The 57,671-nt window shown below is 38.1% G+C and carries 28 protein-coding genes and 3 pseudogenes (1 of these 31 running past the window's edge); 26 read left to right on the top strand and 5 right to left on the bottom strand.

Going from position 1 to position 57,671, the window contains the following annotated elements; translation table 11 throughout:
* Positions 1-2,407: 2,407 nt before the first annotated feature.
* Positions 2,408-2,931, bottom strand: a pseudogene (locus tag C3B55_RS03110) (HAD hydrolase-like protein); the annotation flags it as partial.
* 70 nt (positions 2,932-3,001) lie between these two features.
* Positions 3,002-3,694 carry a bifunctional 2-polyprenyl-6-hydroxyphenol methylase/3-demethylubiquinol 3-O-methyltransferase UbiG gene (ubiG, locus tag C3B55_RS03105; RefSeq protein WP_129211375.1) on the bottom strand — a complete coding sequence of 231 codons (693 nt, stop codon included), beginning with the start codon at positions 3,692-3,694 and terminating at the stop codon, positions 3,002-3,004.
* Positions 3,695-5,347: 1,653 nt separating this feature from the next.
* On the opposite strand from ubiG, the gene C3B55_RS04685 reads away from it, so the two are divergent.
* The 14 genes and pseudogenes from C3B55_RS04685 (at position 5,348) to C3B55_RS03035 (ending at position 29,541) form a co-directional block, all read left to right on the top strand.
* Positions 5,348-5,566 carry a hypothetical protein gene (locus C3B55_RS04685; RefSeq protein ID WP_457912674.1) on the top strand — a complete coding sequence of 73 codons (219 nt, stop codon included), beginning with the start codon at positions 5,348-5,350 and terminating at the stop codon, positions 5,564-5,566.
* Between the two features lie 647 nt (positions 5,567-6,213).
* Positions 6,214-8,745: pseudogene (gene gyrA / locus C3B55_RS03095) on the top strand (DNA gyrase subunit A); the annotation flags it as partial.
* 278 nt (positions 8,746-9,023) lie between these two features.
* Positions 9,024-10,109 carry a 3-phosphoserine/phosphohydroxythreonine transaminase gene (serC, locus tag C3B55_RS03090; RefSeq protein WP_129211371.1) on the top strand — a complete coding sequence of 362 codons (1,086 nt, stop codon included), beginning with the start codon at positions 9,024-9,026 and terminating at the stop codon, positions 10,107-10,109.
* Positions 10,109-11,206, top strand: a complete 1,098-nt coding sequence (gene pheA, locus C3B55_RS03085; protein ID WP_129211369.1) for a chorismate mutase — start codon at positions 10,109-10,111, stop codon at positions 11,204-11,206. The genes serC and pheA overlap by 1 nt, the downstream gene beginning before the upstream one ends.
* 1,162 nt (positions 11,207-12,368) lie before the next feature.
* Positions 12,369-13,250, top strand: a pseudogene (locus C3B55_RS03080) (prephenate dehydrogenase/arogenate dehydrogenase family protein); the annotation flags it as partial.
* 973 nt (positions 13,251-14,223) lie between these two features.
* The gene (cmk, locus tag C3B55_RS03075) at positions 14,224-14,913 is read left to right on the top strand and encodes a (d)CMP kinase (protein WP_129211367.1); all 690 of its coding nucleotides are present in this window, start codon (positions 14,224-14,226) and stop codon (positions 14,911-14,913) included.
* A gap of 123 nt (positions 14,914-15,036) precedes the next feature.
* Positions 15,037-16,731, top strand: coding sequence for a 30S ribosomal protein S1 (rpsA, locus tag C3B55_RS03070; RefSeq protein ID WP_129211365.1), 1,695 nt, complete (start codon positions 15,037-15,039; stop codon positions 16,729-16,731).
* Positions 16,732-17,193: 462 nt separating this feature from the next.
* Entirely contained in the window at positions 17,194-17,469 is a 276-nt protein-coding gene (gene ihfB / locus C3B55_RS03065) for an integration host factor subunit beta (RefSeq protein ID WP_129211363.1), read from the top strand.
* Between the two features lie 3,786 nt (positions 17,470-21,255).
* On the top strand, positions 21,256-22,131 hold the full coding sequence (locus tag C3B55_RS03060; protein ID WP_129211361.1) for a glycosyltransferase family protein: 876 nt from the start codon (positions 21,256-21,258) through the stop codon (positions 22,129-22,131).
* Positions 22,132-22,829: 698 nt separating this feature from the next.
* Positions 22,830-23,921, top strand: coding sequence for a glycosyltransferase family 4 protein (locus C3B55_RS03055; RefSeq protein ID WP_129211359.1), 1,092 nt, complete (start codon positions 22,830-22,832; stop codon positions 23,919-23,921).
* Positions 23,911-25,017 carry a DUF1972 domain-containing protein gene (locus tag C3B55_RS03050; RefSeq protein ID WP_129211357.1) on the top strand — a complete coding sequence of 369 codons (1,107 nt, stop codon included), beginning with the start codon at positions 23,911-23,913 and terminating at the stop codon, positions 25,015-25,017. The genes C3B55_RS03055 and C3B55_RS03050 overlap by 11 nt, the downstream gene beginning before the upstream one ends.
* Before the next feature lies 1 nt (position 25,018).
* Complete coding sequence (locus tag C3B55_RS03045; RefSeq protein ID WP_129211355.1) at positions 25,019-26,059, top strand: NAD-dependent epimerase/dehydratase family protein; 1,041 nt, start codon at positions 25,019-25,021, stop codon at positions 26,057-26,059.
* 827 nt (positions 26,060-26,886) lie between these two features.
* Positions 26,887-27,447 (top strand): sugar transferase, encoded by a 561-nt coding sequence (locus tag C3B55_RS03040; protein WP_129211353.1) that lies wholly within the window; start codon positions 26,887-26,889, stop codon positions 27,445-27,447.
* A gap of 96 nt (positions 27,448-27,543) precedes the next feature.
* Entirely contained in the window at positions 27,544-29,541 is a 1,998-nt protein-coding gene (locus C3B55_RS03035; RefSeq protein ID WP_457912673.1) for a polysaccharide biosynthesis protein, read from the top strand.
* Positions 29,542-33,147: 3,606 nt separating this feature from the next.
* Here the strand turns inward: C3B55_RS03035 and C3B55_RS03030 are convergent.
* The gene (locus C3B55_RS03030; RefSeq protein WP_129211351.1) at positions 33,148-33,399 is read right to left on the bottom strand and encodes an Lpp/OprI family alanine-zipper lipoprotein; all 252 of its coding nucleotides are present in this window, start codon (positions 33,397-33,399) and stop codon (positions 33,148-33,150) included.
* Between the two features lie 857 nt (positions 33,400-34,256).
* Positions 34,257-35,333 carry a 3-deoxy-7-phosphoheptulonate synthase gene (locus tag C3B55_RS03025; protein ID WP_129211349.1) on the bottom strand — a complete coding sequence of 359 codons (1,077 nt, stop codon included), beginning with the start codon at positions 35,331-35,333 and terminating at the stop codon, positions 34,257-34,259.
* Positions 35,334-36,619: 1,286 nt separating this feature from the next.
* On the opposite strand from C3B55_RS03025, the gene cysB reads away from it, so the two are divergent.
* The 4 genes from cysB (at position 36,620) to C3B55_RS03005 (ending at position 43,610) form a co-directional block, all read left to right on the top strand.
* Positions 36,620-37,594, top strand: coding sequence for an HTH-type transcriptional regulator CysB (gene cysB, locus C3B55_RS03020; RefSeq protein ID WP_129211347.1), 975 nt, complete (start codon positions 36,620-36,622; stop codon positions 37,592-37,594).
* A gap of 632 nt (positions 37,595-38,226) precedes the next feature.
* Complete coding sequence (gene earP / locus C3B55_RS03015; RefSeq protein WP_129211345.1) at positions 38,227-39,360, top strand: elongation factor P maturation arginine rhamnosyltransferase EarP; 1,134 nt, start codon at positions 38,227-38,229, stop codon at positions 39,358-39,360.
* Positions 39,361-39,411: 51 nt separating this feature from the next.
* Positions 39,412-39,984: an elongation factor P gene (locus C3B55_RS03010; protein WP_129211343.1), complete on the top strand. Its 573-nt coding sequence runs from the start codon at positions 39,412-39,414 to the stop codon at positions 39,982-39,984.
* Between the two features lie 1,949 nt (positions 39,985-41,933).
* Positions 41,934-43,610 (top strand): DEAD/DEAH box helicase, encoded by a 1,677-nt coding sequence (locus C3B55_RS03005; protein ID WP_129211341.1) that lies wholly within the window; start codon positions 41,934-41,936, stop codon positions 43,608-43,610.
* A 594-nt stretch (positions 43,611-44,204) separates the two neighbouring features.
* Here the strand turns inward: C3B55_RS03005 and htpX are convergent.
* Entirely contained in the window at positions 44,205-45,095 is an 891-nt protein-coding gene (htpX, locus tag C3B55_RS03000) for a protease HtpX (RefSeq protein WP_129211339.1), read from the bottom strand.
* A 1,360-nt stretch (positions 45,096-46,455) separates the two neighbouring features.
* On the opposite strand from htpX, the gene C3B55_RS02995 reads away from it, so the two are divergent.
* The 8 genes from C3B55_RS02995 to C3B55_RS02960 form a co-directional block, all read left to right on the top strand.
* The gene (locus C3B55_RS02995) at positions 46,456-46,662 is read left to right on the top strand and encodes a peptide-methionine (R)-S-oxide reductase (protein ID WP_129211337.1); all 207 of its coding nucleotides are present in this window, start codon (positions 46,456-46,458) and stop codon (positions 46,660-46,662) included.
* Between the two features lie 5,694 nt (positions 46,663-52,356).
* Entirely contained in the window at positions 52,357-52,992 is a 636-nt protein-coding gene (gene ccmA, locus C3B55_RS02990) for a cytochrome c biogenesis heme-transporting ATPase CcmA (RefSeq protein ID WP_129211335.1), read from the top strand.
* Positions 52,989-53,657: a heme exporter protein CcmB gene (ccmB, locus tag C3B55_RS02985; protein WP_129211333.1), complete on the top strand. Its 669-nt coding sequence runs from the start codon at positions 52,989-52,991 to the stop codon at positions 53,655-53,657. Before ccmA ends, ccmB begins: the two co-directional genes overlap by 4 nt.
* An 86-nt stretch (positions 53,658-53,743) precedes the next feature.
* Positions 53,744-54,499 (top strand): heme ABC transporter permease, encoded by a 756-nt coding sequence (locus C3B55_RS02980; RefSeq protein WP_129211331.1) that lies wholly within the window; start codon positions 53,744-53,746, stop codon positions 54,497-54,499.
* Positions 54,500-54,642: 143 nt separating this feature from the next.
* The gene (ccmE, locus tag C3B55_RS02975) at positions 54,643-55,104 is read left to right on the top strand and encodes a cytochrome c maturation protein CcmE (protein ID WP_129211329.1); all 462 of its coding nucleotides are present in this window, start codon (positions 54,643-54,645) and stop codon (positions 55,102-55,104) included.
* Between the two features lie 3 nt (positions 55,105-55,107).
* Positions 55,108-57,084 carry a heme lyase CcmF/NrfE family subunit gene (locus tag C3B55_RS02970; protein ID WP_129211327.1) on the top strand — a complete coding sequence of 659 codons (1,977 nt, stop codon included), beginning with the start codon at positions 55,108-55,110 and terminating at the stop codon, positions 57,082-57,084.
* Positions 57,081-57,617 carry a DsbE family thiol:disulfide interchange protein gene (locus tag C3B55_RS02965; protein ID WP_129211325.1) on the top strand — a complete coding sequence of 179 codons (537 nt, stop codon included), beginning with the start codon at positions 57,081-57,083 and terminating at the stop codon, positions 57,615-57,617. Before C3B55_RS02970 ends, C3B55_RS02965 begins: the two co-directional genes overlap by 4 nt.
* Positions 57,614-57,671 carry the 5' portion of a cytochrome c-type biogenesis protein gene (locus tag C3B55_RS02960; protein WP_129211323.1) on the top strand. It continues 407 nt past the right edge of the window, so only the first 58 of its 465 coding nucleotides appear in the window; its start codon is at positions 57,614-57,616; its stop codon lies beyond the right edge, outside the window. Before C3B55_RS02965 ends, C3B55_RS02960 begins: the two co-directional genes overlap by 4 nt.

Below are 57,671 nucleotides of genomic sequence, written 5' to 3'. Positions count from 1 at the left end.
AGTAATGTTCTACTGATTGCACCATAGCGCTTGGGCCTGTGTTGATTTTTTTGCAATGGTTGGTTTCATTACACTGCGCAGATCTTGATTATTACGTTCTCATGATCTGCCTTAGCATTAACTGTACGATCAAATCGCGTTATATGACTAGATTAATAAAACTCTAATCAGAATTTATTAGCTAAATATCTTTGTTTATTAGTTTAAGCGCAAACAACTGTAGTAAAAAATGTTCGTAGCTTAGATAACATAGTTATCATACCAAGATGGCGCTAGCTGGCTGCATATCATTATATGCGACTGCTCTTTTAGCAAATCATACCACTCATAGAGAGTAATTTTACACCTTAACCAGATGATCGCCAGACAGATGTTGTTTGATGGGGATAATGTGGCTATATCGCAAAGCAATCGGTAGCGCTAGAGTGCTAGCGTTTGTGATGTAATCTGTCAATATTATCTAAGAATAGTTCATGTAAGCAGTGTTTAGCGCGTTGCTTTCTCTATATATAGAGGTGTGGATTAATCATTAATTCTAAAATTAATTTGCCGCGACATTTGCTTGTAAAGTCTGTACGTGGTAATCTATGAGGTCAGTAGAGTCAGACTTCATGTAACTAATGGTTGCGCCTTTTGTCCGCATTCTAAATATGTCCTGATCATGTGCTCGGTAGTGTTGCTGCTAATGCATTTTTTACATTATGGTATCAGTATAGTATAGGATCAAAAAATCTTTGCTTTCAGCATATACTGTTTATTGATAATTAATCGTGATATGCAACTGTGCCATCTGAGATTGCTGACCGTTACTGTATTGATTGCTTTAGGTATTCACCTGTTAGTCTGAATACACACTAACAGGTATTCTTACCATCTTGCTATAAATACAACACCACTTTTAATTTGATTAAAAAGCTTGTACAGCCGTAACGCTTAGTATGCATCAGCGTATCCAGTACGCTGAATAGAACTTAGTTTGTCCGAAAACCGGAAAATTGCTAAGGACTGTCTAACCTACACTGTCAATTTATATAATGCAAAGTTCTTGGAGAGTCTGCTAATTTTTACCATTAATACAGTAGCGATGCTGTTGCTTATCTATCATAACAAGGTTTCGTTATTAGCTAATTAATTTAGCCTAACCGTCACTGTTAAGGCTAGAAATTCAAAGAATTTATAGTATATATACTAAAACTGTAGTCGTGACTTTACTTGTCTGACTAGTGTTGTTGGCAGTGCTGTTAACCATGTCAGAAGGCTTAGCAAGCTCTGATGTATTTATTATTAATCAATTAAGTTAATATAAAAGTAACCGCATTTTTCTGAAATAAAACTACAATATTCGATAGGACAATAGCGTCAGCTTAGAAAGCATAGAGTTCACTCGTGCTATCAATAACAATAATAGTAGGTACATATTTTAGAATAACAAGACAGACTTAATTATCTTCGTGATAATTATCCGTGTAATAAATTAAAAAATACAAAAAAACATGGTGACTTACTTCAACTAATCCATTTATAAAGACTATATCATGATTAACTACATCCGTGTCTATTAGTCAAGCAGTAAACTAACAAAACGCTAGATATAGTTATCGATAAATAATTACTGATCAAGACTACAATTTATAGCCAAAGCATTATAGCCTATTTTTATGCTTTAATAAATCAGATAAATTACTACGTCAGCAATTTATAACTTCTAGTATGATCTAGGACTATCGCTAAAAGATATAACAAGAAACAGATGTTAAGATCTTCAAGCTCAACTATAATATTACCTCTTTTCTAAAAAAATAAGGTTGACCAGCAGATTTTGGTGATCATAAAAGATTTATTTGTCAGGTTTTATATAACCACTAATTCGCAGAAAGTTAACTATATAAGTTAGTAGATACTGATTTTAATGTTTTGGCAATGTGTCTGGCCGATGATATCCTTATTTTAAAAAATTACCTTTGCACGAAGCTATGATACTAATATGCGTTACATGGCTAGCTACAAAATAACAAGCTCTAAAAATTATTGACAACGGTATTGATTAATGCTGAATAGGTTAACCGTTGACTAATACATGTATGTAGCTACGGAAACTGGCAAAGCCAGATGTGAGCTCGATTAACCTTGTACTATAGTTAGTATGTCGCACTGTTCACGCAAAACAATGTAAGCAACTGTATATTAAGGAGGTTGTCATAACAGCTCACACTTAATAGTTATGGTACAGCACTAAACTATTAGGCAATGCTCTATAGGTAAACTCTTATATTTTTTATACTCAGCATTTACAATCTCTTCGAGTAATTGATAGCTGCATGCAATGCATTATTAAGCATCTTTCATAGTGTTAGCTAGTGATCTATTACTATATCAGCGTCCCAGTTACATGGGGGTTGTCATTTTAGTGGATATAACTAAATGTGACTGCTGCAGGCAGGTACTAGTATTGCGGCCAGACTTAGATATCGTGCATGTCGTTGCCCACGAAAAGTACACTAGCCGGATCAAGTTTGAGCATATTGTACGCTAAAATCAGCGATTCTTGGTCTGGTTGCTATTTTTACGTGGTCATGGCAGATTAGCAGTGCTGAGCGCTCAGCTGGGCCTAACTGCTGCATGATCAGTTCAGCAAAACATAATAAGCTTATTGTTAACTACGCCTCACACCAACTTAGATTTCTCGATATCTTTACGCAATTCAGTCATGCCGTCGAATAGCCTGCTATGGATTATGCAGCCCGCAAGATAAGGCTTTAGGAATTCTATTCACAATTCTTTAAAGCCTATGGATTCTTGGTTAATTAAAAAGGTTACTGCGATCATCGCTAGTACACCACCGAATATTTCCTCTATGATTTACTGGTCATGAATCGCTGCCATACTACGGTCGGCGCGCATAGCCTGACAGATAGCGATAAAGTCCGGCGCCCAAGGTTGTTATCAAACACATGTCCAGTCTTATCAATAGAGAGTCGCGCGTAACTTCACAGGCTTACTCCTAATGCATAGTCTGGAGCATATAATTAACGCCAACGTCATTCGCTAGCTTGTAGTGCTTTGTTAATGGGTTATAGGTCAGGCCTATGATGTCTTTGACGATCAATCCGGCTTGACGACTCCAGGCGCTTAGCTCGCTTGGGCGAATGAATTTCTTGAAGTTATGGGTACCTCGTGGTAGCAGTTGCATGATGTATTCTGCGCCGATGATTGCGAATAAGTACGCCTTTAAATTGCGGTTAATGGTAGAGAAAAATACCTGACCGCCTGGCTTAATCATGCGGAAACAGGCGCTAATTACCGAAGACGGGTTTGGCACATGTTCGAGCATCTCAAAGCAGGTAACCACGTCAAATTGCTCATGCATTTCCTCAGCCATGGCTTCGGCGGTAATCTGGTAGTATTCTATGCTTACTCTAGATTCAAGTTGATGCAATTTGGCTACGGCCAATGGCGCTTTGCCCATGTCGATACCTGTCACAGTAGCGCCGCGCTGGGCCATGGCTTCGCTTAGTATGCCACCGCCGCAACCAACATCTAGCACTCTTTTACCTGCTAGATTAACGCGCTCATCAATCCAGTTAACCCGTAGCGGATTGATGTCATGTAGGAGTTTAAACTCGCTATCGCAGTCCCACCAACGGTGAGCTAAAACTTCAAACTTAGCAATTTCAGTGTAGTCGACGTTGCTCATAGCGAATCCTCTCAATTTGATCAATTTGTTTGTTAGCTTTAGATTGTTAGATTCTACAGATTTATAATCAACGTTGCTCACTGTGTTTGCTCATCTGTTAGTATCAAGTAATTAACTGGGTAGTCAACTATTTCTCATATATATAACTTAATAGCTAGTGGTCGAACAACTGTTTACTTGCGACTTAGCAATTTAAATGAGTTTATGCGATCGCATCAGGTAACATATATAAACGTTAAGACCGGATTGTAAAATCTGTTGTTGCGCTAGTTATAAAAGATTAATTGTGACAATATCGACGTTTTTACTATCTATTAGCGAGATAATATCACTTTTTTGCTTCTTTCTTATAGTGCAGTGGTATAAATCTCGTAATGACCTTGGCCGGCATTGCATCAGTACTAGTTTTGCTAAACTTTTTACAAGTTACTTAAAATCGTTAGACCAGCTTCTGGCTAGATTCCTAACCATAGATGATGCTGGTGTTACTTTTTACCAGCAACACTGGACGGCCTAGTCATGCTAGCAGACGTTTGTTGGTTTTTCTCTACGGCCTAGTCAGATTTATAAAGTCGTGTCGTGTGCATATATTACTTAAGGAGGCATTTGATTCTTTAGCAATGTATTAGGATCTTTTCCAGTTTGTTTGCACACGCGATAATACTGTATATAGATTAAAAAACACTCTTTATGTTTGTTTAGTGTTTGAGATCACCACATAGCTCTATGCTTAAGAATTTTTTTGATACTGCCAGCGCTTGAGAGATAAAGATCAATGATCATAATCATAATTTATGCACAAATCACGCTATCGTGTACGCGGCTACTAGTGAACACATGATAGCAGCACATATCACTGATGCAAATAATATCGCCGTTGAACAGTCCAGTAACATCTAGATTGTCACTATTGTGTACGCAAGTTGCTATTAGTTTAATAAGTTGAATAGAACAGCAGTAAGAGGTCGCCGTATGCTTCTTTCTAAACAACTATTAAATAAAGTTGAAGTGTATACCCTAGCCTCTTAGCTGGATGATCACTATATTAGTTAGTATTATTGATTGGTATACAGGGAGGTGATGGATGCTAGATCAACTATTGGTTGCAGAACAAGTGAATGCTATCAACTGGTGCGATGGTGCGTTGCATCTACTGAATCAGAGTGCTTTGCCTTCCTGGAAAATTTGAGTTGCGCGCACTATAGTATCTGCAGTTGCCCAAACTATTCGCACAATAGTAGTTCATGGCGCGCCATTAATCTGTATCGGTACTGCTTTATAGTGTGGTGTTTGTCGCCCATTTGCATATTGCGTCAGGTGGTTATTTGCAGGTGGAGTGGTAAAAGAATTACACGTTGCTGTTCGATAGTAGTCCGGCTGCATTTAATCTATTTTGGACTTTAAAGCGCATGTATCGTCAACTAAATCTCTTAACAAAGTACGCTAATCATCTGGCTATGCTGTAAGTTGAAGCTGCAGCTATCGCGATTTATAAAAACAATCTTGAGGTTAATCTCGTCATGGCCTAATTAGGCATAGATCGTATTCTTAAGCATTATGGCAATGTCTAGGTAGTCTTAACTCATAGTAATCAGCGCAGCCTTCTTGGATGGTTTAGTGGAATATGTATACGTAAATTAAACTCGCCAGTGGTTGCAAGGTTTATGGCTAACGGCGTGGTATTTAGCTGATGAAGGTATTCCTGTTACGGTGAATGCGGACTCTATTAAAGCTCATATCATCAAGACTAAAAACGTAACCTGGATGGTTGTTGGTGCTGACTGCATTGTTGTGAATGTTGATGTGATTAGCGCGATTGGTACTTATAGTTGGTCATTTATGCAATGCACCATGGTGTACGTTTCATGGTAGTGGCATTCAGCTCAAAAATTCAATTTGATGATAGCTACTTGGTAAGGATGTCATTCTTAAAGAGTGCAACTTTAATGTCGTTGCTTTTCATCCAATGTTTAATGTGACACCGACTGATCTAATTAATTTTCTTTTAACTGAAAAAGGCATCGTTGAACCTCTAGACACCGCTAAACTCATTCAGTTAATGTGCCGTAAGTGTTTGTATGGAGGATCTTGCTAGTATGTAGAATTTTTATAGGTAAGTCAGTTCTCACTGAATAGTATTGTGAATATAATTAACATGTGGGATATTTACTGATGAGTAATTAGTTTTTTTAGAAGTAAACAAACACCTTGAATGTGCACTTAAAATATAATATTTACCTAACTTTAAACATCTCTTGCTGTCTTCTAACCAGTTTCTATGTAACTTACCTGTCACCTTTCTTGGTGATAGGTGCTGGGCTAAGTTTATTGGGATAATACTTGAAGGTGTCTATAACTGCTTTTAGGGAGGGGGTGTCAAATAGCGTATAAATCCGCATCATAATTCATTTGATTTGTCGTAAGTCGTTGTCGAGTACTTTATTTGCAGCGGCAAGCTTTGTTCATTCCATCATGGATGCGACGAGGTGTCACCCGAAGAATAAGGAATCAAACTTCTCATGGGCAAACTGGCCAAAGAAATTCTATCGGTCAACATAGAAGACGAGTTAAAACAGTCTTATCTAGACTACGCGATGAGTGTAATTGTTGGTCGAGCACTACCTGATGCACGCGATGGTTTAAAGCCGGTGCACAGGCGTGTTCTATTTGCGATGAGTGAGCTGGGCAACGATTGGAACAAGCCGTATAAAAAATCTGCCCGCATTGTCGGTGATGTGATAGGTAAGTACCACCCTCATGGTGATGCTGCGGTGTACGATACTATCGTACGGATGGCTCAGCCGTTTTCTTTGCGTTACCTGCTGATAGACGGCCAGGGTAATTTTGGTTCGGTAGACGGCGACAACGCTGCGGCTATGCGATATACTGAAGTACGTATGACTAAGCTAGCACATGAGCTGCTGGCTAACTTGCATAAAGAAACCGTTGACTGGGTGTCTAACTATGACGGTACGGAAATGATCCCGGCGGTTATGCCTACCAGTATCCCTAATTTACTGGTTAACGGTTCTAGTGGTATTGCTGTAGGTATGGCTACCAATATCCCACCGCATAATCTTGGCGAGGTCATTGATGGTTGCTTAGCGCTCATTGATAATCCTGAGCTGACCATCGACGAACTGATGCAATACATTCCAGGCCCAGACTTCCCAACTGCTGCGATGATTAATGGTCGCGCTGGTATTATCGAAGCTTACCGCACAGGTCGCGGTCGTATCTATATACGAGCTCGCTCGATAATTGAGGATATCGATAAGGCTAGTGGTCGTCAGCAGCTTGTCATCACTGAATTGCCTTACCAGTTAAATAAAGCACGTCTGATCGAGAAGATCGCTGAGCTTGTTAAAGAGAAAAGGCTAGAAGGTATTACAGAGTTACGTGACGAATCTGACAAAGATGGTATGCGCGTAGTAATTGAGCTGCGCCGTGGCGAAGTACCTGAGGTTATACTCAATAACCTATACGCCCAAACACAGCTGCAAAGTGTATTCGGTCTTAACGTTGTGGCCCTAATTGATGGGTGTCCACGTATCCTGAACCTCAAGGATTTACTAGAATCTTTCGTATGTCACCGCCGCGAAGTAGTCACTCGCCGAACTATGTTCGAATTGCGTAAGGCACGTGAGCGTGGTCATATCCTAGAAGGCCAAGCAGTTGCTTTGTCGAACATTAATCAGGTGATTGTTCTGATTAAGGCTGCATCTGTGCTTTCTGACGCTAAAGAAGCATTGATCAGTACTCCATGGGGATCTAACGCTATCACGGCCATGTTTGAACGTACTGGCGCTTATTTATGTCGTCCAGAGACTTTAGCTACGCAATATGGTTTGCGTGAAGATAAGTACTTCCTGTCGCCAGAACAGGCTCAAGCAATTTTGGACTTGCGTCTGCACCGCTTGACTAGTTTAGAGCATGCAAAAGTTTTGGCTGAGTATAAGGAGATAATAGGCCAGATCGGCGAGCTGACCAGTATACTCAGTAGTGCTATACGCCTCATGGAGGTAATTCGCGAAGAACTTAAAGTGATCCGCACCGAATACAGCGATATACGCCGCACTGAAATCCTGGATACGTGTCTGGATCTCACCATGGGTGACATGATCCAAGAAGAAGAGCGTGTTGTGACCATATCCAATAGCGGTTACGCCAAAACTCAGCCTTTAGCTGCATACCAGGCTCAGCGTCGTGGTGGTAAAGGTAAGTCGGCTACAGGAATAAAGGATGAGGACTATGTTGCTCATCTGCTGGTGGCTAATAGCCATACTACGTTATTACTGTTCTCCAGTAAAGGCAAAGTATACTGGTTGAAAACCTATGAAATCCCGGAAGCATCGCGTGCAGCCCGTGGCCGTCCACTAGTTAATTTGCTGCCATTAGATGGTGATGAAAGCATCACTGCTATGCTTCCTGTCGATCAGTATACTAAAAGTCACTTTATCTTTATGGCGACCGCGAAAGGTACCGTGAAGAAGACACCACTAGAATCCTTTAGCCATCAGCGAAGCGTTGGCCTAATAGCCATAAAGCTAGATAAAGGTGACGCATTAATTTCTGCTGCCATTACTGATGGCGAACGTGAAGTAATGTTATTTTCTGAGGGTGGTAAGGTGACACGCTTCAAGGAGTCCGACGTTCGCGCTATGGGTCGTACTGCCCGCGGTGTACGCGGCATGCGTCTACCTCAAGGGCAAAAGCTGATTTCAATGCTAATCCCGGAAAAAGGCAGCCAAATTCTCACAGCTTCTGCGCGTGGTTATGGCAAGCGTACCGCTATCAGTGAGTTCCCTGAACACAAACGTGGTGGTCAAGGCGTTATTACCATGGTTAGCAATCATCGTAATGGCTGTTTGGTCGGCGCAGTGCAAGTACTCGATGGCGAAGAAATTATGCTGATTTCTGATCAGGGTACTTTGGTGCGTACTCGTGTAGCTGAAGTATCGATTCTTGGGCGTAACACTCAGGGCGTAACGTTAATTAAGTTAGCTAGCACGGAGACACTAGTAGGTCTAGAGCGCGTCCAGGAGCTATCGGAATATTGAAGGTATTAAACTGGGAAGTTTAACATATGAAAGCTTAAAATTATAACATGAAATTATAACGTTAATGGGCTAGTCCTGGATACTACTAAAAAACGAAGAAAACTACAGAAATAAGTAGATATGTAGGCAAAGTAAATAAAAATTAATTCATTCTATTGTCTGTTTTCTGTAGAAGATAATGGAGCTGGCTTATCATGCGATAGGTCTGTTTCTAGACGAAACGTTATTCAGCATGATTCTAGCTCCACCATATCACAGCGAGATCAAATGTGAGTAATAGAGCTTACAACTTTTGCGCTGGTCCTGCGGCACTTCCTGAAGTAGTTTTGCGGCGTGTACAGGATGAGTTCCTCGACTGGCACAAAAAAGGTCTCTCTGTGATAGAAATGAGTCATCGTAGCGATGAGTTTGTGTCTATTGCCACTAAGGCTGAGCAGGACCTACGTGACTTGCTGTATATCCCATCCAACTATAAAGTATTGTTTTTACAAGGAGGCGCTAGTCAGCAATTCGCACAGTTACCGCTGAATTTACTACCACAAGATAGTACTGCAGATTATATTGACACTGGTATATGGGGGCAGAAAGCCATTAAAGAAGCTTCGCGTTATGGTTATGTTAATGTAGCAGGCACTGCTAAGCCTTATTACTATCATGCTATTCCGAGACAGAACGAGTGGAAATTATCGAGTAATGCTGCTTACGTTCACTACGTAGCAAATGAAACTATCGGTGGCTTAGAGTTTGATTGGGTGCCCGAAGTTGGTGATGTTCCGCTGGTGTGCGACATGTCTTCGAATATCCTTTCGCGCCCGATTGACGTATCTAAGTATGGCATGATTTACGCTAGTGCACAGAAAAATATTGGCCCGAGCGGTATGCTAGTTAATATCATCCGTGAAGACCTTCTTGGTTGTGCACGTTTGTTATGCCCAACTACTTTGAGCTACAAGGTTGCGGCAGATAACTCTTCAATGTATAACACTCCACCAGTATTTGCTTGGTACCTGTCAGGCCTGGTATTTGAGTGGCTTAAAGAGCAGGGCGGTGTCGCTGTAATAGGTAAACTCAACAAAGAGAAGCAGTGCATGTTATATGACTTCATTGACGCTAGTGGGCTATATAGTAACTCGATTAACCTGCCTGATCGTTCGTGGATGAATGTGCCGTTTTGCCTGGCAGATGATCGCCTGAATGAGCTGTTCTTGACATGCGCAGATGAGCGTGGCTTGCTAAATCTTAAGGGTCATCGCTTGGTTGGTGGAATGCGTGCCTCAATCTATAACGCTATCGATATTAATGCGATTAATGCGCTAGTTTCCTACATGGCAGAGTTCGAAAAAGAATACGGCTAATGTCTGAGCAAACAATTAAAGACTTTCGCGTGCGCATTGATAGCCTAGATGATAGAGTCCTAGAGCTTATCAGTGAACGTGCGTTTTGCGCGCAGGAAGTTGCGCGTGCAAAGATAGCGTCTGTAGCGACAGGTGAGGTGCCGATATTCTATCGGCCTGAGCGTGAAATCCAGGTTCTTAAGCGCATGATAAAGCGCAATAAAGGCCCATTAAGTAACGAAGAGATAGTATGGTTATTTCGTGAAATTATGTCTTCGTGCTTAGCGCTAGAACAGCCATTAAAAGTGGCGTATCTCGGATCTGAAGGTAACTTCACTCAATTAGCAGCGATGAAGTACTTTGGTCATGCAGTGATCAGCAAGCCAATAGCAGCAATTGATGAATTGTTCTGCGACGTGGTTGCTGGTGTGGTAAAGTTTGGCGTAGTTCCGATATCAAACTCCACTGAAGAGCTGGTCGACCATATGCTAGATAGTTTTTTTGAGCGTAATATGGTAATCTGCGGTGAAGTTGATCTGCGTATTCAGCATCACCTGCTAGTATGTGGTAACACAAAGACTAATAGAACGACCAGTGTCTACTCTCATACCCAATCACTGGTCCAGTGCAGTAAGTGGCTATATGCTAACTATCCGAATGTTGAACGTGTGACATGGTCAAGTGATGCCGAAGCAGCTAAGCTGGCTCAAAGTAATGAGTGGAACTCAGCGTCGATTACCGGAGATATGGTGGAGAGTCCGTACAGGCTAACTAGCATGGTCGAGAAAATCGAGGACCTCCAAGATAATTTTACGCGTTTTTTAATTATCGGCAGTGAGGAAATACCACCTACTGGAGACGATAAAACCTCAATTATCGTTTCTATGAGCAATAGACCTGAAGCATTGTATAAGCTATTGGTGCCTTTCTACGAACATAGGATTGACTTAACACGAATTGAGGTTCGCCTTGCGCGCAGCAGTAAATCTACGTACATGTTTTTTGTCGACTTTATTGGTCACTGCCGCGACTCACTAGTTAAAGATGTGCTAGAGCAAGTTAGTCATGAAGCTTTAACGTTCAAGATTCTTGGTTCTTATCCGAAAGCTGTTTTATGAAGTATTCATATACATGATAACTTTCTTGCGATGACTCAGTGAAGCGTGCAATAACTCTTGCCTGATGCTCTAGACAGGCTCATAGATAAGCGAATGCATGAGTTGATTCTTGACTCATCAAAGATGACAAAGTTACCCAGTAAAGAAAATTTAGTTGATTTAAACTCAATAATTCTTGCTATGATCCTTGAAGAGTTAGCCGAACTTATGTGTTACTTATATTGTAATAGTTTTGTTTTTAGGTAGTTGCTGGTAGATCACTGCCTAGTTAAGCTAAACTATATGATGTCAGGCAATAGCTCTAACCACGCTATTTAATTAGTCGACTACATTTACCCAGCGTAAGGTTTGAATGTAGTATTTAGTGAGTGCATATTTATTATCTATTGGATCCTGACTCAGGTTGTTGATATTGATACATGCATCGCTCTTACTAAAGATCGATAGCAGGATCGGCTGGCTATGCGTAAAATTATCGGCATACAAATCAGTGAGATTTTTGGTAACTTGAATAATCTAGCTAGTACGTGGTTTGAATCGCAGCTTCGTTAAGCATCTTCTTGCAAGATGTATCGGAATATGTGCTTTTTAGTTGTGCTAAGTGAGACTCATATTAAGTATGCCGCAAGTAGCGATCTGCTGAAGGTATAATTTCAACTTTCTGGCAGCTTATTAGTACATAATATTATCCGTAAGCTTGCCAAGGCTTATGGCTTTATGTGCCAGCGAATCTATCATGATTTTCCACGGCAGTGGCCCATGACACGCTGAAATACGGCTTCCAGTCGCTTAATGTTAATAGTCTGGGCCTGACCGGCTGCCTTGTACTGTAGTTACAGATGCAGATCACCTTAAATATATAAGTCACATAGCTTCAACTAAGACAGCTTGTTGCGGTTGTAAGAGGGCTCTTGTCGGTTTTGCTCAAACTCAATTTTGTTCAAGAGCAAATGTATTTGTGTTGATCTTGATTCAGTCGATAGTCTTTATGTTCTAGGTTTTGCTGTGCCAAGTCATAATTATATGACTTGGCAAACAACTACGGCATGTCAAACCATTTATATATTACTATTGGTCTGTTGGCTGAAAAGCTTGCTTCCTGAGGGCTCTGGCTGGGGTTTTGCTTATGGTTGATTTCAATGTACTACAACCTTCTGCGCCTATGATTGGTCGACTAGTGGTGATCGGTCTAGGATTGATTGGCGGCTCCTTCGCTAAGGGTTTACGTAAAAGCGGTTTATGCGATGAAGTTATAGGTATGGATCTAGACCAGCAATCACGTAAGTTAGCGGTTAAGCTTGGCGTAGTTGATCGCTGTGAAGTAGATTTGGCATTAGCTTGCAATGGCGCTGATGTGATCCAGCTTGCTGTGCCTGTTTTAGCGATGGAGAAGCTGCTAGGCCTATTGGCCAATATAGATCTGGGGCATGCGATCCTGACTGATGTCGGTAGTGTCAAGAGTAATGTGGTGAGGGTGGCTAGATTTGCATTTAATGACATGCTAGCACGTTTTGTGCCTGGTCATCCGATTGTCGGTTCTGAGCGTGGTGGGATCGAAGCGTCTAATGAGCAATTATTCCGTCACTATAAAGTAATTTTAACGCCACTTGAGCAAACTGATCCAGCAGCGTTGGCAGTGGTTGATCGCTTGTGGTGCGAGCTGGGTGCAGATGTCGAATACATGCAAGTCGAGCGTCACGACAAAGTATTAGCGCTGACCAGTCATCTACCGCATTTGCTAGCCTTTTGCTTTGTAGATTCCTTAGCTAAGCGCAATGAAATTTTTGATATGTTTCATTATGCTGCTGGTGGTTTATGTGATTTCACGCGGATTGCTAGCAGTGATCCAGTGATGTGGCGCGACATCTTCCTTGCTAATCGTGAAGCGGTGCTTTGTGCTTTGGATACCTTTCTTGGTGATCTTGACTCCTTTCGTAGCGCAGTTGATACCGGGGATGGTCGCCAGCTATTGAGCGTGTGCACTCGTGCGCGCATGGCACGTGAGTATTTTAGCAACATCTTAGTGCATAGAGCTTATATAGAAAATGATATGTAAGCTAATCAGCGTACTTTTGACTAGTTTAGGTAGCTGCTTAAATTAGTGCATTTAGGTGAGGCTGGTGACAAATAGATGTCATGTTGCCAAATCGTATTAGATTAGTTAGTTTAGGTATAACAAATAGTAAATGTTTACTTGAGGACGAAGGTATGCAGGTTACTTTACATGTATTTGTAATATAGGCGGTATGATTTAAACCTGGCTAGATTGAGTTCGTTATTGATGATTTATGGTGTTAAAGTGCTCAAAGGTCGGTCCTTTGTTGGAGCCTATTGCTAGCACGCAGGTTCAATCCTGCCGATTAGTTATCTGGGCTTGCGCTAACTAGTGATTATGCTGAGTAGATATTGCGCGGTTTTATTTATCCAGTGGTAGCGAATAAACTACTAGCTTTATTCGAGTTTAGTCATATATTTACAAATGTAAATATATAGAAGAAGTGTTCTGGAATAACTTTATTTGGTATTTTCTAGTTATGGCTTCGATCGCTGAAGGTTATGGACTTTTTGCTAAAGCATGTCATTGTCAACTCGATGATTGCATTAAGATGTTATTAATACTCTGCATCTAATAAATGCAGGTATTGCTTTTGAAAAGTCGCTCAAGAGTTAGCGAGTCAGTTGCTGATCTATGTGCACATACCCAGGCAACGCTGAGTTGCATGTTTAATAGTTTAACTGTATTTAGGTCATGATAGGTAGTCTGTAAGCGCTGTGTTTAAAGGTTGCACTGACACCTAATTAGATTATTATTGACCTTAATCCAATTAAGGTGATTACGAAAGTAGTAATCATATAGTAATGATTAGATTGTCATAGCGTGAAGCATGGTTTCTTCTCTGCATGCGTTAGAGCTAATTCATATCTATATGATTGCGCTAATTTAGTTATATCTGTTTTAAACTTTTCTATACTGTGTGTCCTAAGTCGGTGATTTGTTTTATCTAAAAGGCTTAATCGTGAATATTAAAGTGCCAGTGATTACCATTGATGGACCAAGCGGCTCTGGCAAAGGTACAATCGCCGGCTTGCTAGCCAGACGCCTGGGTTGGTGTTTGCTGGATTCCGGCGCGCTATATCGCCTGTTAGCACTTGCTGCACGCAATCATGGAGTCGACCTAGCTAACGAAAAATGCATGAAACTATTAGCGGCACATTTAGATGTGCGGTTCGTCGGAGCAATGGAAGATCGTCCACAACGTATTATACTAGAAAGTAAGGACGTTACTGATGATCTGCGTAATAATCAAATTGATTCTTGGTCTTCCTGTATTGCTGAGTTACCGGCCGTACGTAACGTGTTACTACAACGTCAGCGGGCATTTCAGGAGCCACCTGGTTTAGTGGCTGATGGTCGTGATATGGGAACCGTTGTATTTCCTGGAGCACCTCTAAAGATTTTTCTAACCGCTAGCGTCGAAGAGCGGGCTCGCCGCCGTTACTTGCAGTTGAAGGGAAAAGTTGATGATGTTATTCTTTGTAGAGTGCTAAATGAAATCCGTGCACGCGATGAGCGTGATATAAGGCGTGTAATAGCTCCGCTAAAGCCGGCGGCCGACGCGATATATCTAAATTCTACAGCGTTGTCTGTTGAGCAGGTGCTTAAACTGATTGTGAGTGAAATTGCTATTCGCGATATCGTTGGGTGATCAAGAAGGCTGCAGGGAGGCCAGTCATAGTACCTGTGGTAACTTGTCTAATTTGAATCTAAACTACACTATCTTGGTGTTTAAAGATTGGTGTATTATCTGCTTTTATAAACAGGAATTAAGATGAGCGAAAGCTTTGCAGAACTCTTTGAAGAAAGCCTAAAAAACCTAAACTTGCAGGCAGGCTCCATCATTACTGGCGTTATCGTTGATATTGATTACCAGGCTCACTGGGTAACCGTTCACGCTGGTCTGAAGTCAGAAGCCCTGATCCCGCTAGAACAGTTCTATAATGATGCAGGCGATTTGACTATCAATATTGGCGATGAAGTTCACGTTGCTCTAGACTCAGTTGAAGATGGTTTCGGTGAAACTAAGCTATCCCGTGAAAAAGCCAAGCGCGCTGAATGCTGGATTGTTCTTGAAGCAGCTTTCGTAGCCGAAGAAGTAGTTAAGGGCGTTATCAACGGTAAAGTGAAAGGTGGCTTCACTGTGGATGTTAATGGCATTCGTGCATTCTTGCCTGGTTCTTTGGTTGACGTTCGTCCAGTGCGCGATACTGCGCATTTAGAAGGTAAAGAGCTCGAATTTAAGGTTATCAAGCTTGACCAAAAGCGCAATAACGTTGTCGTATCCCGTCGCAGCGTCCTGGAAGCGGAAAACTCTGCTGAGCGTGAAGCTTTACTTGAATCTATACGAGAAGGCCAACAGGTCAAAGGTATTGTAAAAAACCTCACTGATTATGGTGCATTTGTTGATCTAGGTGGTGTAGATGGCTTGTTGCATATTACTGATATGGCTTGGAAGCGTATCAAACATCCTGCTGAAATCGTCAATGTTGGCGATGAGATTGATGTGAAGATTCTGAAGTATGATCGTGAGCGTAACCGTGTTTCTCTAGGTCTTAAGCAGTTAGGCGAAGATCCATGGGGCGCAATCAAAGCTCGTTACCCAGAAAGTACTCGATTAATTGCACGTGTGACTAACTTGACCGATTATGGCTGCTTTGCAGAGCTCAAAGAAGGTGTTGAAGGTCTGGTACACGTTTCTGAAATGGACTGGACAAATAAAAATATCCACCCTTCAAAAGTTGTACAAGTTGGCGACGAAGTAGAAGTTATGGTTTTGGATATTGATGAAGAACGTCGTCGTATCTCCCTGGGTATCAAACAATGTAAAGCTAATCCATGGGAAAATTTCTCTAGCCAGTTTAACAAGGGCGATAAAATTTCTGGTACTATCAAATCAATTACTGATTTCGGTATTTTCATTGGTTTAGACGGCGGCGTTGACGGATTGGTTCATCTTTCTGATATCTCCTGGAGCGAAATTGGCGAAGAAGCTGTTCGTCGTTTCAAGAAAGGTGATGAGTTAGACACTGTTATCTTATCGGTTGATCCAGAGCGCGAGCGTATCTCCTTGGGTCTAAAACAATTAGAAGGCGATCCATTCTCTGAATACATTCAAGAAAATGATAAAGGTGTAATAGTTAAAGGCATTGTGAAAGAAGTTGATGCTAAAAATGCTGTTATTCTTCTCACTGAAGCTATTGAAGCAACCTTAAAAGCATCCGAAATTAGCCATGATCGAGTTGAAGATGCCCGTAACCTTCTCAAAAAAGGCCAAGAAGTAGAAGCGAAAATCATTAGCGTTGATCGCAAGAGCCGCATGATTCAACTCTCTATAAAGTCAAAAGATAAGATTGAGGAAAAAGAAGCAATTCAAAGTTTACGTGATAAGCCATCTACTTCTCATATGGCTCTAGGTCCAACTACCTTAGGTGACTTGTTGCGTGCACAAATGGAAAAACAGAACTAATTTATGTTAGACACAAAAAAAACAGTTGCGGTTACAACTGTTTTTTTGTGTCTAGTACTTGTTGTTGCAACAAGTTAAAACTACATCATGTAATCCAGTATTATTAATTTATAATAATTACTTATAAAGCCTCTATGTTTTTTGTAATTTTAATTTATTTAACGTAATAATAATGTGCCCATCCATATTATATGATAATGCAGCCAGCGCTGCACATTATGGCGTGTATAGTAAAGTATTATGTAGATCAGCTTACTCTCACTCCAAAATAATTGAATTGGTTTCTGGAGAGTTAACTCACTCTATACAAGAGTCCAGAAATTAAAATTTTAATGAATAATTTACATAGACTCTGTCTATGCTGAAAATAAGTTGCCAGGTTAGCTCTTTGAATTTAGTTAATTATGTTAAAATATTTAAAATGTGGACATATATTTTTTATAAAACATAAAAAAGAACAATATGACAAAATCAGAGCTAATAAAACGCATTGTTACCAATCAAAAATTGCTTTCATACAAAAGTGTAGAGTTAGCTATCCAAACTATACTCGAACAGATGTCTCAGTGTTTAGCAGCTGGATCTCGAATTGAGATCCGCGGTTTTGGTAGTTTCTCTCTACATTACCGCGCCCCCCATGTAGGTCGCAATCCAAAGACTGGACAATTCGTCAGCTTAGGCGGTAAATTTATGCCTCACTTTAAGCCAGGCAAGAGGCTTCGTGATCGGATAAACTAAGACCACAGCATTGTTTAAGTCTGCTTGAAAGTAGACACATTATGCATAGATTTGAGGTGTATTATCTTTAAGTGCCATAAGCATGGCACTGTGGTAGTTGCGTTTATTATTGGAGTGTGAGCCTATCTATTTAGTTTGTTACTGGGCGTTAGCATTACGTTTAGCTAATATTAAAATATGTCAAGTTTTGAATGTTTTTTCAGTATAAATAAAGCTACTCTACAAAGAAGAGAGACTACGCATTGTATATGTAATACTAACGCTTTATTTTTATTCAGTTAGCGTTGTGTGAAATACATAAAGTTAATATTTATAATGAGTGCTTGATATTCTTATTTATCTGTCTTATCAGAATTTATATTTAAATTTAGAAGTGTACAAATATAGTTTTGTAATAGTAAGGCATTTAATTTATTATTGCTAATAAAGCTGTTTTTGGTATATATTAGTCTTATTTGTTAAAATTTCTAAATAATATTTTTAAATATATATTTAGTATACACTATTTACTAGGTGTATCTGCTGGCGTGAGTGTGGATAATAAATTTATAGCTACATAAATAATGTATTGCTGTAAAAATGTAGTATTATTATCAAGGTGCAGTAAACTAAAATAATCACAGTAATTTTAAGATAATGGCATTGCTTTCACTGCTCAGTTTAATTCAATTCAAAAGTAAGCGTAGAGTTATTCAATATTTCTGAATTTGTAATATTAATACATATATACTAAAAAGTTTTTAATAGTTATTTTACTATTTATTTGGTCTTAATAGTAAGACGCCTTAAGGTATCTATATATTTGCTTTAGCTTTACAAGTCTTAAATGTTACGTATTAGATTAGTAGTATATTGTGCTGGAAATAATTTACATAAATATTGATTATTTGTATATGGGAAATCTAACTTATGAAGTTTATGTTTTAGATATAGCCATATTTTAATATAAACGGTATAGTTATTACTACTATTTTACCTAAATAAAAATATTTAAGATAATTACTTTTAGTTGCAGTATGGATGTAGCTAGTGTGCTAAATGCTATGATGCTAAATATTTTAGTTTATAAAAGCTAAGTAGATTTATAAGATAAAGATGAGGTATTATTGTTATTATTAATTATCTATATTACAGCAGTGTTGATAGTAATAAGAGATAACCTAAAGCTAATTTTTAGTCGATATAAATGAAGATACATTCTAAATATATGTCATGACTTCTAGTAATGTTTAACTTGTCAGCCTGATTCAGGTATTACTAAAATATAGCGTACATTGATAAATTAAAAAAATTGTACAAACCGTGAATGGTTGGAGTAGTATTATGATTACTATATTGAGTGTTAAACTTTAAATACCGGCATGTTTAGACTTAAAACATGCTGCTGTGAGATAGTTTTGTCTATGCTACATTAAAGAACGCTACCTAAATAGTAACACTAATGTAATTTGCCTCAACTGATCTATTTTAGCGTATATTGCCATCTACTTTAAACATCTTAAGAAAATATTAGCATGTATTGAGTGCATTAAGTGTAAAGTATTAAGTATCATGTAATCTTGCAACACTAGCAATAAATTTATTTGGATTTTAAATGCTACTAGAAATTGTTTCTATTTACCTAGTAAATTTATAACGAAATCTTGAGTCTGACAATTAAGCAAATCATGGTTAATACTAAGATTGTTAATGTCATTGATGTCTGGAGCAGTTTTACTGCAAAACGTTTTAATATGACATTGCTAAGAATGCTAATAGTACATAACATTTGGTATAACTAAAATAGTTATTTATTCATACAATAATACATTGTATGCAATATCTAAATATTAAAATTAATTAAGTTACAATTGTAAATTGTAAAAAAATTTTTGATCATTACAAATCAATAGCAATAAATATAAATTTAATTCATTGCAAGTACGCTTATAACTACGGCATGTTTGCCAGGTTGCTTTATTATAAAATAGAGCCGTTTAAGTTTAACATTTAATTAAAATCTGCTAGATATGAGGAAGTCATGCCATGTTTTAGTATGGTTAACTTTTAATTAATGGCTATTCAGCTAGGCTTATATTATTTATCTAATTTATTAAGGTAGTTAAATTTAAGAATATTAAAGATAAGATATTTATAAATATATAAATTAATTTTATTAATTACTATAGTCTATAAATTAGTAATTCTTTCTTTAAGAAGTTTAAGTATTTATTTACCATTGATTAGTTACTTATCGTAAGATACCTGCCCGATGCAAAGGTCCTGTTTTTATAAATCAAACTAACTACGTATTACTTGTAATGAGTTTATTAATATACATGTTTTTTAAGAGCAGTATATTTATCTGGTGTTGAGGTATTAATAATAATTATTATTATATCAGTAAATTACTATTTACTGGACAAAATAGTAAATTAGATTTTTTGTGCGGCATTCCAATTTGAATTTAAATTCATTAAAAAATATAATCTCAAACTGCTTTATATAAAATAGCTAATTAAGTTTAAAAAACTAAACGTTCTAGATTATTGAAGTTAATATTATATCTAATGTTTAGTTATAACCTTTAAAGTTAAAGTACTTGGATTACATTTAAGATTTACATTATCAGACTTACATAAAAATTATCTCAAGCTTTTAGAGATGATAGAATTTAATATTAGCTAGTTATCTAAACTAAGCTATTTTATATGTGTAGAGTAGTTTTTTAACAACCAATGTTGCGTGTAGCTATATGCGTAAGGATCTAAAGTAATTTTTAGCGGGCAATTTAAAGGATAAAGCTTTAGATAAATTTATCTTAAGTATTATTGATTGTAATAACTACATAGAGGCTACCAAAGTAGTGTTTGTTATTAATGGTTACGGGTCGTTAAAAGCATTGTTAAGTTTGTTTATGTAACTATGTTTAGTATATACAGATTAGATAAAATCATATATTACGCTAACTAAATATGTTTTTTATTTATGAGTAGTTGTTAAAATAATAATTGCTACTTTTCAGTAATTGCTTAAAAAATTAATTGATTTCTTATAAAGAACTATTATCCATGTTCAAGTTTAACACTTGACGTTATATAAAAACAAAGTCATAGTAAATTTTAGACTTTTAAGCCTAAGGTTTAATGAACTGGATTAGCTTGAATATTAACAATTTTTTATCGGATAAGGTTATAGATTAAAATCTACAACTTTATAAAAACAGTGGACTAGCATAATAGGAATTATATTCCTATTATGCTCAAATTTTTTGAGCTTATTTTCAACGATACGCTTTACCTTTTGCTAGCTTATGCGATTATTAAAATAATGTCCGTGGCTTATGCTTTTTAAGCTATACAGTAATTATATTAGTTTAATTATAGTAACCACTTATATATCAGTAATAATATTTATTATAAGTATAATGTTAGCCATATTTTTCCTTACTGCATTATAGTAGCTATGTAACTAGTTTGATTTTTTATATTTTTCTTTGGAGTGTGTATATAGCTTTTCAGTATTCAATATAGTTAATCAATAAGATGTATTGTTTGGCTTCTTGAATGCTATATTGTTTCATCTGAAATTCAGTGCTATCGGAATAGAGCGGTCACTAGTTTAATTTACTGTACTCTAGTTATTTAAAGCTGAATATTATGAAATGGCTAATCTACTCTGGTTATTGTGTTTGTTTAGTATCTATATGTTGAGTCTAATGTATTTATGATTGGCATAACTGATTTTTTTATTAAACAGTTACCTACTTTCTAGGTATATTTTATATTATCCAAGTCAAGGTGATACATGATACAAAATACTGTGCACAGTAAGCTATCAATATTGATAGTGCTCTATAAAAAACACTACAAAAATTCTGTAGCGATTACAACTTTGTTGAGAAATGCTGTATGTTTTAATAAAAAAGGTATCAGTGTTGAGTTTTTTATATGGAATAATACACCTTTATGTTCGCCTATTTTATCTAAGCAGTGCTTAACTTGGTTTGAGGGCAATAATAACGGGCTTCCTTATATTTATAATCGCATAGCTAATATAGCATTTATGCAAGGAGCTACGCATTTTATGATTTCAGATGATGACACAGACTATTCTAGTGAAAAATATACTGATGCAGTAGTCGCTGCCATGATTTTTGAATCTCGATTAGCATCTAATCTATTTGGTGTAATGCTGCCGAAAATGTATTCTAAAGAAAAACTAGTGAGTCCAGGTTTGCGGTTCTGGTTTTTTTGTCGTCTAGCAACAAGAATAGATAGCGGTATAGTTACTTCAGCTAATAAACTAGCTATTAATAGTGGTATTATTTTTAATAAATTATGTTATAAGACAATATCCCCAATGTTTGATGAGCGTCTTCAATTTTATGCGACAGATACTGCGTTTTTCATAAACTATGAATCTTATTATGCGCACTTCTATGTGCTAGATGTTGCGCTGCAACATGATCTTTCTGAGTATACGTCAAATAGCGTAGAGCTGGCCATATTCCGCTTTAAGGAAATGATTCGTGGTTTTAGGGTAATCTTTGAACATAAAAGTTACCTCTTTCGCTATCTCATGGAAGCTTATTTAGCTTTATATTCGGTAAAAAAGAGTTTTTTATACAAAAAAATTGTTTTTTTTCGTTTATATATTTTTTCTTTTAAAGAAAAAATTTAATGTTTTAAGTAATTTATTAAAATTTTTTAGCTTAAACTTTAAAAAATATAATATTGTACTTAATAAGTATATTTATATCGTCTAACTTTTAATTTAGTTTAATCAAAAAACTTTGATTGCTATAAAGTGAGTTAATACGCAGTGATGTTTCTATAAATCTTGCAGGAAAAACATCAATGCAGAAGTTCAAGTGATAATTATTACATCTTTAAGGTTTAGTGATTAATAATAAATAATTTATAGTTACTTTAACAATTAATAACATTACTTTTAGTTGTACAGTTTTTAAGACAAAATGTTTTTTTAAAATGCTTTGGTAAGTTAATTAAAGTAAGCGATGAGTTTTTTGATTTATAACGACGTTATCATTAGAAAAAATAACTTTTTAAACTACGCTAAAAGCGTAATACTTAATAATGATATATTTATTGGAAACTATGTTGTTTTTATTTAAATAATTAAAATTATTCATAATTTATGAGTGCTGAATTAGCTTCAAGGTATTAAGAAACAAGGTATTTAGATTAGCAGTAATTATCTAAGAAGCGCGAAGGCAGTTGTACTAGATATAGGTATTTTGAAGCGAGTTATGTTGTAGTGCACAGTGTAATCTTAAGAATAAAATAATATACAGTAGACTTAACTTACGCGGCTAGTTCAATTAAAGCTAATTAAACAACGTAGCCAAAGGATGTGTAATGAAAAAGATTATATTTTTCCATTTGCTGAATGACTATAGTGGTAGCCCTAAAGTATTATCGCAGGTTATTGCGGCAATTTTAAAAAAAGGAATAAATGTGGAGTTGTTTTGTGGTGGAGGTAAAAATGGATTTCTTTCTTCTGTTCCTTGTGTGCAAAGACAATATTTTTACCGACGATTTAATAGTAAGTACATTACGCTTCTAAGTTATAGTCTTTCACAGTTTATTTTATTTTTTAAATTGCTTAGTTACCGTAAATCTTCTACAGTTTTTTATGTGAATACAATGCTTCCTTTTGGTGCAGCATTAGCTGGTAAGATTTTACAAATCAAGGTTTTTTACCATATTCATGAAACATCAGTACATCCAAAATTATTGAAGCTTTTTTTGCGTTGGATGGTGGATAGGTGTTCCAGTAAAAATATTTTTGTTTCGCATTTTTTAGCTGAGGAAGAATATTTCCCCAAGATAAAAAGTCGTGTAATTTACAATTCAATTTCACAAAATATGGTACGTATAGCAGCAAATCATATATATAAGATTAAACCTAGTAACAAGATTTGCATATTGATGATTTGCTCTTTAAAATCTTACAAAGGGATTAATGAACTCATAAGTATTGCAAATTTATTGGTTTATAATAAGGCGATTACATTTCAATTAATTTTAGGTGCTAGTGACGCTCAAGTGGCTAGATTTTTTTCTGATACAAAACTGCCAGATAATCTAGTTATAACTTCACAATGTGACGATGTTATTCCTTTCTATAAAAAAGCGAGTGTGTTGCTTAATCTTTCAAAGCCAAAGGAGTGGGTAGAAACTTTCGGGCTAACTATCCTTGAGGCGCTTTCATTTGGTATCCCTTGTATCGTTCCACCGGTAGGTGGACCTGTCGAATTGGTGTCTAATGATAAAGAAGGATATTTAATAGATTCAGGTCGAGTAAAAGAAATTTCTACTAAACTAGAATTTTTGCAAAAAAATCCTGATACGTGTTTTCGATTATCTAAGGCTGCAAAAATTAAATCGCTTAGTTTTTCAGTTAATAATTTTGAAAGCAATGTGCTTGCAGAATTCAATGATCTTTAAATTAGCTATTATCGGCACGGTAGGTCTCCCAGCTAAATATGGTGGATGGGAGACGTTATCAGAGCAATTAATTATTTATTTAGATCAAAAGTATGAAATTTCACTATATTGCAGTTCTATGTCGTACGCGTCTCAGCTAGTCAAATACCGTAATGCTAACTTAATTTACCTTCCGTTACAAGCTAATGGCGTGCAAAGCATTTTTTATGACATTGTTAGTATGTTGCATGCTTATAGAAAAAATGATGTTTTGCTAATATTAGGGGTGTCTGGTTGTGTAGCATTACCATTTTTGAAGCTGCTGACTAACAACAAGATTGTTGTTAACATTGACGGCTATGAATGGAAGCGTACCAAGTGGTCTGCTTTGGCTAAAAAATTCTTGAAATTTTCAGAGGCGGTAGCTGTTAAATACTCAGATGCCATTATTACTGATAATAAAGTGATTCAGGATTATGTGCGTAGCGAATATAGACGTGAAAGCACACTCATTACATATGGTGGAGATCATGCCATAACAAGTATATTATCAAAGTCAGATTTACAGCGTTATCCGTTACTTGCTCAGCCTTATGCATTCTCAGTATGCAGGATTGAGCCTGAGAATAATATTCATGTTATTATCGAAGCATTTAATACCAGTAGTTTACCATTAATAATTGTTGGAAACTGGAAATATAGTGAATACGGAAAAGTATTGCAAGACAAGTATGCAAATAAACAGCACCTTCATTTACTTGATTCTATTTACAATAGCGACGAGCTTAACCTTTTACGCAGTAATGCTACCATTTATATTCACGGCCACAGCGTAGGTGGAACTAATCCATCTTTAGTGGAGGCCATGTGGCTAAGTCTGCCTATTATTGCTTTTGATGTTTCATTTAATCGTATCTCTACTGAAGGCTGTGCAAAGTTTTTTTCATCTAGTCAGGCACTTATTGACAGCGCTGTAAATCTTTTCGCTAATCAAGCTGAACGCGCACAATTGAGTAAAAAAATGCATGAGATTGCAGTGCGTCGTTATCGTTGGGATAGTATATCTGCGCAATATGATAACTTATTTAAGTCGCTACTTTTATCTAATGAAGGTTAGTATGTTGAATGATGTAAATAATCATGTTGTTGTTAAAAAGCCAACAATACTTTTGACTGGTGGAACTGGCTTTGTGGGATGTTCAGTACTAAGAACTCTAATAAATCTTGAGTATCCAGTTGTTAATATTACGCGTAAAAATATTATACCAACGCTGCACGGTGTACAGAATTTTCTTATTGGATCGTTGATAAATGAAATTGATTGGAAGTCTTTCTTGTCAGGAGTGAACGTAGTTATACATGCAGCTGGCTGCGCGCATGTCATGTATGACATTCATCGTAACCAATTGCAAACTTTTCGTAAAGTTAATGTGGACGTTACGCTTAAACTTGCCAGGCAAGCAGCAACTGCTGGTATAAAACGTTTTATTTTTATAAGCTCAATAAAAGTGAATGGTGAAGAGACTAGCGCTCGCTCAGCATTTACATCGTTTGATATACCTATGCCTCTTGACGATTACGGGAGATCGAAGCATGAGGCTGAGCAAGCGCTTCTAGAACTAGCTGGACGGATATCTATGGAAGTAGTGATAATAAGGCCTGTGCTGGTGTATGGCCCAGGCGTGAAAGCAAACTTTGAGTGTATGCTTTCTGTCGTCAATAAAAAATTACCACTGCCATTTCGTGCTATCAATAACCGCAGGAGTCTTGTTTTTATTGATAATCTAGTAGATTTAATTTGTGTATGCATTAATCACCCAGCTGCAAAAAATCGGGTATTTTTAGTAAGTGATGATGATGATTTGTCTATTGGGCAGATTTTAGAAAAACTAGCGGTTGCCCTACATACATCGCCATACCTTTTTACTGTTCCAAAATTTTTGTTAAATACAGCAGCGTTGCTGACTGGTCAGAAAAAAATTCTGCAACGCTTGTGCGGGTCACTTCAAGTGGATATGACTGATACGCGTGAGCGTTTAAGTTGGACTCCTCCAGTTAGTGTTGATGAGGCTTTTGCTGTCACTGCTAGATATTTTCAAGAACAGCAGGCAGGTAAAGTAAATAGTTGCATAAATAGTCTAGTTAAAATGCCCATATAGATGGATGATTATACAGATTATATCTAAATAATTATGACGTTTTCTTATTAAGTGCTCATATATATTATGCATTTTATGTGATGCCATACAATTGAGCCGCGAAGATGGCATAGCTAAAAGTTATATTCAGTAGATTAAGTGTATTTAGTTTTAGTAGCCAAGTCTGCTTTTAGGATAATTTATATCCTAATTATAAATAGAGAGATGTAAACATTATCGTATCAAATTATGTAGTTTACAGATAATTTTTTATATTTTAGAGCTGCATACTATATCTGGCCATGCATTTGTCAGATTTTGATGTCTTACATTATGTTTTTTATATTACACTTTAATATAGTGTAGAAAAAGAAATACATGAATCTTTTATTCATAATTTCGTACCTGTATAAAATACAATTTTATGTTTGTAATGAGCATTACCGTAGATGTCTATACTTTCTGTATATAATATGCCTTTTTATTTATTTGCGGTATTTGTGGTGACAATAGAGTAACTCTGTGTGTTTATTATTTTTTAATATATAGTAGTTGGCGATCAATTATAACGAACTAGGAGGTCATTCATATAGTTTTTTTTGTCTAAATAATTTTTTATCTTAGAGCTTCTGGCTTATTCACAGAAATAGATGTTGTTAGGGTAAATGGTAATGGTGGTATTTACTACTCATATTTATTCCTGTTGTGCTGTCATGGCTCTGGATTAAACAACCTTGCATTTTGCATACAAAAGAGATTATGCCCTCATATATCTTAGGTGTTTATTAGGATTGCTATAAAGTTTTTTAAATTGGCTTGAAAGGCTCTAAGTGAGAGATTGGTGAGGCATGAAACGTTTTTTTGATTTTATATTAAGCTTATTTGCACTAATTATATTAGTAGTCCCTATTTTTCTTATTACCATAGCAGTTAAATTAACATCTAAGGGTCCTGCGCTATATTGGTCTAATCGTATCGGTATGAATAATATGCCATTTAAGATGCCGAAGTTTCGTTCAATGCATGAAGGCACCCCAATTGTTGCGACACATTTACTATTAAACTCTTCTAAATATTTAACACCAGTTGGAAACTTTCTGCGCAAATCTAGTCTTGATGAGTTGCCACAACTATGGAGTATTATTGTTGGTGATATGAGCCTTGTTGGACCAAGGCCTGCACTTTTTAATCAATTCGATCTTATCGAGTTACGTACAGGGAAAAATGTACACCGTATACGGCCAGGGCTTACTGGGTTAGCACAAATTAGTGGCCGTGATAAATTACTTATCACGGCTAAGGTTGACTATGATGCTTATTACGCAAAAAATATAAGCATTATTTTTGATATCAAAATTTTGATTTTGACAACTATTAATGTAGTCAAGCGAGTTGGTGTTTTGTATTAGCGCCACATAGCAGCTTACGTTGTACAGTGTATTTTAACCTGTGTTAATAGTGTAGCTAGAAAGATTTTTATATAACGCATGAACGGTTGGTGAGTCATGATAAACCAGTTACGTGCTTGGCTATTAAAACTTCCTCGCCATCAAAAACGACTGATACAGGTACTAGCAGACACTGTACTGGTTTTTTTAGCACTATGGATAGCATTTTTAGTTCGTCTCGGAATCAGTGAGATGATTAACCCTTTCAGAATACACCTGGTATTATTTTTACTGTTGCCAGTGATTGTAATTCCATTGTTCAGTTGTTGTGGTATGTACCGCGCTATTATGCGTTATTTTGGTAACGATGCGCTCATAACCATTATTAAAGCAGTCAGTTTATCAGCATTGATTTTTGGGATAGTGCTCTGTTGGTATAACAAGCATCAAAATATTGCGCCTCAGTCTATTATCTTTAACTATTGGTGGTTGAGCTTAATAATGATTGGCGGTCTGCGTCTAACTATGCGCCAGTACTTTGTAGGTGATTGGTTTGATGCTGTCCAGCATGCCGAGCTTATCAGTAGTGATGGCTGTCTGCCGCGTGTTGCGATTTATGGTGCTGGTTCTGCAGGTAATCAGCTGGTTGCGGCACTGCGCATGGGGCGGCTGATGCAGCCGGTGGCGTTCATTGATGACGACAACACTATTTCGACCAGTGTCATTTCAGGCCTACAAGTTTATAAGCCTAAGCATATTCAAAGGATGATTAATACAACTGGTGCTCAAGAAATCTTATTGGCGATTCCATCTTCTAATCGCAGTAGACGCCGTGAAATTCTTGAATTTCTTGAAGGATTTTCAATACATGTTCGTAGCGTTCCTGGTTTTATAGATTTTGCGAGTCGCATGATCAAGGTTGATGATATTCAGGAGATCGACATTGCTGATCTGCTTGGTCGTGATTCGATACTTGCACAAGCTGATCTGCTTGGGCGCTGCATTAAAGGGCAGAGCGTTCTTGTAACAGGGGCAGGCGGTTCAATAGGCTCAGAACTCTGCCGGCAAATCCTTGAGCTGAGGCCTAAAACTTTACTTTTGTTTGAACATAGCGAGTTCAATCTTTATGGCATTTTATGTCAGCTAGAACAACGTGTGTATCGAAAATCGTTACCGGTAAATTTGCTGCCTATCCTAGGGTCTGTGCGTGATTCAGCAAAGTTACTTGATGTCATGCAAGCCTGGAGGGTTGATACAGTTTATCACGCCGCTGCCTACAAACACGTGCCAATTGTCGAGCACAATATCGCAGAGGGTGTGCTAAACAATGTGTTTGGTACACTAAATGCGGCTCAAGCAGCAGTTCAGGCTGGCGTTGCGAATTTTGTGCTGATCTCCACTGATAAGGCTGTACGACCAACTAGCGTGATGGGTAGCACTAAACGTCTTGCCGAATTGATATTGCAGGCACTAAGTCGTAAAATTACTCTAGTGTTATTTGGGGATACCGCTAATGTTTCCAGAATAAATAAAACCCGTTTCACTATAGTTAGATTTGGCAATGTATTAGGCTCTTCTGGCTCAGTAATCCCGTTGTTTTACAAGCAGATTAAATCTGGCGGCCCTCTAACGGTTACGCACCCTAAAATTACCCGTTACTTTATGACCATTTCTGAAGCGGCTCAATTAGTAATACAGGCTGGTTCAATAGGGCAGGGCGGAGACGTATTTGTGCTCGATATGGGTGAACCAGTAAAAATAGTAGAATTGGCAGAAAAAATGATTCACTTGTCTGGATTGAGTGTTCGCTCCAGCAAAAATCCTGATGGGGATATTGCTATTGAATTTTCTGGATTACGACCTGGAGAGAAGTTATACGAGGAGTTGCTTATCGGGGATAATGTCGTTGTAACGCAACATCCGATGATTATGAGTGCTAGTGAAGACTATCTGCCTTGGGAGCTTCTTAAACCTAAACTCTTGGATTTACTTACGGCGGTGGATCAGGGTGATTTTAATCGCGTTCGCCAGTTGTTGCGTGATACAGTGAGTGGTTATACCCCAAATGGGGAAATTGTAGATTGGATATACCAGCAGCATCAGCTTAATCAATGAAATTAAAAGTTATGAAAATAATTATGGTAAATCTAGGCCTGGATTAGGTTTATTGCCTTATATAAGGCTAGACGTTACTAACGTAAGAGACATATAAACATATTTTTCATCATGTAATTTTTTGACTGTAGCTCGATATTGCCTAAGTTAAAGGGGCGCCTTTCAAAAAAAGAGTGTGTACTATGTACTGATTACAAAGAGTATCATCAATACAATATATTTATATTTTTAGACTTTTACCTTTCTCGCAAGCATATCCGTAGCTATCACGGCTGCCTCTCCTCTAGATTAGAGATCTAAACGTTGATTATCACCAAGAGAATCAAAGTTAAATGATCCAACAAGATTAATTTCAACGTTGCTAGCGCTAGAATACTGTGCCGTGATCTCTGTTCAGTATTAATATCGCTAATGTTACAATAGCTATTGTCTATCGCGACATTAATCGTCTGTTCAGTGCAGTAAATCACATACTAAAAGTTTAAGGTATTTTCTAATATGTTTTCAGAGAAAAATCTTGATTATATTGCAATTAATAAAGGCTTTAAACTATTACACAATGAATCGATTATTGATTAGTCTTTTCTTTGTCTGTAACCTGATTATTACAAAATGCTAAAGTACGATTTTTATGATATATACTATTGTATATGGTTTTTTAACGTTTTTGGTTAGCACCAGTAACATGCAAGGTTCTGTGTATGACCATTAAAATGGTCTCTACACTAATTTAGTTTGTGTAAAACTGAGCTTTAATTATACCCTGCTGTTAGGCTATGTTGTCTTTGTAAATCCAGCTCAGAAGGCATGGTAGTCAGGCATCAAACCATTACCATATAAAGTTGTATGTATATTTATTTCTATAGGTGATAGGTATGTGGCTATTGATGAACGCATTCAGCATCTTAGTATCATGACCACATAAGATTATGCAATATTATTACGCGACCAGTTCAGTAGCAACAGTTAGCATGGCTGCCGCAATCAGTTTATCTTTAAATTTAAAATTTGTATACATCTTTTTGCGTATCAATGGTTTAACGCTTTATTAACAGTTGTAAACCAGTAAGGCAGTAATGTTGTCATAGTAGCAAAAGCATAAGCAGGCTGTCTCAATTACAAGTTAATGAATTTGAGTTTTGTAGTTTGATGAATAATGCATAAAGCTGTTTTGGGAGGCAGTTTATACTGTAATAAAGTGAGGCTTTTCTGCTCATCATCATAGTCAGCAGCACTAGTATAATTAGATAATTATACTAGTGCATAGAGCGTTGCATCATTGTAAAATAATTACCTAGCTTAGATTTGCATGTTGACTGGCTATTACTTCTATTGTCGTTCAATTGAAACTACAACCTAGCGCGTGCTAAGCTTCCACATAAACTAAATGAGCATGCCGCAATAATGTGCTAAATAAATTTTTAGTGTGTCGGCATAAACCATAACAACATATACTTTATACAAACATGTCAGGCACAAAATAGCGAACACCAAAAGTTTTTTTTGCTGAGATTGATTTGTTATATATATTGATAATGTGTTTGTGTTGAGTATTGGATCGCTGCCTATATGGAGTAAATGTGTAAAATTATCTGCTGGTGTATTACCTATTGCTTGTAGAGATCTATTAGCTTAAAGTACAAACTGTTTAGAATCAGTAATCAGCACTTAGAGTGCTGATTATAAAAAAGTAGTACGATGTGTATATTGCCAAGGCACATTTAGAAAGATACAGGGTATTAAAAAACCAGTTTAACGATCTTGCACATATTTATCATCCGTTTAAGCGTTATGCTTGGTAACGCGCTTGGATTATTCTTTGGTAAATCCAACTTTGTTAGCATTTTATGTAGCATTGGTGATTCTTATTAAAGATAAGCTTTATTAACACTCAAACTTCATCAACAGGATACTTACTAGTATATCGCGATGAATCTTGCCAGCATAAAACTTAGAAAATAAAGCAGATACAGTATACCTGAACCAGGTAATAGCTTCCAGACAGACTACTGCTAATACTATTACGCTATAGTAGCACTATTAGATCGTTCAAGCGCACGTAAATTACTTTCTAGTAACAGCTAGGCATTATGTATTTTGAACTGGCTGATATCTATTAATAATAGACATCAGGTCATGGCGTTCAACATTGTCATCGCCACATATCGCTGCGATACATATCTGATTGCTAGACTAGACTAATTAATTTATACAGCTAGTACTGCTCTTTGATTAGTAATGAAGCTGAAAATTTTTAGTTATTCGTTGTGATAATAATGGAGAGCATTCACGATATGCGTGTAATTTAAGCTAAATGTAGTGCTGGATTGAGTTTACTCTTAGCATGTTGTAGAGCTGCCTGTTGGCGTTAGACCGGCACTAAGTTTTTTAGGTGATCAAGGCTGTCGAGCAACTAGCATTGCTAGTAAAGACAAGACTTAGATGTTAAGCGTTTGTATGCATGTAGGTTTTCGTTGATGGGCATCCAAAACTAGCGCCTATGGATAATTTTTTTAAGCATGTTTTATAAATGTTAGGTGAACCTTGATGTATATGGTCAAGAAGATGGTGGAGGATATAGTTCTTGTCGTTGGCGATAGTATCGATACTGGTTTTTTTAGATAACAAGCAAATAGTAGTTTGTTTTGTTTTGGCAACAACTTAAGGGTAAAAGTTATCAACGATAAAGCAATCAAGGCTTACCTAACAGTGGCGACACAAATGATAAAGATTTAGTGTGACTAACAACTTTACCTGCAAAACTATAAGATAGGATATAATAATCCTAAAATTAAGCGGTGATAACGGTCTTTGCTTGCATTTACCAGCGCAACTAAGATTAGATATTACATCTATGATTGATTAGTATAGGAGAGCTAGTAGTGCTACGGTAATGCTGTTGTGCTCCTTCTGTTGTTATTATTGCCTAGTCATTACAAAAGTAATGCAATCAACAAGTTGTGGGTGCCGGCTTTATTGCTACCAGACGCGTCATAACGTTATTCATATGTTCTGGTTAAGTGTTAGCTATTAAGCTTAATTTTAACCAATAGCGTACAGTATCAATACTGGCAAGGTCGTCTGCTCACCCATGGATGCCATCCAGTTTAGGTAAATGTTAAGCTAGTCAGGCATACTTTCATATGTTCAATAACAACATATGAAAGTACACTAACATAGTGCTTTAATTAATATATGATTACATATCATCAATGATATGTATAAGTTGCGATAGCAATTGGCGGCAATATTTACTTAGAGATACATACTCTGTTAAACAACAGTATGCTTGCTGTCACTATAAAGCAGTTATTAATGTTTTACTCAAATATGAAAACCAGACTAATAACTTATTAATCAATGACAATTGAGTGTGTGATGTAGTGTTTGACAAATAACCTATCTATAAAAATGTGTACGAGATGACAGCACAGTTGTCATCTTAATACGCTGATCAATTTGCAATAATTAGGCGGTTTAATTAAAAAAACCAGTCACGGCATTAGGGCATGACTGGTTTTTTTATTATGAGTGATGCATGGCTAAATATAGGTAATGAAAAGCCGACCCAGGAATGGATCGGCCTGATAACAAACTCAAAAAATATTACTTGCGGCTTGCTTTTTCAAGCATGCGCAGAGCGCGTTCGTTAGCTTCATCAGCAGTCTGTTGTGCTTTTTGAGCGGCAGCCATGGCATCATCAGCTTTACGGTATGCTTCATCTGCGCGAGCTTGAGAGCGAACGGCAGTGCCTTCAGTTGTAGTCAAACGAGTTTCAGTTTCTTTGGAGACGCTGCTGCAACTGGTAGCTAGAACTACGGCCAGAGCTAGAGCAGAGAATTTCAGAACGTTGTTCATCGTGTTCCCCTTTAAGGATATTCCATTAAATAGCTACTTTCTCAAAAGAGCTGATAGCCAATATATATACTACTCATTACTGATAGTATGTAAACTGGCGTAACATACGAAATAAAAAGAGTTCTTCTATCTTATTTATGATGTCTAATTTGTATGGGTGGGTGATTTATATACACAACTACATAAAAAATCACCCTCTTGTATGGAATTAGGTTAAAATTAAGGCTGCATTTATCATATGTTGAGATAGGCAAACAAGTATAAATTTATATATAAAATTATACCTTATGCAGCTTAATTTTATCTTGCTCAGTATTTTTTGTGTGCGTAGGAATGACTTTAAAGGCGTCAGTTTGGTCTCACTTTACAGCTGCAGGTGATTTAAATTATCGATTACTAATTAAGCAAGACCCTTTCTGTAACCACTAGCAGTATTTACATAACAAGCGTATTTTGAGCTATTTTACGATTGATGTTTATGATTAATAGTATAAGGTTGTTTTCTCAAAACCAGCATATAGCAGTGTTGCCATATTTGTTCTAGAATACATAGGTAAAGTAGTAGAAAAGGTAAAAATCATAAAACCTACAAATATGTCTTTATGACTGAAGCGTTGTACATTCTATCATGGTTAGGCAGATCATCAGTTAAAAGACTGATATAAAAGGCAATTGTGTTTGTCTGACCTATATGGTTTTTGGCAAACGTATCTATGTGTACCTTTGTTTTCAACACCTTGCGCTGGTATGGAATATTTGTTGTATTTATTAAGGGGAGTTTTAAGGTTCTAGGTTGAATGTACAGTATTTACTTGCGTGCTTTTATGTAGCATACTACGACAGATTATAGGCATGAGTTATATGCGTTTGCGGTTAGGTAATATCTTTTTAAGTTTAGTATGCATGCTACGTAGAGTAGTTTGAGTAGCGGACCAATCGATGCAGGCATCGGTAATTGATACGCCGTATTGCAGGCCAGCTAAGTCTTTTGGAATTGTTTGGCAACCCCAGTTTAAGTGGCTTTCGACCATTAAACCTATAATTGACTGATTGCCTTCAAGAATCTGGTTTGTAACGTTTTCCATCACCAGAGGTTGTAGGGCCGGGTCTTTATTGGAGTTAGCATGGCTGCAGTCGACCATGATATTGGGCTTGATCTTAGCCTTGTGCAGTGCCTGTTCGCAAAGCGCAACGCCAATCGAATCATAGTTGGGTTTTCCGTTACCACCACGTAATACCACGTGACCGTAAGAATTGCCTGTAGTAGTAATAATAGAAACGCCACCGTCCTGGTTTATACCAATGAAACGGTGTGGACTGGATACTGATTGCAGAGCATTTATAGCGACTGTCAGGCCACCGTCAGTGCCGTTCTTGAAGCCTACAGCAGAAGACAGGCCAGACGCCATTTCGCGGTGGGTTTGAGACTCAGTGGTGCGTGCACCGATACCAGACCAGCTGATCAAATCCTGTAGGTACTGCGGTGAGATCGGGTCTAGCGCTTCGGTAGCTGTAGGTAGACCCATTTCAGCTAATTCTAGCAGTAACTTACGACTAATATATAAACCATCTTGGATCTTAAACGAATCATCTAAGTACGGGTCGTTAATCAAGCCTTTCCAGCCAATGGTAGTGCGTGGTTTTTCAAAGTAGACGCGCATCACTAGATATAAGGTATCCGACATCTCAATCGCTAGTACTTTGAGGTGCTCAGCGTATTTGTGGGTAGCATGGAGGTCGTGGATAGAACAAGGCCCAATCACTACAAATAGGCGGTGGTCAATACCGTCGAGAATATCTCGGATGACTTTACGGCCATTAGTTACAGTCTGCAGAGCGGCATGGCTCAAAGGGATTTCGCGTTTGAGCTGATCTGGAGTGATCAGAGTTTCGCTAAATGCGATATTAAGATCATTGATCGGTAAATCAGTCATCGTGGTACTCGTCAGGATCACTGGTATGTTGGCTGTTAGTTACTTATATGTAGCAGTGATGGTAGCAGAGCGGCATAATTTGAATACATTGGGAGAACGCCTTAGCGCGTAACATTGTCTTGCGACAATTGTTGAGCTAGCTTGAGTCCAGCGCTGGCATCATAGAGGTTTTATGAGTAGAATCACCAATCTGAAGCTAGTCTCATTTATGTGCTATAGTTTTGCATTTTATAACATTTTGCTTACATTTCATATAGGCATATGCAGAATCAAATTCTGCATACTTATTCCTTTATTTACGCATCGAGCAAAGTATATTCCATTGTAATGGTGTGGCTACTTACACAGTAGATGCTGTTGATTTTTCAGTACCATGAAGTCATAAATAATTAGCCTTAGTGTTCAGTCATAGGATACGCAAGTTAACTGCAGCAAACGCTGTTTGGATTAATACCGTATAGGCGTTAGTGTAATGGATGGCTCTAGAGGTGTGACATCAGATTAATGCAACAGTCATACTATCAGGGTAAGGTAAAAAGCGATACCAGATTAGGATACTTAATGCTTACATTTACAGTCATAAAATTTCCTATAGTTATTCTGATCAGATGTTTTCCATGACCAAATTTATGATTAACTATCTACTTTGCACATACCACAATGATATTCGTCAATCCATTTAGTGTTAGTGGCGATTGTATGTTGCATTATTTGTGTTCGACAATGTCGGTAGATTTATAGCGTTCAAAGTCAGTGATATTAAGTCAGCGCATTTAATCTATACATTGCATAGCCTACTCTTAAAAGAGTGTTCTGGCAGCGTAGAACTTAATTACAGCGCAAGCGCCCGTATTTTTTGGGCGGATTCGAAAGATTTATATTTTTAAAATTCTTCACTACTTGGTTTGTTAGCTGACTTAGTATTGTATAACTACCTTGATTGAATAGCTCTGATTAAATAGAGCTGGCTATAGGCTAAATACAGTGATTACAACGATTGAATAGCTGGGGCTAAATAATTTTAGTAATATGGTAGGGTGTGAATCAAGAATTGCAATTTATAAGTTAAATATTAGCAATTTAGGTAAGTCTTGCGAAATGCAATTGGTAGTAGTGCTGATGTATTAGCTAGTTTTATAATGATACCATCGCTATTCTTAATACAGTAATGTACGTATTGTTGGTAAAAATAATAAAAAGTGTTAAATTTATATATGGCCTTTAATGCGGTGATATTATATCATATCAATGATATTCGCGGTGATTATCAGGTTTGAGGGACATCTATGAAACTTCAACAATTGCGCTACATTTGGGAAGTGGCGCATCACGACCTCAATGTTTCCGCTACTGCTCAAAGCCTTTACACCTCGCAACCAGGTATCAGCAAGCAGATTCGTCTTCTCGAAGATGAGTTAGGCATCGAAGTGTTCGCACGTAGTGGTAAACACCTGACTCGTGTTACTCCAGCCGGTGAGCGTATTACTATCACTGCTGGCGAGATTTTACGTAAAGTAGAAAGTATCAAGCAGATCGCCCAGGAATTCTCTAATGAGAAGAAGGGTACACTTTCGATTGCTACCACTCATACTCAAGCACTTTATGCTTTGCCATCAGTGATCCGTGATTTCATCAAGCAATATCCTGATGTAGCCCTGCACATGCATCAGGGTTCACCGATGCAGATCTCAGAGATGGCTGCTAATGGCGCGGTTGATTTCGCTATCTCTACGGAAGCTCTAGAACTGTTTGGTGATTTAGTGATGATGCCGTGCTACCGCTGGAACCGTTGCGTTATAGTGCCCCAGACCCACCCGTTAGCTAAACTGCTCAAGTTGACTATAGAAACTTTGGCTGAATACCCGATTTTAACCTACGTATTCGGTTTTGCCGGTCGCTCTAAGCTTGATGAAGCCTTCAGTCATCATAGTCTTACGCCGAAAGTAGTTTTTACTGCTGCTGATGCAGACGTAATTAAGACTTATGTGCGCCTTGGCCTGGGCGTTGGGATTGTCGCCAAAATGGCGGTTGACGCTAACCTTGATAAGGATCTAGTAGTGCTCGATGCTAGTGAATTATTCGAATCTAGCGTGACTAAGATCGGCTTTCGTCGTGGCACTTTTATGCGTGGTTTCATGTGCGACTTTATCGAGAAGTTTGCGCCGCATCTGACTCGCGAAGTCATGGCTAAGGCGATGCAGTGTAACAACAAGCAAGAACTAGAAAAGCTATTTGATATGGTTGAATTGCCAGTTCATTAAGTAGTGTACTGCGTTAATCATAAAGTATTGACAAATAATGACCATGAAAACTTTAATTTTTTAATCTTTAAACTTACTAGGCAAGCCTTGCTTACTAGCGATCACTTAGTAATGGCGGTTCTTGGTTGTTTTCTATACGTATACCTTAAGTCTGACTATATCTAGCTCTATGAATTCACTAGAAGATAGCATTTTCTTTATGGTTGATTTTGGTTATTTGTAAAATTGCAGGACATGTGCTTTACTAGATTTATTTAGTGTATTGCAATTTCATTGCAATCAATATTAGCATTGAAATCAAACATATAGTTAGTTTTATAGATAGCTTGCTTTAAGAGCTCATTATTGTTTTTAAGCGTGTAGCTGTATACTTCTCTAGTATATAGTTTAACGGCTAATCTACAATAATAGCAGAGTTATTAAAACAATTCAGCAAAATGGCACTTAACCATAATTTAAATTAAAAGTCATTGCCACTAAATCATTGCAGTGAATGCCCAGGCATAATATCTTCCTAGCAAGTGTCTCTGCTGTGTAGGTAATTTTTGTTACACGTCTACCATGAAGACTATCATTCTTCAGCCATTTGTATCAATGCATTTTGTACGGATAATAACGTAGGTGAATTAAGAATGAAAGCCTGCTGTGATATTTTTTGTAGAGTCATTGACAACTATGGTGATATTGGCATAGCTTGGCGTCTTGCCAAACAATTAGCAGTGGAGCACTCGTACGAGGTACGCTTGTGGGTCGATAATGCGCATGCTTTTAAGCGCATGCGACAAGAGATTAATGTGCAGCTAGATCAGCAGTGGCAAGAAGGTGTGCAGGTTTGCCACTGGCGGACTGACTGGCCGCAAACCGAATCGGCTGACGTAGTGATTGCTGCTTTCTCTTGTCAGTTGCCGCTAAACTATATGGAAGCCATGGCCGCACGAGAACGTACTCCATTGTGGATAAATCTCGATTACCTTAGCGCTGAAGACTGGGTAACTGGCTGTAATCGACTGCCTTCAGTGAAGTTTAAGAGCGTACAGAAGTACTTTTTCTTTCCTGGATTTCGTCTTGGCACTGGTGGACTTTTACGTGAAGTTGGGCTATTAGCTCAACGTCAGGCGTTTCAGCAGGAAGTTGCTGTACAGCGACAATTTCTGCAATCGGTAGGTGTTATTCCTATAGCTGATGCACGCTTGATATCTTTGTTCGCCTATGAAAATGCCAACCTAGCTAGCTGGTTAGATATATTAGCGATGGATAGACATGTTACTCATTTGCTAGTACCTTATGATTGTATTATCAGTGATGTGCAGCACTGGCTTGAAGTGACAAGCCTCGCAGTTGGTGACATGCATCAACGTAATGCTCTCACTGTTCAGGTATTGCCATTTATGCGTCAGGAACAATATGACCACCTTCTTTGGTGCTGTGACTTTAATGTTGTGCGTGGCGAAGATTCGTTTGTGCGAGCCCAGTGGGCTGGGCGACCATTGCTGTGGCATATCTATCACCAAGATAAAAACATCCACCTTGATAAACTCAATGCTTTTTTAGAGCTATATACTACGACCTTATCACAAGCTGCCAAGACTGCAGTAGTTGCCCTGTGGCAAGCCTGGAATACTGATGGAGATATGATGCAAACGTGGAAAATGTTGCTGGAACACTGGCAAGAAGTGAGTTTACACTCGCAAAAATGGTGTCTAGAGCAAAGCTTGCAAGCTGATCTTGCAACGTCGCTAGTAAAGTTTTATGAAAGTTGGATATGATAAGTAATCTTAGATTTTTTGTAAATCCCATCTAAATTTCGGATATACGTCATGAAAACTGGTAAAGAACTGAAACCAGGCATAGTTATTCGTCTCGAAACAGACCCTTGGCTAGTTCGCAAAGCTGAATTTACTAAGTCTGGTCGTAATAGCGCAATTATGAAGACTAAGCTGACAAATTTATTAACCGGTTACAAGACCGAGGTTGTCTATAGCGCCGATGACAAATTAGATGATGTGGTCCTCGATCGTAAAGAAGTAACTCTTTCTTTTATCAGTGGTGGCATGTATACGTTCATAGATATTATGGACTATGCAATGTATGAGCTGAGCGCTGAAGCTCTTGAAGCTATTTTGCCATTCATTGAAGAAGGCATGCAAGACGTCTGCAATGCTATCTTTTTTGAAGGCCGTCTAGTTTCCATAGAATTACCGACTACTATCGTGCGTAAGATTGCTTATACTGAAAGATCTGCTCGTGGCGATACATCTGGCAAAGTCATGAAGCCAGCTAGGCTAGCTAATGGTACGACGCTACAAGTAGCTGATTTTATTGAAATAGACGATCTAATCGAGATCGATACCCGTGAAGGTGGTTCGTATAAAAGTCGTATCAAGAAGTAACTTTTAACCTTTTACCAATATAAAAAATCACAACATTAAGTCAAGCTCTTTTGTGCATGTCTGCAAATTTATGTTTTCATTGATAAGTGTATATTAACGTTATACTAATTGATATTAGAGTAAGAGTAGACTTCATTAGCAACATTGTAATCTAGGCCTTGTGCGTTGTCCTGGCACTTTAATATAACAACTAAAAACTTATAGATTTAATCTAAATCACTGTAAACAATAGTGAACAAGGCATTTTTTAGTTTTTTACGTTTGATTGGGCTAACGATGAAACAGGTTAGGTACTTTATAGATAGCAGGTTATCTATAAGTGGTGATACATGCTAGTAATAAAGAAAATTGCTTCCCTGAGAGACGTTCAATTAATTTTGAAAATTTAGCTATAGCGATAATACATCTTTATTATTTCCTTAATGTACATAAAATAAATTATTTACCTATTGAGCTAATTTTCTAAAGAACCTACTGTTGATCATATTAATCAATAATTAGCTCTTCTCGAATGATGAATGTGTATTCAGGCGATACTGGCATCAATTTAAAACCTAAAAATTGATATAACTGGGAAACTTTAAAACTGCTTTTTTATAGATGACTCTGTAGCGTAAAAAAGATCATTATATAACTTAGTTAGCAGCTCTGTCTTGATGCCGCCTGAGTTAAGAATATACCGCGGAATTCAAGTCTTTTTTTCTACAGGGCGTAGCTAGCTGTTATTGAATTCCACTACGCTATGCGTTTATTTTCACGACTACTCATAAAATTCAGCAAACTTCATCTTCTAAATATCTAAGTAAATATCGTTATGGACTCTTTTGCTCAATAGACAAGAGGATGTTAATTTTTTTGCCAAAATTACGTCATCTTCTTATGATATAACCGCTAAGCGTGAGAGCATTATTCAATGCTATGTTTATATAAAGTATCTTGCAGACATTGGTTATAAGCAATGATAACGCGATCTTTGACTGTTTGTGGTTGGTGCATGATTGGACATGCATAATGTCGATTATCGCATGCCTTATAATCAACCTGAAAGTGCGATCTTTCTTGGTTTAGGTTACAGCTAAAGAGTGGCAATGTAATTTTGCTGGTTTTTTTGGAATTATATTGGAAGTTAGATATAGATGCACTAACTAGAGGACCTGCCAAAGCTGTGGCAATATATTTTAGCTAGACTACCCCAATTACGACTGCTCAATAAAACTATCTAGCTGGCCACTGAATTGTTTACGCACATACCGCTACTGGCAAGCCCTATCCGCTCCTGTATTTTAATTGTAATTATCTGTTAAAATCTATTCCTTTGTGTGGTTAGCTTGATCCAATCATTAGGTGCACAACCGTCCGCTTAATCATATTAAGCCGGTAATGAATTCATGGCGTTACTATAGTCAGTAATTTAATTAAGTAGGTTTTTAGATCATAGTTATTACGTTTATCTATTGGATTTAATCCCAACAGCAAGACGTCAACCTGTAATTGACGATTGATAAAATAGTTGCTGACCTTATTTCTCTAGTGCGCCATCTGTGATTAGTAAGATTTTAGATTACTAGTCTTGATTAGTTGGTGAACTATTGAAATATTATGACTAACTAGACCAAACATTTATAGGTTAGACTGTAGTATCGAGTTGTTCATAACTACTATAATTCTATAGTAGTCTATTGATGCCTTCAGATAAATAAGTTTTATTTTTATAGTGCTTCCGGTATAGTGTATGCCGGTTCTTAATTGGGCCGGTATTTGTTTGGCGCAATTCTCCGAAGTTAGCTTCAGCTGCACGTCAGCACAGTTGACTCTTCCTTGACAAATCTTCTTATTCATGCGTTTTCGCAAATCCCCGCCAACAAAGCAGCCAGAACGACTTTTAGTCTCAATACGGCATGCGTAGCTTTGGAGTATTGGTCTTTGCGGATGTACTTAGAGGCAGACCTATGACCCAGGAAACTAGCGGCTTTGCCGCTTTTAATCTAAACCAGAATATTCTTGCAGCTGTTGCAGCGACAGGCTACGAAGAGCCTTCGGCGATTCAACGGCAATCGATCCCAATTATCATGGTCGGTCAGGACATGATTGGTCAAGCGCAAACCGGTACAGGTAAAACTGCTGCGTTTGCTTTGCCAATCCTTCATTGTATTAATCCTATTAAGCGTGAACCACAAGCTTTAATCCTAGCGCCAACTCGTGAGTTAGCATTACAAGTAGCAACTTCTTTTGAAACGTATGCCAAGCAAATGCCAGGTGTTACCGTTGTGGCCGTTTATGGCGGTTCGCCTATGGGTCCACAACTTAAAGCAATCCGTAACGGTGCGCAGGTAGTTGTCGCTACTCCTGGTCGTCTGTGCGACCATTTGCGTCGTGATGAAAAAGCCCTATTGACTGTCAACCACTTAGTTCTGGATGAAGCTGATGAAATGTTAAAACTAGGCTTTATGGATGACCTTGAAATTATCTTCAAGGCACTGCCACCAAATCGTCAGACAGTACTATTTTCGGCTACTCTGCCACAGTCGATCCGCGCTATTGCTGAACGCCATCTGCGCGATCCGCGACACGTGAAAATTCATACTAAGACTCAGACAGTTACAGCGATTAAGCAGGCTTATCTATTGGTTCATGCTGACCAAAAAACCTCAGTTGTATTGAGCTTGCTGGAAGTGGAAGACTTTGATGCCTTAATTATGTTTGTGCGCACTAAGCAAGCAACTCTGGATCTGGCTAGTATTCTGGAATCTAAAGGCTATAAAGCCGCTGCGTTGAATGGTGATATTGCTCAAAGTCAACGTGAGCGTGTGATTGATTCTTTAAAGGATGGCCGTCTAGACATTGTTGTAGCAACTGACGTTGCTGCTCGTGGCCTCGATGTTCCACGTATTACTCATGTGTTAAACGTTGATATGCCTTACGATCCTGAATCTTACGTTCACCGTATCGGCCGTACTGGCCGTGCCGGTCGTGAAGGTCGCGCGCTACTACTGGTGATTCCACGTGAGCGCCGTATGCTACAAGTGATTGAGCGTGTCACCGGTCAGAAAGTTACCGAAATCCGTCTTCCTGATTCTCAAGCCATTCTCGATGCGCGCATCAAGAAACTAACCAATAGTTTATCACCCCTAGTAGCTGACGCTGAATCTACCTATGGCAGTCTACTGGACTGCTTGACTGCTGATATTAATTGTACTCTACGTGCCATGGCTGCAGCACTGCTACGTATAGCTACCAATGGTCAGGCTTTAAACTTAGATGCTATAGAGAAAGAGCGCCGCCCAATGGCGCCAACCAATATATTGCGCAGTGATCGTCTAGAACGTTCTAGTGTCCGTTTAGATCGCTGCAATCGTGAGCGTCGTTTTCCGGTTCCATTAGCTAAAGGCCATGTTCGTTGCCGTATTGCACTTGGTGCGCGCGATGGTATTGTCGCCAAGAATTTATTAGGTGCTATACTTAATGATGGTCGTTTAGCACATGACGCTATTGGTCGAATCCAGATTCGTGATAATTTTTCTTTAGTTGAGCTGCCTGAAGACGGCCTAGAAGCCTTGCTGACTAAGCTAAAAGATACTCGTATTGCTGGTAAGCAGTTAAAGCTACGTCGCTACCGTGAAGATTAATCTTTCCTTAGCTTAATTAATAAAGCCTAAAAATTTCTGATTGTGCTATGAATTTTTTGCTAGATACTGTAGAAGGTTAAGAGATTAGGATTTATAATCCTACGTATCTCTAGAAGCATTGATTCTAGTGACCTATATGTCACTTATACGCAGCCTAACACACAGGTTAGGGCCCCAAGTCATATATTTCAGATTTGCTGTAGCTATAGCGTTAGACATCTATTTATAATATGACGCACTAGTTGTTCGCACTTAGTGCGTAATACTGAAATTACTAAATACTACGTACTAAAGTACAGCCGTAACAGTATTGGTACTGCACTACTAATTCAAGTGCACATCATGCTATTGATTTATTCTCACTCGATATTGTGCGCTTATATCCTTACGCTAAAGTGCAGGTAGTGGTTGCTTTTTGCTGCTTACTGAGACTTGGTACTGTGCGCGCTTTAAATTATTTTTAGACGTAGCATGGCATCGCTCAGCTCCAGCTAAGAGTCTTGGAAAATTTTGGAAATTAACTTAGACAAAATTCATAGTTGGAGCTTGAGGTTTTTTAATTATAAATAGACTCATGTGCCTAGAATATGGTGTTTATAAGTCAAGCTGACGAAGCGCATCTATTCGCTCTTCTAGCGGTGGGTGGCTCATAAATATTCGTGTAAAGCCCTGTTTAATGCCACTGTTAATACCAAATGCTATGAGGCTATTCGGCATAGACACTGGCAGGCCTTGCTCTGAGCGTAAATGTTGCAGTGCTGCGACCATCGCTCTGGTACCAGCTAAGCAAGCACCTACCTCGTCTGCGCGGAATTCGCGTCTGCGCGAAAACCACATGGTGATTGCACTGGCTAGGAAGCCTAGTACTACTTCGGCGAATACAGTAGCCGCAAAGTAGGCGATGCCGTGGCCTTCTTCGTTCTTGAAGAGCGCCTTGTCAACAAAATTACCGACAATCCGCGCAAAAAACATTACGAAGGTATTTACTACGCCTTGTACTAACGCTAGGGTAACCATGTCGCCGTTGGCTACATGGCCAATCTCATGGGCCAGTACAGCCTTGACTTCATCGTACGAGAAACGTTCCAGCATGCCCTGGCTTACCGCGACAAGCGCGTCGTTTTTATTCCATCCAGTAGCAAAAGCGTTGGCTTCATAGGCGGGGAAGATCCCGACTTCAGGCATTTTGATGCCTGCCTCGCGGGACAATTGCTCAGCAGTTTGTAGTAACCATTGCTCATGCCGTGTGCGTGGCTGGTTAATGACTTGGATATTAGTGCTCATCTTTGCCATCCACTTAGATATGAATAGCGAAATCAGCGATCCGGCAAAACCAAAGACTGCACAAAAAATCAATAGTTGATCGAGGTTTAGATCGATCCCATTAGTCGTCATGAATCCGTTGAAGCCAAACAAGCTTAGGGTAATGTTAGCGATCAATACGACCGCTAGGTTAGTGGCCAAAAATAGCAGGATGCGCATCATGGCTGTAGAATTCTCCTCATGTTTAATTATGTCATATGCTGTGAGATATATAAGGTGTAGCCTGGAGTTATTCAACCTAACGACTATTTCAAACTGTGTCCTATAGACTATATATTATATAATCTTAATATTATATAGTCTTAAAAAGTAATTTTCTACCTGGACAGCAGGACGTGATTACTGCGCATATGTTTATGCTCTAGGTTATTACAATAACTAATTCAATCTGTGGTGTACTATGATGCAAAGGTAAGCAGATGTGTAATATAAATTATTACTTGGGTGCTCTGGGTACTCGGTAGTACGTTAATATGTTGGTCGTATAACGATATCTGTATTACTAGCGATAAAACATTTCGGACAGTTGTTGATATACCTTCATTTGTTGCTAGTTGCACATAGTGCTATTTACTAATGAATCGTTTTTCTAGCATCAGCAGGTAAAGCGCCGACTGTTATTCGTTCAGGATCGAGGTGGACTTCCAGGTTAATCCGTGGTAGAGCACATAGTGCGCTCGCTGATAGCGCTTAATGCAATTAACTCCAGTGATTGTATTAAGTCTTTCTAAGATAGAACCTGCTATTAGCAGAATAAGCCGCCTACATGTGGCACATAAAAGAGCGGTAATGGTTATTCATGCTCTGGTAACACCAAAGGTGTTCTGGATTGTGTGCTTAATGTAGGTATGCCGGTAAGAGATGACAATCTCAGTGAAAGCTGTCGGTGCATTATGTGCCTACCTCATAAGAGGTATTACCTCAAAATTATATCTGGTAACACTATCGTATAGCTTTACTATGCTAATTTAAGCATGCCTAACAGTTTCCCTAAACGGCGCTGGTAGGTTCTAATTGATAATCATCTGAGCTTTAGTGTTTGGGGTAAACCTAAACTTGATGTTAGCGGTTGGTGGGTAATCTATAAATCAGTTGATGCTTTTATTTAATTAGCCGTACAATAAAATACAGACAGCCATAGTTGTAATTATGGTCTTCAGCTGCTAGACATACGCTAGCGCTAACACTTTGTTGCTCTGGTTGGACAGCGTCCTTATAGATATCACAATACATACTTAGGCATGTTATTACCTAAGTATTTTTTATGTCAAAACTTTTGATGCGTTTCTAACCATATTACATCAAAGTTTTCCGCGCACAGAACAAGTCTTTGGAGTTGTTGTAGCTTTACTATGATATTAGTAAAATTATAAATTGCGTTATGTTAGCCCTTAAAATTGAATAGTGTAAGTAGCGTAAATATTACTGTACTGCAAGCCTAGCGAGGCTTACACTTTGAATCATTTATCATTATATATATAACACTTGATATATAAAAACTATAAGTTTAACTTATAAGTTAATGAGATACATTAATAAATATATTCCAATGAATCTTTATTTATTACCCGGCACTAAGTTTCATGCAAATTATGGCTGTCCGGGTTTTTACGCCGCAATTACCAATAGCGCAATAACGGAGACTCGTAGCATTAGTTATGACATGATTCGGACAGAAGTCACCTGCTTTATTTGGCTCAGGCGACTTCTAGCGCGTGTGCTTTACTGACTCGTAGTTGGGCAATTTATTTTATGATATCAACTCAATATATTTAGCCTGGTCTCGCATTAGGACTTTTAATACCCTTAAATACTGTATTGTGTGCGAGAGCTTTGTCTGCGATACGAGCACAGCAAAAGATCTTGGTCGATATTTATATACAAATTTGTTTAATTATTAACATAATTAGATAATAAGGATTCACCATCTATAGAGTATGACTGTAAAATTTTTGAGCCAGTTGTTGACGCAGATCAAAAGCTTCTCATGTACTGCTTAACATATTTAATAAAGCTATGAACTGCTTCACAGCGGAACGGTTTTGCTAATTAGATAGCCATCTATCTGTATTGTATATGGTAATTTATCAGTATTTTGCAAGCATCATGGACGAACGGATGTCTGTTAGCGCTATCAGTATTTAGCGAATTGTCTAGTAACAACACAGCAAGCATGTCCAACAATAACAACGATAGACTCATGACTAGCAGGTTGTACTAAGTTAAACAGAGGAATACAAGATTGCTTGGTTGAATCGCTTTAATTCTAACGCATTGCTCGAAGCTGATAGCTTGCTCGTTCTGTTGGTTTAGTGAGTTGATACGTTAACTGAGTTAGGTTAGCGACTGTATATGTAATAATTAGTTAGGTTTTTTTAAAGTATGGATAAAACACCTTGTAACTTTTTTAGAATATTAGTCATTGCAATTACAAAACTTAATAGTTTTTTGCTTTACAAGTCCCGTAGTGCTTGATTTGCGTTGCAAGTTATTACTCATTAATAACGTTTGATTGATTTTTAAGACATGTTTTCAGGGCATACTTGATCACGAAAACAGAGCGACTAAATTTTACAAAGGTAATAAATTTAGATATACAGTAAACATTTAAATAGTAATTTTAACCTTTTTAAGGTTAATTGACTTTATAATGATGCTAATCATAGTTTGATAATAGTATTGTATACTAATTAAAAAAATAAAAATAACAAACGATTTACGTTTAGATATTGCGTTCTGCTTCCACTATTTAATTATAGTGTAGATATTAAAAATTGCCAGTTAATCGCTGCGTTATAATGAATATTATATTGATAATAAAATATTTGATGCCTCAAAAAAATAAAGATTGCAATAATCTACTGACATATCTAACATACAATATTATGTATCAGTCTAATGTTATTAGCAAGATATTAATTTAACGCTTGTAAATTGTCAGCAAGTAAAAAAATAGAGGCAGTCAGACCTCATTCTTGATAAGCATATGTGATTGTATATTTATATCTTATAAAACCCGTAAACTCATCATTGCCGCCTCTATGAGGCTTAATTTATATGTCAATAAATAGTCTAATTTAATATTATGTGTTGACAACAGCTAATATGCAAATAAGTGTTGCGTTGTTCAATAATTGATTAACGTTAGTGATAAATTATGCGAGCCTCTCAAATATTACGTTAGCTATAACGTTGTTTAGTCTAAAATTATTAATAGATAAAATCTATAATAATATAGCGTTTTATTATGAATAATTAAAGATTACCGCAAATTTTTTAGGTATTTCGGCCCATAGAAATAATTATCAATAAAGAACCTATTTTTAATAAGTAAGCATAAACTGCTTTGTTTGTTATTTGCGTTTGGAAAACTTTTATGAATATTAACAATATTAAATTACGTAATCAGCGGCATGAAGTCAAAAAATTATTTTTACTTAATTTTATCTATGTTGTACAAGTAAATTTAGGTCTATGGGATCTTTTATCCAAGATAACTATAAATGTTGATAACATCTGCATAAAATATTTTAGTATAAAAGTTTATAGGCGTATTCAATATATTAACTAAATATAGTTTGTTAACTACCTACAGCTATTTTCTTATAAATACCGCATTGACTATATCTGCAATTAACTGTACTAGTATTGCTTACAATTTATATGACCATCAACTTAATTTAATAAAATTAAACATGTATAGTTGATTAGTAACTCTAGGCATGTAGAGAGAATATATGAAAAATTGATGTCTATAAGCTTAACGACTTGTTTGCTTCCAATCTTTCTATAAATTTTAGTTAGCGCACATTGCAGGAATCTTAGCATATTTTAATAAAAAATATGCTGTGTAATGATTATCTATAAAAAAGTTTATATCAGTTATTAATTCTGTTAACTGGTTTAAGTAAACGTGAAAAATATAATAAACTACGTATAACTTAGGCAGTGATTATACTTGATTAACTTATTGTATTTTATTACCTTGCCTTTAGCGTGTTAACGCATATTGCAGTATAGCAAGTGACTTGCGTTATTGTTATCAAGTACACAGACAAGGTATCTTATTTACAATAAGAACGATTGTATAAAGTTTGACTTTTACTGCTTTTGCCACCACTGCTTCAACTGATAAACTAAAGCATATAAGGTTTTTTGTTTTAATCTAACAAGCATGTAGCATATCTTATAAAAAGTAACCTCTAAAGATATCAAAAAATTTTATAAAGCTTCTGACTATTATTGATCTAAGTGTTGCACTGTTTTTTTTGATAGGTGCAATATATATGCTATTGGCAACATTAAAATACTAATGCTGTGTTTACTTTAATACATACAAGTTTCTACTCTGCTACTGGAAAATAAAATAGGTAGACTTTAAATTGATATCAATATAACAATATAAAACTGTACTCTTAGAATTACTTATAAGATTAGCCGCATCAATAAATATTGATCATTATGTAGCCCATCTTCAATCAAGTAATATACATTAACCGAATTTTAGTACAATACCTTATTGTAAGTATTGGTTTGATTTACATTATATTGGCGAACCAATAACTGTGGCATGGTTTAGTAGCATGTATTCATGCTACGCCTTGTGTAAATAGATCGCTACTTTCAGTGTGTTGTAAACACTTAAGCTCATACGCGTTGTTAGTAAACAGCAATATAATTGCTCTCTTGCGTGCCAGAAGCGAATTGCCCTTTTGGAATATATGATTTACTGTCATATTGACAGATAATAGAACGGCCTGTGCAGAATAATAAAATTTATATGCTATATTTGCCAGCATAAATACTGTAGATAAGGAACATTTAGGTATTTATATAAGCAATTAGCCTGTGCTGCTATCATGCAATTTCTTACTATACTAAATATAATATGGCTGTTTCATCGCTACAAATACTGTTGACTTTAGTGTTTTGTGGATTTACTTTACAGTAATTATTAGCAAATTAGTACCTATGCTGTATAACAGCTGTGCAAACGATTTAATCGTGCACGAGTGGCGTACTAGGTAGCGCTGGCGCATTGTCGCGCTATAGATTTAAGATTTTATGTTATTAACGTTTGTATAAATAGGGGTAGCGCTAGCGGTAAATAAGTTGCGTCTTTACGGTTTGATTACAAAATATAAGACAATTTTTAACAAAATTGACCTTAATACTTTTACGGAAATCGAAGCGCTGTTTCAGCGCACCAATTACTACAAGTAATTGGTGCAGCTAGTGCGCCAGAGTTTTTATTGTGCACGCTTTACGATCTTTACTATTGGAAAGCGTGTTAACACGCTACGTTGTCTTCAGGAATGCGATAAAACTACCAGTGCGTCATTGATCTTACAAGAGCACTTTGGCGAAGGTACAAGATTTGATTTATACTCAATTACTTTTTTTAATGAGTAAAACTTGCTAGTTTTTTCAGGTTTTGAGCATTGACTATCCACATTCGGTTTCTTTGTATCCTAGCATTAAGCTAGCACTATATTACCTGCCATAACTTCTTAGGCGACAACAACAGATTGTTGAGTGAGTGCTTACCAACAATCAGTTTTGTATCACTGTCCACTTAGCCGTATACATTATATGAATAGCAAATTAGATCAGTTTGGGTTTAGCCTGTATAGAATAGGCTAGTACATTGATTACTTTTGAGATGTGCCGCATACAATGGTAAACAAGATTATAGAAGCCTTCTTCTATACAGACGAGGAACTTGTGCCAACCTATAAGTAGCGCTTCCTAGCGGTAAGCGTCGGCCGGTCAATTAATCAAGAAAGCTCTGTTACATTGTTTGATAGTTATTTAAAGAACCATTCACTATAATATATCGATTCATTGCATGAACTGTTACGCAGTATGGCTGGTGTTATTCTCAATGAATATGCACAGCCGTCCGGCAATCAACGTACATGTTCTACACGGCATATCAATAAATTCTGTAAATTAATTGCAACCAGTTTTACTTAACCTGAGTTTCTTCATGGTATATAAAATTGCCTATTAGATAGTAAGATGTTTTTGTACATATCAGAAAGCTCAAAATGTTAGCAACACTAAAAAAGCAAAAGCTATGGAGATATACAAAATCATGATAGTGATATAGAGCTATAACTGACTCCTGTTTTTTGGAAAGCAAAAACCTGTTTCTAGTGCATAGGAAAGCGCTTCTAGGTTAGTACTTGTAATGACCAATTTTACTTTGTAGGCGTGACAAAGGGTGTCTAGAAAGGTTACTCTGACTGGTTAATTAGCGTAGCTATAAACCGAAAACACATCCTTGTATTTGGATATGCAGTATATTGAAAATTAATTAGTAATCATATTCATACTTAGTTGCGCTTATCTACAATTGGCTGAGTATTTTAATAAATCAGCACTTAATTTTTTACACTAACTTTTAGATAAGTTAGGCTGTGGCTCTGTCATTCTTGGTAATCAAAATTGCTGTCATATTACTTACCTGCGTTATCATGAGCTCGTTGTAGCTACCTGGATAGTTTGTAATAAATTGGCTATAAACTGTAATCCATAATGGCCCTGCTGCTTCATGTCGATGGTTAACTAGATGTGCAAAGTACTTGTATTAAATGCTTTTTTGACTTTGCAGTTAAATATATTTTTTATTCAGCGCTGACTTGAAGAGTTTGTGCTAAACCTGCAATAGCGCAATATTTTGCAAGATACATATTGAGCCAGCTAACTTACCTGGAAGTCAGTAGGCGGCTACTAGCAGCAATGCTGCTAGTAGCATTAAGTCAGCACGATTATTAGTAAGTAATAAATCGTTGATTGTGTTGTGCTCCGATGCAACATGCTAGGTGATTAGCAGCTTTACTAGTTATAAAGTAATAACTAGTATTTATGTGTTGTTGACGAGATTATAAAGCAGCTGCATCAGCGCTTCAGACTTATTTTAAGGTAATTATCTTTCTGGTTTAGCGTTCTTTAACTCACTATTATCTTACAGCTCAACTGTACGTTTAAACTGCCTCTAGTTTGCACATTTTATGCGGCTGACGTCAAAGTCAACTTAAGTAAAATCTAACATGTGTTATTATTCTGTCAAAGCGTAACAACCTAAACGTGTTTAGTTTTCTCTAAATTGGTCGAGATAGTCTCCTGCTCTCATAATGTCAGCAGCTAGCCTGTTAGTAGTGTTTAGGTTATAGCTAAGGCGCTGGCGCTTACGACAGTAGATGCAGGTTAAGTTTATCGGTTATCTTATGTGTCGTTTGTTAGAATAAATCTTTTTAGAATGAGCAATCACATGTTTTGTATAAATTTTACTAATCTGCTAAGAAAGTGTTAAAAGACTTGCAGCCATTTGATCCAGATCTCTAAAATTAGTTGTTAAAGACACTTCGGTGCGATGTTTGCTATACAGCAGATTTAAACTGTACAGGTTCGTGATCTTTTGATTAGTTGTCTTTTAGAAACCTTGGCGCTTACCTGTAAGCGTGACATGTATTTACTATTCGAGCATATTGAATTGCGCTTGACGGACGGCGATATGCTTCAAATCAGCGGACCCAACGGCAGTGGTAAGACTAGTTTGCTACGCATATTGGCTGGCTTAATGCAGCCTACATCCGGTCAGGTAAGGCTTAACGGCAAGCCACTCAACGAACAGCGCAATGAGCTCTCGCGTAATTTGGTCTGGATTGGTCACGCTGCCGGCATTAAGGATATTCTAACGCCAGAAGAGAATCTGAGCTGGCTCAGCGCCATGCACTACCCAGCCTCCCGTGCAGCTATCTTGCAGGCTCTTACAGATAGCGGTCTTAAAGGTTTTGAAGATGTTCCCTGTCACGCCTTATCTGCTGGACAGCGTCGGCGCGTCGCTTTAGCGCGCTTATATTTGCCTGGCCCGGCGTTGTGGATTCTTGACGAACCATTTACTGCTATCGATAAACAAGGCGTTACCCAGCTTGAAAAGTACTTAGCGCAGCATTGTGAACAGGGCGGGTTAGTGGTACTCACTACCCACCAGGCTTTAGCGTTTATGCCTGTAGGTTATCGTGAGCTGGATCTGGGGTGTAGATTGGCATGAGTGTTTTTGTTATGTTGTTTACCCACGAAGTACGTCTTTTATGTCGTCGTCCAGCTGAATTAGCTAATCCGCTGATATTCTTTACTATCGTCATTGCCTTATTCTCCTTGGCGATCGGCCCAGAGACTAATCTGTTACAAACATTGTCTCCAGGACTGGTATGGGTTGCAGCGCTTTTATCTGTTCTGCTATCGCTAGACGAGCTTTTTCGCAGTGATTTCGAAGATGGCTCCCTGGAACAGTGGGTCCTTTCTTCGCAGCCTTTGCCACTTTTAGTGCTGACCAAAGTACTAGCCAACTGTTCTTTTTCTGGCTTGATGCTAATCATACTTTCACCGTTGTTAGCGACAATGCTAGGCTTACCAGCCGAATGCCTTTCAATATTGCTGCTGTCTCTGTTGCTTGGTATCCCAGTGCTTAGCCTACTGGGGGCAGTCGGCGCAGTATTGACTGTAGGTTTAAAGCGTGGCGGCCTGTTGCTGGCCTTGTTGATTCTACCTTTGTATATCCCAGTCTTGATCTTTGGTAGCGGTGCCTTATGGGCTGCGCTAATAGGTATGCCGGCAACTGGTTACCTCCTGTGGCTTGGAAGTCTTACTGCTATGGCGGTAACCATGACACCATTTGCTATCGCGGCTGGCCTGAAGATCAGAGTCGGCGAATAATAAACTCTGACTAAACGTATAACTTTTAGTCAGTAAGTATCCTAAGCTTCCCATAATGACGTGAAGCCTTCATAATGGAAACAGTAATGAACTGGACTTGGTTTCGTAAGCTCGGCTCACCTAAATTGTTTTATGGTATCAGCAGTCAGCTGTTGCCGTGGTTAAGCGCTGCTGCCGTGCTTTTGATCGGCATAGGCTTAGTCTGGGGTTTAGCTTTCGCGCCATTAGACTATCAGCAAGGCAATAGCTTTCGAATCATTTATATTCATGTGCCAACCGCAATGCTGGCTCAGTCTTGCTATTTGATGCTAGCCGCATGCGGCATTGTCAGCTTAGTATGGAAGATAAAACTAGCAGATGTAGCCCTGCAATGTGCCGCACCGATAGGTGCGTGGATGACAGCCGTAGCGCTTGTTACTGGTGCGATTTGGGGTAAACCTACATGGGGCTCTTGGTGGGTGTGGGATGCGCGCCTTACGTCGATGCTGATTCTGTTGTTTCTGTTTTTTGGTTTGATTGCCTTGGATAACGCTATCAGTAATCGCGATAGCTCAGCTAAGGCTTGCGCGGTGCTTGCTATAGTTGGTGTGATTAATATTCCAATTATTAAATACTCTGTCGAGTGGTGGAACACTCTGCATCAGGGTGCTACTTTTACTTTCACAAAAAAGCCAGCAATGCCATTAGAAATGTGGGCGCCGCTACTACTGGTAGTGCTTGGTTTTTATTGCTTCTTTAGCGCTATGTTGCTGATTCGTATGCGTCTAGAAATTCTAAAGCGTGAGGCACGTACTAGTTGGGTTAATTCTGCAGGGCTGGCTAGCCTGAGAGCACGTCAATGAGTTTTGCTGCTTGTAGTGCTTTTGTAATCATAATATCTAACAGACAAGTATGCCTTAGTAGCTTATAGTCTTTGTTTAGCAAGCGTGACTTTCAAGCGTTATCTGTAACAAGAGGCGCTTCGTTTACGCTGGGAGACTAGCAAGTGAATCCGTTACGTAGAAAGCGTCTATTGATTATCCTGGCCAATCTGGTAGGAGTTAGTATTACCGTGGGGCTTATGATGAGCGCTTTGCGGGAGAATATCAATCTGTTCTACACTCCAACCCAGATCGCTAATGGTGATGCGCCGTTGGGTAAACGTATCCGCGCTGGCGGCATAGTGGAGAAGGGCTCGCTGAAACGTTCCTCTAACTCCCTTGATGTAATCTTCGTAGTTACTGATTTTAATAAAGCTGTCACTATTACTTACAGAGGCGTTCTCCCTGATCTATTCCGTGAAGGTCAAGGCGTTGTTGCCCTGGGTAAATTGAATACTAATGGCGTAGTTATAGCCGATGAAGTGCTAGCTAAACACGATGAGAAATATATGCCGCCTGAGATTAATAAAAACCTGAAGGATAGCGGACCAATTCGTGTCAGTCCCGGTCAAGTCAATGAGAATTAAATCGTGACGATTGTACTGTTTATTCCGGAGATGGGCCAGTTAACGCTAATCTTAGCTCTTTGCTTTGCTATAGTGCAGGCAATAGTGCCATTGCTTGGCGCCTGGCGTGGCGATCATCTATGGATGAGTCTGGCGAAGCCAGCCACCTATGGTCAGTTTGCTTGTTTAGTGTTCGCTTTTAGTTGCTTAGCACATTCCTTTATGACCAATAATTTTTCTGTTGCCTATGTAACTAATAATTCTAATAGCGCGCTACCTTGGTACTATAAATTCAGTGCTTTATGGGGCGCCCATGAAGGTTCTTTATTGCTTTGGGCACTGCTTCTAAGCGGCTGGACCTTTAGCGTATCAATTTTTTCACGTCAATTGCCACAAATTATGCTAGCCAGAGTGCTAGCTGTATTAGGTATGATCAGCATTGGCTTTCTGCTATTTTTAATTATGACCTCCAACCCATTCAGTCGTATCTTGCCGCAGATCCCGGCGGACGGGAATGACCTTAATCCGCTACTGCAAGATATAGGTCTAATCGTTCACCCACCGCTGCTCTATATGGGGTACGTCGGTTTCTCGGTAACTTTCGCCTTTGCTATCGCTGCATTGCTTGGAAGACATCTAGATGTCGCTTGGGCACGTTGGGTGCGGCCGTGGACTATTGTCGCTTGGGCGTTCCTCAGTATTGGTATTACCCTCGGTTCGTGGTGGGCTTACTACGAGCTTGGCTGGGGTGGTTGGTGGTTCTGGGATCCAGTAGAAAATGCTTCGTTTATGCCATGGCTAATAAGTACTGCGCTGATTCACTCGTTAGCCGTTACTGAAAAACGTGGCGTGTTTAAAAGCTGGACTATATTACTGGCTATCTCAACGTTTTTTCTTAGCTTGCTCGGCCTCTTCCTTGTACGTTCGAGCGTGCTGACGTCGGTGCACGCATTTGTATCTGCCCCAGAGCGTGGCGTATTCATTCTAATCTTCCTGCTATTTATGATTGGTGGTTCACTAATTCTGTTTGCGTTGCGTGCACCGGTAGTGAAGAGCCGCATCAGCATCAATCTGTGGTCAAGAGAAATCTTGTTGTTGGGCAATAACCTCGTGTTAGTAGTTGCCGCATTGATGATTTTGCTTGGTACTCTGTACCCGTTAGCTTTAGATGCTTTGAGCGGTGCCAAACTATCCGTTGGTCCGCCGTACTTCAACGCGCTATTTATCCCGCTGATGGGTCTATTGATGGTCATGATGGCGGTTGGTGTGCTAGTACGCTGGAAAGATACTCCAGTGAGGTGGCTAGCCAGTATGCTGATACCGGTGATGTTAGGTAGTGCTATCTTGGCGGTAACCGCTAGTATTGTCTATGGTGTCTTCAACTTGGCAATACTTACGACTTTTCTGTTCGCTGCTTTAGTGCTACTAGCCAGCGTGCGTGATATCTTCGACAAGACCCGTCATAAAGGCTTGTCAACATTGACCTGCAGTTATTGGGGTATGCAGATTGCTCACATCGGTATCGCTATATGTGCTCTTGGTATAGTTTTGTCCAGCCAAAATAGCGCTGAGCGCGATCTGCGGCTAGCGCCAAGCGAGTCTATGGATTTAGCTGGTTACCATTTTATCTTTGAAGGTGCTCAACACTTTACGGGCCCAAACTTTATTTCTGATAAAGGCACGATTCACGTTATGCGTAATGGTAAAAAAGTAGCAGTGCTACACCCAGAAAAACGTCTGTATATCGTGCAGGGGTCTATGATGACCGAAGCTGATATCGATGCTAGTTTTACTCGTGATATTTATGTGGTATTGGGTGAACCGCTAGATGGTGGCGCCTGGGCAGTGCGTGTGCATGTGAAGCCATTTGTGCGCTGGATCTGGTTCGGCGGTTTGCTTATAGGTTGTGGTGGTTTATTAGCTGCATTGGACCGGCGTTATAGGGTAAAGGTCAAGAGGTGTACACATAAAGTGACTGCCATGAAAAGAGTAGCAGCATGAAACGTTGGTTAATGGTGTTACCTCTGGTGGTATTTCTAGTAGTGGTAGCGCTCTTGTGTCGTGGCTTATACCTGGATCAGTCATACTTGCCATCGGCAATAATTGGCAAAAAATTACCAGACTTTAGCCTGAAAACTGTACAGGGTAATCAGACCATTACCCAAACTGACTTGCTGGGTAAACCGGCGCTAGTTAACGTGTGGGCTACTTGGTGTACCTCTTGTCGCGCCGAACACCTGGTTTTGAATAAGCTCGCGGAGAATGGTGTTGTGATTTACGGTATCAACTACAAGGATAATAATGTGGAAGCCCTGAAGTGGCTCACGGAATTCCATGATCCGTATCAACTAGACATCCGTGACGAAGATGGCACTCTCTGTTTGGACTTTGGTGTGTACGGTGCTCCGGAAACTTTTTTTATAGATGCCAAGGGTGTGATCCGCGATAAGTATATCGGTGTGATCAATGAAGTTGTTTGGCGCGAGCAGCTAGTCGCAAAGTATCAATCATTAGTCGATGAGGCTACGCCATGAAGCGTCTATTGGTTTCTGTTGTATGTATGATTAGCGTGGCCCACGCCGCTATTG

This window comes from Candidatus Pseudomonas adelgestsugas, assembly GCF_004124255.1.
Classification (GTDB): domain Bacteria; phylum Pseudomonadota; class Gammaproteobacteria; order Pseudomonadales; family Pseudomonadaceae; genus Aquipseudomonas; species Aquipseudomonas adelgestsugas.
This window is presented reverse-complemented; position numbering and strand designations above follow the sequence as displayed.

Coding starts and splice junctions, on each gene's coding strand:
- ubiG (WP_129211375.1), bottom strand. CDS start 3,694: ATGAGCAACGTCGACTACACTGAAATTGCTAAGTTTGAAGTTTTAGCT.
- pheA (WP_129211369.1), top strand. CDS start 10,109: ATGTCTGAGCAAACAATTAAAGACTTTCGCGTGCGCATTGATAGCCTA.
- rpsA (WP_129211365.1), top strand. CDS start 15,037: ATGAGCGAAAGCTTTGCAGAACTCTTTGAAGAAAGCCTAAAAAACCTA.
- ihfB (WP_129211363.1), top strand. CDS start 17,194: ATGACAAAATCAGAGCTAATAAAACGCATTGTTACCAATCAAAAATTG.
- C3B55_RS03060 (WP_129211361.1), top strand. CDS start 21,256: ATGATACAAAATACTGTGCACAGTAAGCTATCAATATTGATAGTGCTC.
- C3B55_RS03055 (WP_129211359.1), top strand. CDS start 22,830: ATGAAAAAGATTATATTTTTCCATTTGCTGAATGACTATAGTGGTAGC.
- C3B55_RS03050 (WP_129211357.1), top strand. CDS start 23,911: ATGATCTTTAAATTAGCTATTATCGGCACGGTAGGTCTCCCAGCTAAA.
- C3B55_RS03045 (WP_129211355.1), top strand. CDS start 25,019: ATGTTGAATGATGTAAATAATCATGTTGTTGTTAAAAAGCCAACAATA.
- C3B55_RS03040 (WP_129211353.1), top strand. CDS start 26,887: ATGAAACGTTTTTTTGATTTTATATTAAGCTTATTTGCACTAATTATA.
- C3B55_RS03035 (WP_457912673.1), top strand. CDS start 27,544: ATGATAAACCAGTTACGTGCTTGGCTATTAAAACTTCCTCGCCATCAA.
- C3B55_RS03030 (WP_129211351.1), bottom strand. CDS start 33,399: ATGAACAACGTTCTGAAATTCTCTGCTCTAGCTCTGGCCGTAGTTCTA.
- C3B55_RS03025 (WP_129211349.1), bottom strand. CDS start 35,333: ATGACTGATTTACCGATCAATGATCTTAATATCGCATTTAGCGAAACT.
- cysB (WP_129211347.1), top strand. CDS start 36,620: ATGAAACTTCAACAATTGCGCTACATTTGGGAAGTGGCGCATCACGAC.
- earP (WP_129211345.1), top strand. CDS start 38,227: ATGAAAGCCTGCTGTGATATTTTTTGTAGAGTCATTGACAACTATGGT.
- C3B55_RS03010 (WP_129211343.1), top strand. CDS start 39,412: ATGAAAACTGGTAAAGAACTGAAACCAGGCATAGTTATTCGTCTCGAA.
- C3B55_RS03005 (WP_129211341.1), top strand. CDS start 41,934: ATGACCCAGGAAACTAGCGGCTTTGCCGCTTTTAATCTAAACCAGAAT.
- htpX (WP_129211339.1), bottom strand. CDS start 45,095: ATGATGCGCATCCTGCTATTTTTGGCCACTAACCTAGCGGTCGTATTG.
- C3B55_RS02995 (WP_129211337.1), top strand. CDS start 46,456: ATGAGATACATTAATAAATATATTCCAATGAATCTTTATTTATTACCC.
- ccmB (WP_129211333.1), top strand. CDS start 52,989: ATGAGTGTTTTTGTTATGTTGTTTACCCACGAAGTACGTCTTTTATGT.
- C3B55_RS02980 (WP_129211331.1), top strand. CDS start 53,744: ATGAACTGGACTTGGTTTCGTAAGCTCGGCTCACCTAAATTGTTTTAT.
- C3B55_RS02965 (WP_129211325.1), top strand. CDS start 57,081: ATGAAACGTTGGTTAATGGTGTTACCTCTGGTGGTATTTCTAGTAGTG.